The 53250-nt window shown below is 65.0% G+C and carries 68 protein-coding genes (2 of these 68 only partly in view); 27 read left to right on the top strand and 41 right to left on the bottom strand.

All coding sequences use genetic code 11. From position 1 onward, the window contains the following. The 6 genes from AC1RRJ_RS19210 to AC1RRJ_RS19185 form a co-directional block, all read left to right on the top strand. Positions 1–606, top strand: partial view of a phage major capsid protein gene (locus tag AC1RRJ_RS19210; protein ID WP_493125658.1) — the 3' portion only. The gene continues 537 nt to the left of window position 1, outside the view; the window shows 606 of its 1143 coding nt (coding positions 538–1143); its start codon lies off the left edge, out of view; its stop codon occupies positions 604–606. Positions 607–737: 131 nt separating this feature from the next. After that, positions 738–2213, top strand: coding sequence for a tail fiber domain-containing protein (locus AC1RRJ_RS19205; RefSeq protein WP_493125656.1), 1476 nt, complete (start codon positions 738–740; stop codon positions 2211–2213). Then, positions 2210–2374, top strand: coding sequence for a hypothetical protein (locus AC1RRJ_RS19200; protein ID WP_493125654.1), 165 nt, complete (start codon positions 2210–2212; stop codon positions 2372–2374). The genes AC1RRJ_RS19205 and AC1RRJ_RS19200 overlap by 4 nt, the downstream gene beginning before the upstream one ends. A 19-nt stretch (positions 2375–2393) precedes the next feature. Beyond that, a complete protein-coding gene (locus AC1RRJ_RS19195; RefSeq protein ID WP_493125652.1) occupies positions 2394–2675 on the top strand; it encodes a phage fiber-tail adaptor protein in 282 nt (93 codons plus the stop codon). 5 nt (positions 2676–2680) lie between these two features. Then, a complete protein-coding gene (locus AC1RRJ_RS19190) occupies positions 2681–3220 on the top strand; it encodes a head-tail connector protein (RefSeq protein WP_493125650.1) in 540 nt (179 codons plus the stop codon). Further along, positions 3217–3609, top strand: a complete 393-nt coding sequence (locus tag AC1RRJ_RS19185; protein ID WP_493125648.1) for a DUF3168 domain-containing protein — start codon at positions 3217–3219, stop codon at positions 3607–3609. The genes AC1RRJ_RS19190 and AC1RRJ_RS19185 overlap by 4 nt, the downstream gene beginning before the upstream one ends. An 85-nt stretch (positions 3610–3694) precedes the next feature. On the opposite strand, the gene AC1RRJ_RS19180 is transcribed toward AC1RRJ_RS19185, so the two are convergent. Then, positions 3695–4021 (bottom strand): hypothetical protein, encoded by a 327-nt coding sequence (locus tag AC1RRJ_RS19180; RefSeq protein ID WP_493125646.1) that lies wholly within the window; start codon positions 4019–4021, stop codon positions 3695–3697. Positions 4022–4079: 58 nt separating this feature from the next. Here AC1RRJ_RS19180 and AC1RRJ_RS19175 point away from each other — a divergent pair, with 58 nt between their 5' ends. From AC1RRJ_RS19175 to AC1RRJ_RS19125, 11 genes are all read left to right on the top strand, one after another. After that, the gene (locus tag AC1RRJ_RS19175) at positions 4080–4487 is read left to right on the top strand and encodes a phage tail tube protein (RefSeq protein ID WP_493125644.1); all 408 of its coding nucleotides are present in this window, start codon (positions 4080–4082) and stop codon (positions 4485–4487) included. Beyond that, the gene (locus AC1RRJ_RS19170; RefSeq protein ID WP_493125642.1) at positions 4484–4795 is read left to right on the top strand and encodes a GTA-gp10 family protein; all 312 of its coding nucleotides are present in this window, start codon (positions 4484–4486) and stop codon (positions 4793–4795) included. The genes AC1RRJ_RS19175 and AC1RRJ_RS19170 overlap by 4 nt, the downstream gene beginning before the upstream one ends. 1 nt (position 4796) lies before the next feature. Further along, positions 4797–5000 carry a phage tail assembly chaperone gene (locus AC1RRJ_RS19165; protein ID WP_493125640.1) on the top strand — a complete coding sequence of 68 codons (204 nt, stop codon included), beginning with the start codon at positions 4797–4799 and terminating at the stop codon, positions 4998–5000. Continuing rightward, entirely contained in the window at positions 4993–5568 is a 576-nt protein-coding gene (locus tag AC1RRJ_RS19160; RefSeq protein WP_493125638.1) for a tail tape measure protein, read from the top strand. The genes AC1RRJ_RS19165 and AC1RRJ_RS19160 overlap by 8 nt, the downstream gene beginning before the upstream one ends. Then, a complete protein-coding gene (locus tag AC1RRJ_RS19155) occupies positions 5568–7883 on the top strand; it encodes a DUF2460 domain-containing protein (RefSeq protein ID WP_493125636.1) in 2316 nt (771 codons plus the stop codon). The genes AC1RRJ_RS19160 and AC1RRJ_RS19155 overlap by 1 nt, the downstream gene beginning before the upstream one ends. A gap of 2 nt (positions 7884–7885) precedes the next feature. Continuing rightward, on the top strand, positions 7886–8701 hold the full coding sequence (locus tag AC1RRJ_RS19150; RefSeq protein WP_493125741.1) for a phage/gene transfer agent baseplate hub protein: 816 nt from the start codon (positions 7886–7888) through the stop codon (positions 8699–8701). Positions 8702–8717: 16 nt separating this feature from the next. Continuing rightward, the gene (locus tag AC1RRJ_RS19145) at positions 8718–9116 is read left to right on the top strand and encodes an NlpC/P60 family protein (protein ID WP_493125634.1); all 399 of its coding nucleotides are present in this window, start codon (positions 8718–8720) and stop codon (positions 9114–9116) included. A gap of 63 nt (positions 9117–9179) precedes the next feature. Continuing rightward, complete coding sequence (locus AC1RRJ_RS19140) at positions 9180–11357, top strand: phage tail protein (RefSeq protein WP_493125632.1); 2178 nt, start codon at positions 9180–9182, stop codon at positions 11355–11357. Between the two features lie 12 nt (positions 11358–11369). Beyond that, on the top strand, positions 11370–11825 hold the full coding sequence (locus tag AC1RRJ_RS19135) for a DUF2793 domain-containing protein (protein ID WP_493125630.1): 456 nt from the start codon (positions 11370–11372) through the stop codon (positions 11823–11825). A 130-nt stretch (positions 11826–11955) separates the two neighbouring features. After that, a complete protein-coding gene (locus AC1RRJ_RS19130; protein ID WP_493125628.1) occupies positions 11956–13074 on the top strand; it encodes an OmpA family protein in 1119 nt (372 codons plus the stop codon). Positions 13075–13331: 257 nt separating this feature from the next. After that, the gene (locus AC1RRJ_RS19125) at positions 13332–13754 is read left to right on the top strand and encodes an ExbD/TolR family protein (RefSeq protein WP_493125626.1); all 423 of its coding nucleotides are present in this window, start codon (positions 13332–13334) and stop codon (positions 13752–13754) included. A 24-nt stretch (positions 13755–13778) separates the two neighbouring features. On the opposite strand, the gene AC1RRJ_RS19120 is transcribed toward AC1RRJ_RS19125, so the two are convergent. The 3 genes from AC1RRJ_RS19120 to AC1RRJ_RS19110 all read right to left on the bottom strand — a co-directional run bounded on the left by AC1RRJ_RS19120 (position 13779) and on the right by AC1RRJ_RS19110 (position 16521). Then, positions 13779–14321: a DUF1993 domain-containing protein gene (locus AC1RRJ_RS19120; RefSeq protein ID WP_493125624.1), complete on the bottom strand. Its 543-nt coding sequence runs from the start codon at positions 14319–14321 to the stop codon at positions 13779–13781. A gap of 26 nt (positions 14322–14347) precedes the next feature. After that, on the bottom strand, positions 14348–16159 hold the full coding sequence (locus AC1RRJ_RS19115) for an ABC transporter transmembrane domain-containing protein (RefSeq protein WP_493125622.1): 1812 nt from the start codon (positions 16157–16159) through the stop codon (positions 14348–14350). Positions 16160–16263: 104 nt separating this feature from the next. Next, positions 16264–16521, bottom strand: a complete 258-nt coding sequence (locus AC1RRJ_RS19110; protein ID WP_493125620.1) for a YjhX family toxin — start codon at positions 16519–16521, stop codon at positions 16264–16266. A gap of 272 nt (positions 16522–16793) precedes the next feature. Here AC1RRJ_RS19110 and AC1RRJ_RS19105 point away from each other — a divergent pair, with 272 nt between their 5' ends. Next, positions 16794–18014: a polyhydroxyalkanoate depolymerase gene (locus AC1RRJ_RS19105; RefSeq protein ID WP_493125618.1), complete on the top strand. Its 1221-nt coding sequence runs from the start codon at positions 16794–16796 to the stop codon at positions 18012–18014. A gap of 150 nt (positions 18015–18164) precedes the next feature. Here the strand turns inward: AC1RRJ_RS19105 and AC1RRJ_RS19100 are convergent, their stop codons facing one another. Together AC1RRJ_RS19100 and AC1RRJ_RS19095 are read right to left on the bottom strand one after the other, a co-directional pair. Continuing rightward, complete coding sequence (locus tag AC1RRJ_RS19100; protein ID WP_493125616.1) at positions 18165–18614, bottom strand: hypothetical protein; 450 nt, start codon at positions 18612–18614, stop codon at positions 18165–18167. 235 nt (positions 18615–18849) lie between these two features. Next, complete coding sequence (locus AC1RRJ_RS19095) at positions 18850–19245, bottom strand: YkvA family protein (protein WP_493125614.1); 396 nt, start codon at positions 19243–19245, stop codon at positions 18850–18852. A gap of 24 nt (positions 19246–19269) precedes the next feature. On the opposite strand from AC1RRJ_RS19095, the gene AC1RRJ_RS19090 reads away from it, so the two are divergent. Then, on the top strand, positions 19270–20262 hold the full coding sequence (locus tag AC1RRJ_RS19090) for a dipeptide epimerase (protein ID WP_493125612.1): 993 nt from the start codon (positions 19270–19272) through the stop codon (positions 20260–20262). Positions 20263–20321: 59 nt separating this feature from the next. Here AC1RRJ_RS19090 and AC1RRJ_RS19085 read toward each other — a convergent pair whose 3' ends face one another. Then, the gene (locus tag AC1RRJ_RS19085; RefSeq protein WP_493125610.1) at positions 20322–20717 is read right to left on the bottom strand and encodes a VOC family protein; all 396 of its coding nucleotides are present in this window, start codon (positions 20715–20717) and stop codon (positions 20322–20324) included. Between the two features lie 106 nt (positions 20718–20823). Between AC1RRJ_RS19085 and soxR the strand changes: the two genes are divergently transcribed. Further along, a complete protein-coding gene (soxR, locus tag AC1RRJ_RS19080; protein WP_088472538.1) occupies positions 20824–21294 on the top strand; it encodes a redox-sensitive transcriptional activator SoxR in 471 nt (156 codons plus the stop codon). An 89-nt stretch (positions 21295–21383) separates the two neighbouring features. After that, the gene (locus tag AC1RRJ_RS19075; RefSeq protein WP_493125607.1) at positions 21384–21869 is read left to right on the top strand and encodes a hypothetical protein; all 486 of its coding nucleotides are present in this window, start codon (positions 21384–21386) and stop codon (positions 21867–21869) included. 198 nt (positions 21870–22067) lie between these two features. On the opposite strand, the gene AC1RRJ_RS19070 is transcribed toward AC1RRJ_RS19075, so the two are convergent. From AC1RRJ_RS19070 to AC1RRJ_RS19040, 7 genes are all read right to left on the bottom strand, one after another. After that, entirely contained in the window at positions 22068–22358 is a 291-nt protein-coding gene (locus AC1RRJ_RS19070) for a putative quinol monooxygenase (protein WP_493125605.1), read from the bottom strand. Between the two features lie 17 nt (positions 22359–22375). Further along, a complete protein-coding gene (locus AC1RRJ_RS19065; RefSeq protein ID WP_493125603.1) occupies positions 22376–22960 on the bottom strand; it encodes a carboxymuconolactone decarboxylase family protein in 585 nt (194 codons plus the stop codon). Continuing rightward, the gene (locus AC1RRJ_RS19060; RefSeq protein WP_493125601.1) at positions 22960–24141 is read right to left on the bottom strand and encodes an acetyl-CoA C-acyltransferase; all 1182 of its coding nucleotides are present in this window, start codon (positions 24139–24141) and stop codon (positions 22960–22962) included. Before AC1RRJ_RS19060 ends, AC1RRJ_RS19065 begins: the two co-directional genes overlap by 1 nt. A 53-nt stretch (positions 24142–24194) precedes the next feature. Beyond that, positions 24195–24653 carry a MaoC family dehydratase gene (locus tag AC1RRJ_RS19055; protein WP_493125599.1) on the bottom strand — a complete coding sequence of 153 codons (459 nt, stop codon included), beginning with the start codon at positions 24651–24653 and terminating at the stop codon, positions 24195–24197. 96 nt (positions 24654–24749) lie between these two features. Further along, positions 24750–25925: a mechanosensitive ion channel family protein gene (locus AC1RRJ_RS19050; RefSeq protein ID WP_493125739.1), complete on the bottom strand. Its 1176-nt coding sequence runs from the start codon at positions 25923–25925 to the stop codon at positions 24750–24752. Between the two features lie 175 nt (positions 25926–26100). Then, positions 26101–27483 (bottom strand): putative O-glycosylation ligase, exosortase A system-associated, encoded by a 1383-nt coding sequence (locus AC1RRJ_RS19045; protein WP_493125597.1) that lies wholly within the window; start codon positions 27481–27483, stop codon positions 26101–26103. Next, positions 27476–27640 carry a hypothetical protein gene (locus AC1RRJ_RS19040; protein WP_493125595.1) on the bottom strand — a complete coding sequence of 55 codons (165 nt, stop codon included), beginning with the start codon at positions 27638–27640 and terminating at the stop codon, positions 27476–27478. Before AC1RRJ_RS19040 ends, AC1RRJ_RS19045 begins: the two co-directional genes overlap by 8 nt. 110 nt (positions 27641–27750) lie before the next feature. On the opposite strand from AC1RRJ_RS19040, the gene AC1RRJ_RS19035 reads away from it, so the two are divergent. Both AC1RRJ_RS19035 and AC1RRJ_RS19030 read left to right on the top strand, forming a co-directional pair. Beyond that, entirely contained in the window at positions 27751–28962 is a 1212-nt protein-coding gene (locus AC1RRJ_RS19035; protein ID WP_493125593.1) for a TIGR04063 family PEP-CTERM/XrtA system glycosyltransferase, read from the top strand. 81 nt (positions 28963–29043) lie between these two features. Continuing rightward, positions 29044–29868: a hypothetical protein gene (locus AC1RRJ_RS19030; protein ID WP_493125591.1), complete on the top strand. Its 825-nt coding sequence runs from the start codon at positions 29044–29046 to the stop codon at positions 29866–29868. A gap of 4 nt (positions 29869–29872) precedes the next feature. Here the strand turns inward: AC1RRJ_RS19030 and AC1RRJ_RS19025 are convergent, their stop codons facing one another. Next, a complete protein-coding gene (locus AC1RRJ_RS19025) occupies positions 29873–30196 on the bottom strand; it encodes a hypothetical protein (protein ID WP_493125589.1) in 324 nt (107 codons plus the stop codon). A 211-nt stretch (positions 30197–30407) separates the two neighbouring features. On the opposite strand from AC1RRJ_RS19025, the gene AC1RRJ_RS19020 reads away from it, so the two are divergent. Next, positions 30408–30761: a hypothetical protein gene (locus tag AC1RRJ_RS19020; protein ID WP_493125587.1), complete on the top strand. Its 354-nt coding sequence runs from the start codon at positions 30408–30410 to the stop codon at positions 30759–30761. 190 nt (positions 30762–30951) lie between these two features. Here the strand turns inward: AC1RRJ_RS19020 and AC1RRJ_RS19015 are convergent, their stop codons facing one another. The 26 genes from AC1RRJ_RS19015 to AC1RRJ_RS18890 all read right to left on the bottom strand — a co-directional run bounded on the left by AC1RRJ_RS19015 (position 30952) and on the right by AC1RRJ_RS18890 (position 51051). Continuing rightward, the gene (locus AC1RRJ_RS19015; protein ID WP_493125585.1) at positions 30952–31368 is read right to left on the bottom strand and encodes a hypothetical protein; all 417 of its coding nucleotides are present in this window, start codon (positions 31366–31368) and stop codon (positions 30952–30954) included. Beyond that, positions 31365–31715, bottom strand: a complete 351-nt coding sequence (locus tag AC1RRJ_RS19010) for a hypothetical protein (RefSeq protein WP_493125583.1) — start codon at positions 31713–31715, stop codon at positions 31365–31367. The genes AC1RRJ_RS19015 and AC1RRJ_RS19010 overlap by 4 nt, the downstream gene beginning before the upstream one ends. Continuing rightward, positions 31712–32335 carry an N-acetylmuramoyl-L-alanine amidase gene (locus tag AC1RRJ_RS19005; protein WP_493125581.1) on the bottom strand — a complete coding sequence of 208 codons (624 nt, stop codon included), beginning with the start codon at positions 32333–32335 and terminating at the stop codon, positions 31712–31714. The genes AC1RRJ_RS19010 and AC1RRJ_RS19005 overlap by 4 nt, the downstream gene beginning before the upstream one ends. A gap of 76 nt (positions 32336–32411) precedes the next feature. Beyond that, a complete protein-coding gene (locus AC1RRJ_RS19000) occupies positions 32412–33155 on the bottom strand; it encodes a hypothetical protein (protein WP_493125579.1) in 744 nt (247 codons plus the stop codon). Beyond that, the gene (locus AC1RRJ_RS18995; protein WP_493125577.1) at positions 33152–33517 is read right to left on the bottom strand and encodes a hypothetical protein; all 366 of its coding nucleotides are present in this window, start codon (positions 33515–33517) and stop codon (positions 33152–33154) included. The genes AC1RRJ_RS19000 and AC1RRJ_RS18995 overlap by 4 nt, the downstream gene beginning before the upstream one ends. A gap of 34 nt (positions 33518–33551) precedes the next feature. Then, positions 33552–34928 carry a tail fiber domain-containing protein gene (locus tag AC1RRJ_RS18990; protein WP_493125575.1) on the bottom strand — a complete coding sequence of 459 codons (1377 nt, stop codon included), beginning with the start codon at positions 34926–34928 and terminating at the stop codon, positions 33552–33554. Positions 34929–34933: 5 nt separating this feature from the next. After that, a complete protein-coding gene (locus tag AC1RRJ_RS18985; protein ID WP_493125573.1) occupies positions 34934–35341 on the bottom strand; it encodes a hypothetical protein in 408 nt (135 codons plus the stop codon). After that, positions 35338–37878, bottom strand: a complete 2541-nt coding sequence (locus tag AC1RRJ_RS18980) for a hypothetical protein (RefSeq protein ID WP_493125571.1) — start codon at positions 37876–37878, stop codon at positions 35338–35340. The genes AC1RRJ_RS18985 and AC1RRJ_RS18980 overlap by 4 nt, the downstream gene beginning before the upstream one ends. Continuing rightward, complete coding sequence (locus AC1RRJ_RS18975; protein ID WP_493125569.1) at positions 37875–41504, bottom strand: hypothetical protein; 3630 nt, start codon at positions 41502–41504, stop codon at positions 37875–37877. Before AC1RRJ_RS18975 ends, AC1RRJ_RS18980 begins: the two co-directional genes overlap by 4 nt. Beyond that, entirely contained in the window at positions 41501–41788 is a 288-nt protein-coding gene (locus tag AC1RRJ_RS18970; protein ID WP_493125567.1) for a DUF1799 domain-containing protein, read from the bottom strand. The genes AC1RRJ_RS18975 and AC1RRJ_RS18970 overlap by 4 nt, the downstream gene beginning before the upstream one ends. Positions 41789–41847: 59 nt before the next feature. Further along, positions 41848–42261, bottom strand: coding sequence for a hypothetical protein (locus tag AC1RRJ_RS18965; protein ID WP_493125565.1), 414 nt, complete (start codon positions 42259–42261; stop codon positions 41848–41850). Positions 42262–42416: 155 nt separating this feature from the next. Further along, a complete protein-coding gene (locus AC1RRJ_RS18960; protein ID WP_493125563.1) occupies positions 42417–43361 on the bottom strand; it encodes a phage tail tube protein in 945 nt (314 codons plus the stop codon). Then, positions 43354–43662 carry a hypothetical protein gene (locus tag AC1RRJ_RS18955; protein ID WP_493125561.1) on the bottom strand — a complete coding sequence of 103 codons (309 nt, stop codon included), beginning with the start codon at positions 43660–43662 and terminating at the stop codon, positions 43354–43356. Before AC1RRJ_RS18955 ends, AC1RRJ_RS18960 begins: the two co-directional genes overlap by 8 nt. Next, a complete protein-coding gene (locus tag AC1RRJ_RS18950; protein WP_493125559.1) occupies positions 43662–44081 on the bottom strand; it encodes a phage tail terminator protein in 420 nt (139 codons plus the stop codon). Before AC1RRJ_RS18950 ends, AC1RRJ_RS18955 begins: the two co-directional genes overlap by 1 nt. Next, positions 44078–44587, bottom strand: coding sequence for a phage virion morphogenesis family protein (locus AC1RRJ_RS18945; protein WP_493125557.1), 510 nt, complete (start codon positions 44585–44587; stop codon positions 44078–44080). The genes AC1RRJ_RS18950 and AC1RRJ_RS18945 overlap by 4 nt, the downstream gene beginning before the upstream one ends. Next, positions 44584–45306, bottom strand: coding sequence for a phage protein Gp36 family protein (locus AC1RRJ_RS18940; protein ID WP_493125555.1), 723 nt, complete (start codon positions 45304–45306; stop codon positions 44584–44586). Before AC1RRJ_RS18940 ends, AC1RRJ_RS18945 begins: the two co-directional genes overlap by 4 nt. After that, a complete protein-coding gene (locus tag AC1RRJ_RS18935; protein ID WP_493125553.1) occupies positions 45303–45521 on the bottom strand; it encodes a hypothetical protein in 219 nt (72 codons plus the stop codon). Before AC1RRJ_RS18935 ends, AC1RRJ_RS18940 begins: the two co-directional genes overlap by 4 nt. A gap of 4 nt (positions 45522–45525) precedes the next feature. Further along, positions 45526–45753 carry a hypothetical protein gene (locus AC1RRJ_RS18930; protein ID WP_493125551.1) on the bottom strand — a complete coding sequence of 76 codons (228 nt, stop codon included), beginning with the start codon at positions 45751–45753 and terminating at the stop codon, positions 45526–45528. A gap of 256 nt (positions 45754–46009) precedes the next feature. Then, the gene (locus AC1RRJ_RS18925; RefSeq protein ID WP_493125549.1) at positions 46010–46540 is read right to left on the bottom strand and encodes a hypothetical protein; all 531 of its coding nucleotides are present in this window, start codon (positions 46538–46540) and stop codon (positions 46010–46012) included. A gap of 144 nt (positions 46541–46684) precedes the next feature. Then, positions 46685–47611, bottom strand: a complete 927-nt coding sequence (locus tag AC1RRJ_RS18920) for a capsid protein (protein ID WP_493125547.1) — start codon at positions 47609–47611, stop codon at positions 46685–46687. A gap of 55 nt (positions 47612–47666) precedes the next feature. After that, positions 47667–48044, bottom strand: coding sequence for a capsid cement protein (locus AC1RRJ_RS18915; RefSeq protein WP_493125545.1), 378 nt, complete (start codon positions 48042–48044; stop codon positions 47667–47669). Positions 48045–48048: 4 nt separating this feature from the next. Then, on the bottom strand, positions 48049–49011 hold the full coding sequence (locus AC1RRJ_RS18910; protein WP_493125543.1) for a phage protease: 963 nt from the start codon (positions 49009–49011) through the stop codon (positions 48049–48051). 69 nt (positions 49012–49080) lie between these two features. After that, positions 49081–49401, bottom strand: coding sequence for a hypothetical protein (locus AC1RRJ_RS18905; RefSeq protein WP_493125541.1), 321 nt, complete (start codon positions 49399–49401; stop codon positions 49081–49083). After that, the gene (locus AC1RRJ_RS18900; RefSeq protein ID WP_493125539.1) at positions 49398–49664 is read right to left on the bottom strand and encodes a hypothetical protein; all 267 of its coding nucleotides are present in this window, start codon (positions 49662–49664) and stop codon (positions 49398–49400) included. The genes AC1RRJ_RS18905 and AC1RRJ_RS18900 overlap by 4 nt, the downstream gene beginning before the upstream one ends. A 325-nt stretch (positions 49665–49989) precedes the next feature. After that, positions 49990–50337: a hypothetical protein gene (locus AC1RRJ_RS18895; RefSeq protein ID WP_493125537.1), complete on the bottom strand. Its 348-nt coding sequence runs from the start codon at positions 50335–50337 to the stop codon at positions 49990–49992. Between the two features lie 9 nt (positions 50338–50346). Next, on the bottom strand, positions 50347–51051 hold the full coding sequence (locus tag AC1RRJ_RS18890) for a LexA family transcriptional regulator (protein ID WP_493125535.1): 705 nt from the start codon (positions 51049–51051) through the stop codon (positions 50347–50349). 14 nt (positions 51052–51065) lie between these two features. Between AC1RRJ_RS18890 and AC1RRJ_RS18885 the strand changes: the two genes are divergently transcribed. From AC1RRJ_RS18885 to AC1RRJ_RS18875, 3 genes are all read left to right on the top strand, one after another. Further along, positions 51066–51341, top strand: a complete 276-nt coding sequence (locus tag AC1RRJ_RS18885) for a helix-turn-helix domain-containing protein (RefSeq protein WP_493125533.1) — start codon at positions 51066–51068, stop codon at positions 51339–51341. 77 nt (positions 51342–51418) lie between these two features. Then, the gene (locus AC1RRJ_RS18880) at positions 51419–53197 is read left to right on the top strand and encodes a DDE-type integrase/transposase/recombinase (protein ID WP_493125531.1); all 1779 of its coding nucleotides are present in this window, start codon (positions 51419–51421) and stop codon (positions 53195–53197) included. A gap of 16 nt (positions 53198–53213) precedes the next feature. Next, positions 53214–53250, top strand: the beginning of a protein-coding gene (locus AC1RRJ_RS18875; RefSeq protein WP_493125529.1) for an AAA family ATPase. Its footprint extends 734 nt past the window's final position; only the first 37 of its 771 coding nucleotides appear in the window; its start codon is at positions 53214–53216; the stop codon falls past the right edge of the window.

Raw genomic sequence — 53250 nt, 5'->3', positions numbered from 1 at the left:
TTCAACGTCGAGGACTGGCTGGCCGACGAGCTGGCGCGCGAATTTGCGGTCGCCGAGGGCAGTGCGTTCGTGAGCGGCAACGGGACCAATCGGCCGAAGGGCATCTTGTCCTATGCGACGACGAACGAGGTCGACAGCGTGCGGGCCTTTGGGACGTTGCAGCATCTGGCGTCGGGCGCGGCGGGGAGCTTTGCTGCGGCGAACCCGCAGGACAAGCTGGTCGAGCTGGTACACGCGCTGCGCGCGCCTTATCGTCAGGGCGCGACCTGGGTGATGAACAGCGACACGCTGGCGCGCATCCGCAAGTTCAAGACCACCGACGGCGCGTTCCTGTGGCAGCCCGGGCTGGTCGAGGGACAGGCGGCGAGCCTGCTTGGCTATCCGGTCGTCGAGGCCGAGGACATGCCCGACGTGGCGGCGAACAGCCTGTCGATCGCGTTCGGCAATTTCCGCGCCGGCTATTTGATCGCCGACCGCGGCGAGACGCGCATCCTGCGCGATCCGTTCAGCAACAAGCCCTTCGTGCATTTCTATGCTACAAAAAGGGTCGGCGGTGCGGTCATCGACTCACAGGCCATCAAGCTGATGAAATTCGCCGCCAGCTGACACGGCGCTGGTGTGCGATGGGCGCCCGGCCCGGCCACCTATCCCTTTCGGGACCGGGTCGGGCGCCAATTGCGGATCATCATTCCGCCCTTCCGACAAATCTGTCTTTTTCTGGAAAGGATGGCCTTGCCATGCCGACCCCTTTTTTCGCCGATCTGGTGCGCGAGCTGTGCCAGGAGGGCGGGACCGGACCGCTGACGCCCACGGGCGCGGTTCCGGGGCACCGCCGCTTTGCCGACGCCGTGCCCGTTGGTGTCGCCTTTCACTACGCCATCGCCGGGATTGCCCGGCCGGGGCAGTGGGAGGTCGGGACGGGCCGGATCGACGGCGGCGGCCGGCTGGTTCGCGAAACGGTCGCCTCGTCGTCTAATGCGGGCGCGACGGTCGATTTCGCGCCGGGCCTGAAGACGATCGCGCTGACGGTCGGGGCCGGCTGGTTCGCTGCGAGCGAGGCGGCGGCTGCAGCGTTGGCGAGCGCGATCGAGACCCGGCAGCCGCTGTCGACGGCGCATGCCGGCGCATCGGTCGGCGCGTCCGAAGACCTGTTGACGGTACGGCGCGGCGCCGGCTGGGTGAATATTCCGCTGGCGACTTTGCCGTTTCGCGATGGCGACGGCCGACACGTACTGAGTGGCGGATTGTCGGCACAAAACGGCAGCGCGGCCACGCCGTCGATCGGTTTTGCGGCGGACACCGACTGCGGACTGTTCCGGCCGGCGGCAAATATGGTCGCCGTCGCGACCGCGGGCACCGAGCGGGCGCGGGTCGATGCCGCGGGCAATATGGGGGTCGGGACAAGCAGCCCAACGTCACGCCTGCATGTTTTCGGCGGGGGCGCAGGCGCGCTGGTCCATTGCGATGTGTCCTATGCAAACATCGGCGACAGCGCGACGGCGTTCCGCTGCAGCCTCAATAGCGGCGCGGGCGGCGCTTATCTTTCGGGTTATTCCAATGACGCGAACCTGACGCATAATTGCGAGTTCATCAGCGGCAGCGGATGGGTCGCGCGCGGTACCGCCGCCTCGCGCCACACGCAGGAAGGCGGCGCGCATAGCTGGTTCGGCAATGCGGGGCTGACGGCGCATGGCAGCTTTGCGCCGACCGAACGCCTGCGGCTGGAGGTCGGCGGCACGCTGCGCGCGGCATCGGACAATAGCCAGTCGCTGGGCAGTGCGTCCTTTCGCTGGGCAGTCGCCTATGCCGGCAGCGGCGCGATCAATACGTCGGACGGGCGCGAAAAGACATGGCGGGGCAGCGCGACGGCGGCAGAGATGCGGGCGGCGCGGCGGATTGCGGACGAGCTGGGCTTTTACCAATGGAACCATGCCATCGCGGAAAAGGGCGCAGGCGGCGCGCGGCGGCATTTCGGGGTTCGCGCGCAGGCCATATGGGCGATCATGGCAGCGGAAGGGCTGATCGATCCGCTGGATGCGGACGGACGGCCGGGCGATACGCCCTATGCCTTTCTGTGCTGGGACGCGTGGGTGGACGGGGTGGACGAGCAGGCCATCCGGTGCGACCGGTTCGGAGTCCGGCCCGACCAGCTGGCGCTGTTCCTGATCGCGGCGCAGGAACAGCGAATCGCCGCGCTGGAGGTGGCGATATGATCGGCGGATCGGCGCTGGCGGCACGCGCGCTGGGCGATGCGGCGCGCCGCGATCTGGCGAGCGAATGGGGCGGACCCGAACCGGGCGCCGAGCGTGGCCCGGCGCAGGGGATACGCGTCGTCCGCGATCCCGCCCGCCGCGCCACTGTGCGCAAACCCTGAAAGCGAGAAAGGAGCGGCCATGGCGATGATGGTGAAGGACCCCGACGCGCGGATCGATTTCGAATTTGACTGGCGCGCCGCCTATCCCAACGGGCAGGCGGTAGTCGCGAGCAGCTGGACGGTCGCGCCCGATGAAGCGGGCGGGGTGATCGTGGCGGCGGCCGCGCACGACCTGATGCAATCGACGGCGACGCTGGCCGGCGGGATCGCCGGCCATGTCTATCGCGTCACCAACCGGGTGACGATCAGCGACGGGCAGATCGACGAGCGGTCGGTAACGATGCGGGTGGAGGAGCGGTGATGACGATGAGCCTGGTGCCGGGCGAGGCCCCGGTGAGCCTGAACGAGGCGCGCAACTGGTTGCGGCTGGGGGGCAGCATCGACGATGCCGTCGTCGCACAACTTGTGCGAGCCGCGACGAATATTTGCGAGGCCTTTATCGGCCAGTGGCTGGTCGTGCGCGCGGGCGAAGAAATTTTGCCCTTGCAGGGCCGCGCCGTGTCGTTGCGCGCCCGCCCGGTCATTGCGGTGGATGGCGTGGTTTTGTTGCGGGCGGACGGTGACGAACGCGAATTGGCGGAGGAGGGTTACCGGACGGTGATCGCCCGCGACGGCACCGCCCTTGTGACCGTCCATGACCCGGGCGAGGCGATACGCATGCGCATCGCCTATCGCGCGGGAATGGCCGAGGGGGCCAATGGCATTCCCGAGGCGATTCGTCAGGGCATTGTCCGTATGACGCAGCATCTGCACGATGCGCGTGACGGGGCGGGGGCGGCCCCGCCGGCGGTGATCGCCGCCTTGTGGCAGCCCTGGCGGCGGTTGACGCTGGGGGGCGGGCGATGAGCAGCGCCGAGCAGGCGGTGCGCGGCAAGGCGCTGGCGTTGTTGTCGGCCGACAGCGAGCTGGCCGGGCTGGTCCATGGCGTCTTTGACGGCGTACCGGCGCGGGCGAGCGCGCCCTATGTTTCGGTGGGGACGGCCGAGGGGATCGACTGGGGAACCAAGGATCGTGCGGGGCGCGAAATCCGCCTGACACTGACGCTGGCGGGCGTGGGGAGCAGCCTCGATGATCGGGCCGCCGCGCATATCACGGCGGCGGTGCCCGCAATGCGCGGGGGGACCGACGGCTGGTCGATCGTCGGCGCGCGGGTGATCCGCACGCGCTTTGCCTTCATCCGCGACGGCGGCTGGCGGCACGACATCATCCTGCGCTGTCGCTGTCTGGCGGCGTGAGGATGGCGGCGCGAAGAAGAAAGCGGAATTTCTGCCGAGGTGTTCCCCGGCGCAAGCCGGGGAACGGGCAGGGCACGGCCCGAGACTATTCGCCGGGCATCGTGTTGGATTCGCTGTAATCCTTGTATTTGTCGACGAAGTTGGCGTGATAATCGTCGATCTGCATGTCGGCGTCTTCGGACGCGACTTTTTCCGAATCGCCGCCCGAGCGGCCGAACGCGATTACGGCGCTGCGAAAGGCCGCGCGTTCGTCGTTGCAGATCGATTTGACCGCCACTTCGAATTCGCCGGGCGGCGTCTTGGCCTCCAGCGACTTCTTCACATTGTCGCGCAGGCATTTGGTGAAGGCCGCGCGCGTCGTGTCGACCGTCCCGGTCGGCGCCGGTGCCATGGCGGCCAGCAATAGTGTCATGATCAGCATCCTGCGACTCCCCGTTAACGCATGATTTTTCTGGTGAGGAGAATAGACGATGGCGATTGAAAATGGGAGCGCTTTTCTGCTCAAGATTGGTGATGGCGCGGCGCCGCCAACCTATCGCACGGTCGCGGGGCTGCGCACGACCCAGCTGTCGGTGAACGGCGAGGCGGTCAATGTCACGACCAAGGATTCGGGCGGGTGGCGCTCGCTGTTGTCGGGCGCCGGGGTGCGATCGGTTTCGGTGAGCGCGGCGGGCATTTTTACCGGGTCCGACACCGAGGTGCGGCTGCGCAGTCACGCGCTGGCGGGCGCGATCGACGATTATGAACTGAGCTTTGAAAGCGGCGAGCGGATGCAGGGGCGGTTCCTGGTCACGCGGCTCGACTATGCCGGCGATTATAATGGCGAGCGCAATTACACGCTGAACCTCGAATCGAGCGGCGCGGTGGTGAGCCTGTGAGCGGGGCCAATGCGCTCCGCGGCGAGGCAGAACTGCGCGTCGATGGCGCGGTGCTGGTGCTGCGCCCGAGCTTTGCCGCGCTGGTTGCGGCGGAGGCCGAACTGGGGCCGCTGTTCGCGCTGGTCGAGCGCGCCGCCGACGGGCGGCTGGGGCTGGGCGAAATGGCGTGCCTGTTTTGGCATTGCGCCGGCGACCGTGCCGAGGGGGTGACGCGCGAGGCAGTGGGTGAAGCGGTGGTCGCGGCGGGGCTGGTGGCCGTGACGCCGGCGCTGCGCGTGCTGCTGGGGCAGATTTTGCAGGGGCGTTGAGGTGGGTGAGGGGCTTTTTGGCGCTGCCGCTCTGCCCTTGCTCGGACTGATGGCGCGTGTCGCGGGGTGGCGGCCGGCGGAGTTTTGGGCGGCGACGCCGGCCGATGTGGCGGCGGTGCTGGCGGGCTGGGTCGACGAGGATGCCGAGGCGTCCTTCGATGGTGCGGCGCTGGCGGCGATGATGGAGGCTTTTCCCGATGGATGAGGTTGACGAGATGGTGGTCGCGGTGCGCGCCGACACCGGGGCGTTTCGCCGCGACATTGCGGCGCTGCGTGCCGAGCTGGGCGGCGATCTGGTGTCGGCCGCCGATGCGGCGGGGCGCGGGATCGAGCACGCGCTGAGCCGGGCGATCGTCAGCGGCAAGATGGGGTTCGAGGATCTGAAGCGGATCGCGCTGTCGGTTATGGCCGATATCGCACGCGCGGCGATATCGAACGGGATCGGCGCGGCGACGGCCGGTGGGGGCGGATCGGGCGGAGGCGGACTGCTGTCGCTGGGGATGAGTCTGGCGACGGCCTTGTTCGGGGCGCCCGGGCGGGCGACGGGCGGGCCGGTGAGCGCGGGGCGCGCCTATCGCGTCGGCGAGCGCGGCCCCGAACTGTTCGTGCCGACCGCGAGCGGACGGATCGAGGCTGCGGGCGGGATGGTGCGCAACATCGCGATTACGGTGAATGTGCAGGGGCAGGCGGGAAGCGACCCGCAGCGGCTGGCGCAGACGGGGCGGCAGCTGGCGCGCGCGGTGCGGCGTGCGGTTGCGGCGGGGGAAGACTGATGGGCTGGGCGTTGGCGGCGGCCGAGCCGCATCATCGCAAGGGGTGGCTGAAACGTTTCGACCCGCGATACTGGACGGTCGATTTTGCGCGGCCGATGATGGCGAGCGTGACGAGCGATGCGCCGGGCGTGCTGCGCGTCGAGGCGGTTTTCTACCGGAAGCAGGATCTGGCGGGGCTGATCTGGGAAAGCGAAGACCGGTGGGATCATCCGTTGCTCGCCTATGAGACGAAGCGCGATTTTCGGCATACACAGCTGAGATTCCGCTGGCGGTCGGGCGGTGTGAAGCCGCTCGATGCGCTGCACGGGCCGACGCTGACGATCGAGGGGCGCGATGCGGCGGGGAGCCCGCGCGCCTGGTATGTGCGGCTGTGGAATTATGCGGCGGGCACGGGCGAGGATGCGCTCATCACGCTCGATTTCGATGCGCTTGAGGGTGGGTTCCTGTTGCCGGGCGAGGCTGATCCGGTGTGGGTGGGCGATATCGACCGGATGTTCATTTCGCTGGTGCCGCCGACATTCGACGGGAGCGATGGGGTGCTGGCCGGGCCGGTCGAAGGCTGGGCCGAGATGCGCGACATCGCCTGTTCGGGGTCGGGGTCGGTGCTGGCGATCGGCGATGTGGTGATGCCCGGGCATGGGCTGGGGATCGCGGGCGGCTATGACGATCATTATCATCTGGCCCCGGCGCGGCTGGTGCGACAGATCGTCCAACTGGGCTATCGCGGTGACATCGTCCATTATGTCGGGATGAGCCATTATATGCGGCTCGCGGCGGCGGGCGGCGGCTTTGCCGCCGATGTTGCGGGCGGCGCGATCAATGCGCCGTGCGCGGCGTGGCACGGGGAGCTTGCCGCGGCGTGCAAGGCGGCGGGGCTGGGGCTGATCTGGTCGCTCTCGTACGAAGTTTTCGATGCTTATTGCCCCGCGAGCTGGAAGCAGCGCGATGCCGCGGGCGCGCCGGCACTGACCGGATGGGAGCCGCCGTCGACCCTGCTGTCGCCCGCGAATGCCGAGGCGATGGGCTATTTGCAGCGGGTCGCGCGGGCTTTTGTCGCGATCGGACGCGAGGCGGGGTTGGCGGCGAAATTCCAGGTCGGCGAACCCTGGTGGTGGATCGCGAGCGGCGGGCGGATCTGTGCCTATGATGATGCGACGACGGCGGTGCTGGGAAGCGCGAGCGTCGCGATTGCCGATGTGCGGGGGGCGCAGGGTGCGGCGCAGCGGGCGATGCTCGATGCGCTGGGGAGACTGCTTGCGGCGTCGACCGCGGCGCTGATCGCGGCGGCGCGCGATGAGGTGCCGGGGCTGGTCAGCCATGTGCTCGTCTTTCTGCCGACGGTGCTCGACGCGGCGGCGCCCGAGGTGCGGCGCGCCAATGTGCCGGTCGAATGGGCGGCGCCGGCATTCGATATCCTGCAGCTGGAGGATTATGACTGGGTCACCGCCGGGCGCGGGGCCGGGACCGCGGGAGCGCGGGCGGCGATGGTCGAGCGGCTCGGTTATGCGGTGGGCGAGCAGCATTATTTTTCGGGCTTCGTGCTGAAGCCTGAGGATCGCGCGCAGTGGGGGGCAATTGCCGATGCCGCCGACGATGCGCGGCGCGCGGGGGTGGCGCGGGCGTTCGTCTGGGCGCTGCCGCAGGTCACGCGCGACGGCTTTGTGACATTTGACGGGGAGGATGATGTGCAGGCGTTTGATGCGGTGGATTTCCCGCTGGCGATCGGCCGCGAGGCGATGGTGGTGACCGAATTTTCAACCCAGATCATTGCCTCGCCATCGGGGCATGAACAGCGCGCGAGCGAATGGGCGGATGCCCGGATGCGTTATGATGCCGGGCCGGGGGTGCGGTCCGAAGCCGATGTGCGGACGCTGGCCGACTTCTTTCGCGCCCGGCGCGGGGCGGCACGGGGGTTTCGCTTTCGCGATCCGTTCGACGGCAGTTCGGCAGCCGATGGCGGGATGCCGGGGGCCGAAGATCAGTTGCTGGGGACCGGCGATGGCAGTCGGCGGCAGTTCGCTTTGGTGAAGCGCTATGGCGACGGCGACGCGGTGCAGACGCGCGCGATCCGGTTGCCGGTCGATAGCAGCGTGCGGGTGTCGGTCGACGGCATCGAGACGGTGGCTTTCGCGATGACGGGGACGGGCGAATTGCTGTTCGATGTGCCGCCGCCGCCGGGCGCGGCGGTGCGGGCCGGTTTTCTGTTCGATGTCGCGGTGCGCTTTGCCGAGGATCGGCTGGAGGTCAGCCGCGCGACCTTTCTGGCGGGCGAGATGGCGAGCGTGCCGCTCGTTGAGGTGCGGGCGCCGTGGTGACGATGACAGCTGCGCCCGGCTGGCTGCGCGAAGAGCTGGTGACGCTCGCCTGGTGCTGGCGGCTGTCACGGCGCGACGGGGTGGTGATCGGGCTGACCTCGCACGACCGCGACCTGATCGTCGGCGGGCTCGTCTATCGTGCCGCGCCGGGGATGACGCCGTCGGCGCTGGAGACGAGCGACAGTCTGGATATGGAGACGCTGGATCTGGAGGGCGGGCTGGCGAGCGATGCGATCGCCGCCGATGATCTGGATGCCGGGCGCTGGGACGGGGCCGAACTGATGCTGTTCGTCACAGACTGGGTGGCGCCCGACGCAGCGCCGGTGACGGTCGCGCGCGGGTCGCTGGGCGCGGTCGAGCGGCGCGGGGCGGCGTTCACCGCGGAGTTGCAGGGGGTGACGCGAATACTCGACCGGCCGGTGTGTCCGGCGACGTCACCGAGCTGCCGCGCGGCGCTGGGCGACCGGGCGTGCCGCGTCGATCTGGCGCCCCGCACCCATTTTCGGCGCGTGGTTGCGGTCGCGGGGAGGATTGCCACACTCGACAGTGCGGTGGAGGCGATGGCCTTTGGCGAATTGATGTGGATGGAGGGCGCGAATTGCGGGCTGGCGTCGCCGGTGATCGCGGCGGACGGCGCGGCGCTGCATCTGGCCGAGGGACCGCCGTTGACAGCGGTGCCGCCGCTCCGCGTGCGGCTGATCGAAGGGTGCGACAAGCAGTTGGCGACCTGCACCGCGCGCTTTGCCAATGCGGTGAATTTTCGAGGTGAAGCTCACCTGCCTGGTAATGACCTGCTGACGCGTTACCCCGGTGGATGAGCCTGGCGCGCGCGCCTTGGCCGCAGCGCGGGCGATGGTCGGGGTACCGTTCCGGGCGCAAGGGTGCGATCCCGCGACGGGGGTCGATTGCGTCGGGCTGGTCTGGGCGGCTTATGTCGCGGCCGGGCTGCGGTTGGTGCGGCCGAGAGACTATCCACTTCGCGGGTGGGCGCGGGCGCGCGTTGAGGCGGGCTTGGCAACGGCGGGGTTTGGGCCGGCCGATGCGGAGGCGCGCGATGGCGATGTTGCGTTGATCGCTTTCGCTGCGGGGCAATTTCATCTGGGGCTGATCGGACCGGTGAGTCTGGTGCACGCGCATGCCGGATTGCGGCGGGTGGTTGAGACGCCATTTGATGCGGCTGCCGAGGGCGCGGTGCTGTGGCGGCTGCGGCGCGGCCCTCCCCGCTGCGACTAGAGCGCAAGCGCTCAAGTCTCGCTGCCCCTCCCGCAGGCGGGAGGGGGTTTATGGAGATTCATTATGGCGACTTTGGTGCTGACGGTGGTCGGCGGGATTGTGGGCGGGCCGGTCGGGGCGGCGATCGGGGCCGCCGTCGGGCAACAGATCGACGCGGCGATCTTCAAGCCCAAGGGGCGCGAGGGGCCACGGCTCGCCGATCTGAAAGTGCAGGCGTCGACCTATGGTCAGCAGATTCCGCAGCTGTTCGGGACGATGCGCGTCGCGGGCAGTGTGATCTGGGCGACCGACCTGATCGAACGCCGCAACAAGCGCGGCGGCGGCAAGGGACGACCGTCGGTGACCGAATATAGCTATGCGGCGTCGCTCGCGGTGGCGTTGTCGTCGCGGCCGATCCGCGCGATCAAGCGCATATGGGCAGACGGCAATCTGCTGCGCGGGGCGAGCGGGACATTTCAGGAGCGCTGTACCTTTCGCTGGCACGACGGCCGCGAGGATCAAGCGGTCGACCCGTTGATCGCGTCGGCGGTCGGTACGGCATCGGTGAGCGCGTTTCGGGGACTCTCTTATGCGGTGTTCGAGGAGTTGGAACTCGCGAACTTCGGCAATCGCATCCCGTCTTTGACCTTTGAGGTCGAGGCCGATGCGGGCGACGTCGATGCCGGGTTGATCGGCAATGCCTTGCTGGGCGAGGGGGGGCGTTGCACCGGGCGATGGCCTTTTGCGGGCTATGCCGCGTCGGGCGACCGGGCGCGTGATGCGCTGGCGCCCTTGTTCGAGGCCGATGCGGTGCGGCTGGCGAGCCGGCCCGACGGATGGCGGCTGACGCCCGCGGCATTGGCTGGTGCGCCGGTCGCGCTGGCGGATTTTCGCGAGACGCGGCGGGGTGAGGGAGCGGGCGATTGCGCCGAACGGCGGCGCGCGCCGATGGACGCGTTGCCGGGCATCATCCGGCTGCGTCATTATGAGCCCGAGCGCGATTATCAGCTGGGCCAGCAGGCGAGCATGGTCGCGGGCGGCGGAGTGCGCGAGGAGCGTATCGACCTGCCCGCGGTGCTGCCCGCCGCGTCGGCGCGGGCGCTGGCGCGACAGATGGCTGGGGCGATTGCCGACGGGCGCGAGGCGGTGGTGTGGCGGGGCGATCTGGCCGCGCTCGCGCTGCCGGTTGGCGGGGTGGTGACCTTGGCCGACGGCGGCGCCTGGCGGCTGGCGGCGCGGATGGTGCGCGGCGGCAACGTGTCGCTCGAACTGCGTCGTCACCAGCCATTGCCGGCCGATGAGGTCGGCGCCGATCCCGGTACGCCGGTGACCGCACCCGACTGGCCCGATGCCGTAGGGACGGTACAGGTTTTCGACCTGCCCAATATCGGCAGTCCGGCGGCGAATGTGCCGCAGTTGCTGTTGGCGGGCGCGGGAAGCAACGACGGCTGGCGCGGCGCCGATTGCTGGTTCGTCACGGTGTCCGGGGCTGCGCCGGTGCCCGTTGGCACGCTGCGCCCGGCGGCGGCGCTGGGCGTTCTGGCCGGGGCGCTGGCGCCGGGAAGTTGCGCCTTGTTCGATGGCGCCAACAGTGCGCTGGTGAGGCTGACCAATCCGGCGATGACATTGGAATCGGTTGACGATGCGCGGCTGTTTGGCGGCGCGAACCGCGCGATGATCGGCGGCGAATTGTTGCAGTTCGGGCGTGCCGAAACGGTCGGGCCAGGCCTTTGGCGCCTGTCGCGGCTGCTTCGCGGGCGCGGTGGAACCGAAGGTGCGATGACGCATGGCGCGGGCGCGCCCTTTGTGCTGGTCGACGATCCGGCGGTGCTGATCCTGCCCGGCGACCTTGCGGGGGCGGCCGAGGGTGCTGGCGCGACGCTGCAATGGGCGCCGCGCAACGGAACGGTGCTGACCGAGGTTGACGTGCCCGGCGGGGCGCTGGCGTTGCGGCCGTTGGCGCCGGTGCAGGGGCGGGTTCGGCGCGATGGTGCGGGCGGGGTGATTATTGGCTGGGTACGGCGCAGCCGCGTCGATACGGGGTGGCGCGACCATGTCGACCTGCCCGCTGGTGAAAGCCGCATGGCGTGGCGTGTGACGCTGGTTCCCGCCGTTTCGGGCGTCGGGCCTTGGGAATGCCTGACGCCCGAGCTTCATATTCCGGCGGCGGCCATGGCGTCCGTGCCGCCCGGACGTGTGATTGAAATTCGGCAGATCGGTGATTTCGCCCTGTCGCTTCCCCTCACGCTTCCGCTCATATGAAAGGATGAGAGCATGACCGATAATACTCCCGCGACGCCGCGCTTTTCGCTGCCGCTGCTGGCGATGGCGCAGGCGCAGAAGGAGGTCACGCATAATGAGGCGCTGACCTTGCTCGATGCGCTGGTCCACGCGGCGGTCGAGGACGGGCCGCTGAATGTTCCGCCCGGCGGAGCGTTGGAGGGGCAGTGCTGGCTGGTCGGCGCCGCGCCGAGTGGCGGTTGGGCGGGCGAGGCGGGTGCGGTCGCGATACGGACGGCCGGAGGCTGGCGCTTTGCGGCGCCCCGCGCCGGGATGCGTGCGGTGCGATTGACCGACGGCGCGTGGCTGCGATGCGACGGTGACGGATGGATCGAACCGGCGACAATCGCGGGCCCTGCCGGAGGCGTTACAGTGGATTTCGAAGCGCGGTCTGTCATCATCGCATTGATTCTGCACCTCGAGGCGCAGGGCCTTCTGAATTCGGGCTAATTTTGCACCTATTCGCGGGCAAAGTGCGACTTTTTGGCAACATATTGGCGATTTGTTGGGTTGCGCGGAACCAAAGGCGCGAGTAGGACGTCTGACGAGACGTAAAGCTCAATTGAAAGGGGAATTTGTTATGAGGAAGCTAGCCGTCGCCGTGGCGTTGGCCTCCACTGCCCTGGCGTCGCCTGCTCTGGCACGCGACAACTCATGGTATGTTGGTGTTGGTGGTGGTGTGATGATCGTCGAGGATATGGACCTCGACATCGGCACTGTCCAGAATGCAGGCACTCTCGATCACCGTAAAGGTTATGACTTCGAAGGTACTGTCGGTTATGACTTCGGTGGTTTCCGCGCAGAAGTCGAAGTCGGCTATCGCGAAGCCGACATCAAGGGCGGCACCTTCGGTGCTCCCGGTATTCCGCAGAGCGTAGCCGGCACGGGCGCCCTGTTCACCGGCACGACGCCGCTGAACGGCGATTCGAACGTGTTGAGCTTCATGGTCAACGGCATGCTCGACTTCGGTGACGATGACGGGCTGCAGGGCTTCGTCGGTGGTGGTGCCGGTGTTGCTCGCGTTTCGGTCGAACCGGTCTTCGCCGGTGCGTTCCTTGACGATTCGGACACGGGCTTTGCCTGGCAGGCGATCGCGGGTATCCGCGCTCCGCTGACCAGCCATTGGGATGCCGGCCTGAAGTATCGTTTCTTCAACGCCGACAATCTTGACCTGGTCGACCAGCGCGGTCGCGACGTTTCGACGCGCTTCCGTTCGCACTCGATCCTCGGCACGCTGACCTACAACTTCGGTGGTGCTGAAGCTGCTCCGGTCGTGGCACCTCCGCCGCCTCCCCCGCCGCCGCCGCCCCCGCCGCCTCCCCCGCCGCCGCCTCCGCCGGTGGTGTGTGAGCCCGGACCGTATATCGTGTACTTCGACTGGGATCAGTCGAACATCACGCCGGAAGCGGCTTCGACGCTCGACAACGCGATCAGCGCCTACAACCGTGGTTGCACGGGTACGCAGGTCATGCTCGCCGGTCACGCCGACCGTTCGGGTGCAGCCAAGTACAACGTCGGCCTGTCGCAGCGCCGCAACGACGCGGTTCGCAGCTATCTGACCGCTCGCGGTATCTCGGACGGCTCGATCAGCGCAGAAGCGTTTGGCGAATCGCGCCCGGCCGTTGCAACCGCCGATGGCGTTCGCAACGACCAGAACCGTCGCGTGGAAATCACTTACGGTCCGAACTCGGGCATGTAAGACCGGTTTCCATTCCCGACGGGGATGGGACGAAAAAGAGGGGCGGTGCCGCAAGGCGCCGCCCTTTCTTTATGGGCGCGGGTGGTGCCGCGCGGACCGGCGTCGCGCCGCCACGAGAGTAAGCGATCGGCGCTTGTCTTTGCGAAATTATGATATACCATGTCATTGTGGGGCATGGGGATGGTCTTGTGCCTCGACGCCGAGGCTGGCCGCCAATGAAGAGCCCGCGCGCCGGCCCGGAAACCGGGAGAGAGGCTATGCGCCGACGCCGCAGCATTTTCCGTGCCGACCCCAATGGCGACCCCGACATCAACACGACGCCGCTGATCGACGTCATGCTGGTGATGCTGGTGATGTTCATCATCACCATTCCGCCGCCGACACACAGCGTCGACGTGACGCTGCCGACAGGGGCGGGCGGGGTGAAGGTCGCCGACGAAAATCGCGTGACGATCGATACGGCTGACGTCATTCGCTGGAATGCGGAGGCGATCGACCTCGCCCAGTTGGGTGTGCTGGTGAAAGAGGCGTCGGAGCGCGCCGAACCGGCGACGATCCTGCTCGAGCCCGACGCCCGTGCGCGATACCTGCGCGTCGATCAGGCGATCGGCGCGATCCGGCGCAACGGCGGCAGCAAGCTCGCCTTTCCGGGTATACACGAATATCGCGGGCTGATCTGACCCTGCGGCGCCCCGTCGCCCGTGTCAGGCGGCGGGGGCGGTTCCCGGGCGCAGATAGCGCATGACGTAGCTGACATAATCGGCCTTGCCGAGCGGGACGCCCATATGGCGGAGCACCGCATAGGCGGCGACGCGGTGGAAGGCGAATTGCGGCTGCGCCCAGTCGCGAAGATAGTCGAACGCGGTCATGTCGAAGACCATGCCATTGGGCAGGGTGAAGCTGACCGCGCGGTCACCATCGTCGCCGAGCGCCGCAGGCTCGACGGTCCCGAGAAAGGCCAGGGTCGAGGCGATCTGTTCCTGCATGCCCGCGAAATCGGAGGCATCAGCGGCAAATTCGGGAACGTCCGAAACGCCGAGGCGCACCAGCGGCTGCAAGGCCTGAGCGCAGGTGAAGCGAACCTGCGATGCGAGCGGGAACATATCGGGCGCCAGCCGGGCCGCAGTGAACTGCAATTCGCCGACGCCGTTGGCCGTGCCCCAGCTCAACGCCTTGTCCAGCTCGCCGGACAGCGCCTTGAGGCCGTTCTGCCAGGCCGGGACGGAGAGATTATAGAGCAGCGACATCGGCATATCCTTCGTAGGGGCGGCGTTCAGGCGGCGGCGAGATTATCCTGGAACTGGAGTCGCGCGAGGCGGGCATAGAGGCCGTCGGCGGCGACGAGCTGATCATGCTTGCCCTCTTCGACGATGCGCCCGTCGTCCATCACGATGATACGGTCGGCGGCGCGCACGGTCGCGAGGCGGTGGGCGATGACGATCGTCGTGCGGTCGTGCATCAAGGTTTCGAGCGCGTCCTGAACGAGCTTTTCGGATTCGGCGTCGAGCGCCGAGGTCGCCTCGTCGAGCAGGAGCAATGGTGCGCGGCGGAGCAGGGCGCGGGCGATGGCGACGCGCTGACGCTGGCCGCCCGACAGGCGTGCGCCGCCTTCGCCCATGAAGGTATCGAGGCCCTGCGGCAGCTTGCGGAGAAACTCCTCGGCATTGGCGGCGCGCGCGGCGTCCCACAATTGCGCGTCGGTAGCATCCCAATTGCCGTAGCGCAGATTGTCGCGCGCCGAGGCGGCGAAGATTACCGTTTCCTGCGGCACCATCGCGATGCGGGCGCGGATGTCGGCGGGGTCGGCCTCGGTCAGAGGAACGCCGTCGAGAAGGATCTGCCCTCCCTGCGGGTCGTAGAAGCGCTCGGCGAGCTGGAACAGGGTCGACTTGCCCGCGCCTGACGGGCCGACGATCGCGATCGTCTCGCGCGGCCGGATGGCCAGCGAAAAGTCATGCAGCGCGGGGGCGTCGGGGCGGGTCGGGTAGTGGAATTCGACATTGCGGAATTCGAGTGTGCCGACGGCGGGCTCGGGGAAGGCGCGCGGGCTCGCGGGCGGGGCGATGCCGGGTTCGGCGTTGAGCAATTCGCTCAAGCGCTCGGCAGCCCCGGCGGCACGGAGCAGATCGCCATAGACTTCGGTGAGCGCGCCGAACGCGCCCGCGACGAGCCCGCCGGTGAGGACGAAGGCGGCAATCGTGCCGCCGGTGATCGTCCCCGCGGCGACACCGGCGGCGCCGTACCAGAGCAAGGTGGTGATCGCGCCGAAGAGCAGGCCAATGACGATCGCGGTCATCATCGCGCGCAGCCGGATGCGGCGCTTTGCGGTCTCGAAGGTCGCCTCGACCGCGTCGGCGAAGCGCGTCGCCTCGCGCGCTTCCTGACCAAAGGCCTGGACGATCTTCATCGCGCCCAATTGTTCGGCGGTGGTCGCGCCGATGTCGGCGACGCGGTCCTGGCTCGACCGCGAGACATTCTGCAGCTTTCGGCCGAGCAGCACGATCGGCATGATGATGATCGGGATGCCGAGCAAAATGCCGCCGGTGAGTTTGGGCGACAGCGAGAAGAGATAGGCGATACCGCCGATCCCCATCACCAGATTGCGCAGCGCCACCGATACGGTGGTGCCGACGACCTGTTCGATGATCGAGGTGTCCGACGTCATTCGCGAAGCGATCTCGGACGGGCGGTTTTCCTCGAAAAATCCGGGCGCGAGGCTGAGCAGATTGCGCTGAACCGCCTGGCGGATATCGGCGACGGTGCGTTCGCCCAGCCAGCTGACGAAATAGAAGCGCAGCGCGGTCGCGGCGGCGAGCAGCAGGACGATGATGTAGAACAGCCGGAAATGCGGGGCGACGTCGCCGCCGCCGGCGACGAAGCCGCTGTCGATCATTTCCTTGAACTGCCAGGGAATGGCGAGCGTCGCGAGCGCGGCGACGCTGAGCGCGACCGCGGCGATCAGCACTTGCAGCGGATAGCGGCTGGCATAATGCCATATCATGCGCAGGCTGCCGAGCTTGCGGCGGCGGGGCTCCGGCGCTTCGGTCGCGGCGGGGAGGGCGGATGGTTCGGATGTTGTCGCCATTGCGACGGCCCTAGCAGCCGCGATGACGCGGCTCAATGTCGCAGAATGGCGTCGGGCTTCAAAGATTATGAAGGGGAGCGCGATTATCGCGCTCCCCTTCTGCATCAACGGTTGTCGAGCTGCGCACGCACTGCGCGGAGCCCCGCCTGCGTTATGCGGTACGGCGCGCCGCCGTGCGAGGCGATGAAGCCGCGTCGCCGCAGCCGGTTGAACAGCGGCAGGCCGGTTTGCGCGAGGACGAAACCTTCGCGCGTGAAGCACAGCGCCTCGACGATCTGACCGTTTTCGTCGCGCCGATGACGGATCATGCCGCCTTGCGCCAGCACATGGAGCACGCGTTGCTCCGCTTTCGAAATATTCATGGGATATGTCCGGGATATAAAGCAACAAAGGCGCGCGGACACAGAGGTCAGCACGCTCCAGTCATCCCGTTTTCGCCGGGATGTTAGCGGTTGCCCGCAATCTCAGACATAAAAGGCTCCAGCGGCACAAAGGCGTGCCGTGGCCGCAGATTATGGACAAATATTCGCCACTGCAACGGTTATGATGCATTGCACAATAAAACCGAAGCCCTAGACTGTCCTCAACAAGCAGGCGCCGAAGAGCGCCGCTGGGGGCAACGCAAGGAACGAATATGCTCTATCACGCCTTTGAAATGCAGAAGAACTGGCTCGCCGGTGCCAGCGCGCTCGCGACCGCGGGAGCGCAGGCGATGCAACATCCCGCGAATCCGCTCGGCTATTTCGGCGGCAGCCCGATGTTCGCGTCGGCGCTGGAAGTCTTCGCCCATGCCTCCGCTCCGCGCGGCAAGCCGGGGTTCGATCTTTTCGAAACGACCGTCGATGGCGAGACGGTGCGGGTGACCGAGGTGATCGAGGCGCGCAAGCCGTTTGGGCAGCTCAAGCATTTCCAGCACAAGGGGACGAAAGGCGCCCCGAGGCTGCTGATCGTCGCGCCGATGTCGGGCCATTATGCGACGCTGCTGCGCGGTACGGTCGAGCGGATGTTGCCGGGCCATGACGTGTGGATCACCGACTGGCGCGACGCGCGCAACGTGCCGCTGGAGGCAGGAAAATTCGATCTCGACGATTATGTCGATTATCTGATCGGCTGGCTCGAGCATATCGGCCCCGGCGCGCATGTGCTGGCGGTGTGCCAGCCGTCGGTGCCGAGCCTTGCCGCCGCGGCGATCATGGCGGCCGACAAGCACAAGTGCCGTCCCGCGACGCTGACGATGATGGGCGGTCCGATCGACACGCGCGAGGCCCCGACCGCGGTCAACGAACATGCGATGACGCGGCCCCACGCCTGGTTTCAGGAAAATGTCATCGCGACGGTGCCCGCCTATTATCCCGGCGCCGGCCGCCGGGTCTATCCGGGTTTCCTGCAGCTTGCGGGCTTCATGTCGATGAATCTGGGTAATCACATGATGAGCCACTGGTCGATGTTCAAGCATCTGGTCGACGGCGACGGTGAGAGCGCCGACAAGACCAAGGAATTTTACGACGAATATCGCGCAGTGTGCGACATGACGTCGGAATTCTACCTCCAGACGGTCGACGTCGTGTTCCAGCGCCATTTGCTGCCCAAGGGCGAGATGCTGCACCGGGGCAAGCCCGTCGACCTGAATGCGATCGAGGATATTGCGATCCTTGCGATCGAGGGAGAGCGCGACGATATTTCGGGGCTCGGCCAGACCAAAGCGGCGCTGACGCTCACCAAATCGCTGCCGGCGGCGAAGAAGCAATATCTGATGGCGGAGACTGTCGGCCATTATGGTATTTTCAACGGCCGCAAGTGGCGTGACGATATTGCGCCGGTGGTCGAGAATTGGATCCGCAGCAACGGCGGGTGAGATGAAGCGGTTCCCCGGCGCAAGCCGGGGTCCGCAGTGGCGCAACGTGACAGCCGTTTTGCGATGCGCTGGGTACCGGCTTGCGCCGGGGAACGAGAATGGCAGGTAACGACCGATTGTGGACATCAGATCGTTGCCGTTGTTCCTGACCTAGATGATCGGGCGCCCCCACCGAGAACTTCCGAACGCGACGCTTTGCCATTGATCTCTGTTCCGCTGAAATATGGTGATGTAAAAATCGCCCCCAGCGATACCCTTGGTCTCAACATCAGTAATGACAAACGCAAAATCACCATCGAAAACGGGCGAGCGCAGGGTCAATCGTTGCTGACAACCGGACACCGATGATGCAGCGTCGATGATGCGGAACCCATGTTGCAAGGCTTGGCGAGGTGTCCGGAATGTCGCGGATCGTTTGGGCTTCGCTCGCGCCCATGCCATGGCTATTTCGTCGAACCGCGCATCGCCCGCGCGGAATAACTTACTATCATCTTTGAACAATAGCACATCGGGCCAAAACACGGTCGTCGCCGGGCTTACGGTAGAAATAAGACATGATGAACTATCCGTCGCCCGCATGTCTGCGAGGGAGAGGCTCAAGACGCTTTCCTCGCTTTCCGTCGGTGCCTCCATTACCCTCTCTTGAGCATCCTGTTGACCCCCGCATGCGCACAGAAAGAGTGGCAAGGAGAGCATCGCTGTTCGGAAAGATCGGCCTAGCATAGAAATGTAATAACATATCTTCTGGATAAAAGTAGCGGCTAGTTGTTCTCCGCCGAAGCAATGACGATGTCCGCTTTCCACCCCGTAACGGACATCCCACCCACCTGATTTTTTAATGCCAAGGCGATGTCCGTACGCTCCAGTAGACGAGATAGAGCAGCCCCGCCCACAGCAGCAGGATGAACGCCATGCCGACGCGGCTCGACGGGCGCTCGCTCGCGACTTCGGCGGCGGCATGGAGTTCGGTCCAGAGCGGAGCGGGGATCAGGCGGCGGACCGCCCACAATCCCAAGGGTATGATGATGAGATCGTCGAGCCAGCCCAGCACCGGAATGAAATCGGGAATGAGGTCGATCGGCGAGAGGGCATAGGCGGCGACCGCGATCGCCAGAAGGCGCGCGAGCCAAGGCACACGCGGGTCGCGCGCGGCGAGCCACGCGGCATGGGCTTCGACGGCGAGACGGTGGCCGAGATCGCCGATGCGTTCGGATAAGGATTTGCCGGTCATCGTGGACATCCTTACTGGTGTTCCATGGCCATCCAACTGAAAAGCGCGCGTGTCGAACGGTGGGCGGTCGCGGGGGCGTTCGTGATCAGTCGCGGCGCCAGGACGCATGTCGATGTTGTGGTCGCCGAGATCGAAGAGGAGGGCGTCGTCGGGCGCGGCGAGGCGACGCCGATTTATTATCATGGCGAGGATGCCACGGGGTGCCGCGACCAGTTGCTGCGCGTGGCGCCGCATATCGCCGGCATGGGCGCCGCGGAGGCGCGCGCGGCGGTGCAGGAATTGCTGGCACCGGGCGCGGCGCGCAATGCGCTCGACTGCGCGCTTTGGGATCTGGAGGCGCGGCAGCGGGGGCTTCGGCTCTGGCAGCTTGTCGGCCTCGACAGCGCACCGACTGCGCGCGTTACCGCTTTCACCATCTCGCTTGGCACCCCCGGCGCGATGGCCGAGCAGGCGGCGACCGCCGCGGCCGATGGCTATCGCCTTCTCAAACTCAAGTTGACCGGCGAGGAGGATCGGCTGCGCGTTGCGGCAGTCCGCAAGGGCGCACCCGAAGCGCGGCTGATTGTCGACGCCAATGAAAGCTGGGGTGAGATCGATATTTTGAGCGAGGCCGAAGCGCTCGCCGATATGGGGGTCGAAATGATCGAGCAGCCGGTACCGGTCGGCGCCGACGCGCTGCTCGACCCCATTTATGCGCCACTGCCTTTTGTCGCCGATGAAAGCTGCCACACCGCCGCTGATGTCGCGCGGATCGGTGCCTTTTACGACGGGGTGAATATCAAACTCGACAAGGCGGGCGGGTTGACCGAGGCGTTGCGGCTTGCCGATGCCGCCGACGCGGCGGGGCTGTCGATCATGGTCGGCTGTATGTTGTGTACCAGCTTGGCCATCGCGCCGGCCTTTGTGCTGGCGCAGCGGGCGCGTTGGGTTGACCTCGACGGACCCGCGCTGCTGGCGCGTGATCGTGACGGCGGGTTTGAATTTCGGGAGGGACGGATCGGGCCGCCTGTGCAGTAGGCGTCGTCCCCGCTTTCGCGGGGGCGACGGGGCTAGGCGGGTTTCCGGCGTTCCCCGCTTCAGCGCGGCAGCGGCGCCACATAGCTGACGACTTCATATTCGATGCCGTCGGGGTCGAAGAAATAGAAGCGGCGACCGGGTTCATAATCGCCATGGTTGAAGGGGATGAGGTCGACTGCCTTCACCCTCGCCTCGGTCGCGTCGAGATCGTCGACCTGCACCCCGACATGGTTGAGCGGTTCGCCCTTGGGATAGCGCCGCTCGGCATGCTCGCCATTGGGGCCGGTGTAGAGCGCGATATAGGCGCGGTCGCTGCCGACGTGGATCGTGTGGCCGCCGTCGCGTGCGGGGCCGCTCCAGCGCTCGTGCCAGCCGAAGATGGCGATCATCAGCGAGGCGGTGCGCGCCGGGTCGCTGACGGTCAGGTTCACATGTTCGATAAAAGGGTGCGTCACGTTGTCTGCTCCTGATTCGGGTTGACGCAAATCTTTTGCAAGCTCAAGTCAGGTTTAGATCAAGAGATATTTTGTGATGCCTTCGGGCTGACAGGAGGCAAGGCAGATGCATCGGCGCGATCTGATCCCCATTGGCGAACTCGCGACGCGAACCGGCGTCGCGGTATCGGCGATCCGTTTTTACGAAGCCAAAGGGCTGATCGCGGCGCTGCGCACCAGCGGCGGTCAGCGGCGCTTCCTTCGCGCCGACATCCGGCGTGTCTCCTTCATCCTGATCGCGCAGCAGCTGGGACTGAGCCTTGAGGAAATCGCGGCCGAACTGGCGCGCCTGCCGGCCGGGCGCAATCCCAACGCCGCCGACTGGACGCGGATCAGCACGGGGCTGCGCGCGCGGATCGACGCGCAGATTGTGGCGCTGGCGCGGACGCGCGAATTGCTCGACAATTGTATCGGATGCGGTTGCCTGAGCCTGAAAAACTGCGGGCTCTATAATCGCGCAGACAAGGCCGCGCAGCGCGGTGCGGGGCCGCGCTATCTGCTCGGCGACCGCGCGATGGAGATTGCGGAGGTCGGGTGATCCGGGCCCGGCACGCGCTCGACAGGCGAGGAAAGCTGATGTTATGCAACGATATCAGCCGTCAATCGGCGTTCCTCCGGAGAGGTCCCATGGTGAAAATATTCTACCCGATCCTGCTCGCCGCCGCCACGATATATGGGGCGCCCGCCGTCGCCGGGGCGCCGCCGCCATCCCCGCTGATCGGTAGCTGGGCGGTCGACACCGCCCGCCTGACGATGCCGCCCGAAGCGCGGCCGAAGAGCGTTACCATCACCTATGACGACGTCGGCGGCGGCAAGTGGCGGACGAATATCGAGGTCGTGCTGCCCGACGGAAAGAAGGTTCAGGCAATTTCGACCTATGTTCCCGACGGCAGCGCAACGCCGGTCGAGGGCAATCTGGAGGCCGATGTGGTGGCGACGCGGCTGCCCGAGCCCGGCGTGATGGTGACGGCGCTCGCGCTCGGCGGCGTTCCGGGGTCGATGCGCACCTATACCGTGGCCGCCGACGGCAAGACGATGACCGAGACGGTCGTCTATTTCAAATCCGGAGGCGTGCCCGCGATGCGGACGAATCACTTCAACCGCGTACGCTGAGGCGGATTGACGACCGGTTGTTTTGGGGTGGGAAGTGGACGCACCCAATGTTCGTTATCCCCGCGAAAGCGGGAACCCGGTGTGGGATCGACTCACGCCTGCTCTGCGTCCCCGCTTTCGCGGGGATGACGAATTGGAAGGAATGTGTCGGCCGGTTTCGGCCGCTAGCCGAGCTTCGTTCCTTCGAAGGAAGCCCGGTCAGACCGCCGGAAGCCGTTCGATTTCGGGAGCGCCGGTGAGGCACGGGCCAAGCTTTGCGCCGAGAGTGCGGAAATGGTCCGACGCGCGGTGCGCTTCGACCGCCGCATCGTCGTCATAGCATTCGAGCACCTTGTAAACGCCGGTCTCGCTCGTGCGGAACAGCTTGTAATAGCTGTTTCCGGGCTCGTTCGCGTGCACCGCGGGGGCGAGTTCGGCGAAGACGGCTTCGAATTCGGCTTCCTTGCCGGGTTGGACACGCAAGGTCGCGATGATGCCGATGGCACTCATATCATTCTCCCTTTGGATCAGGCCTTGAGGTCGGGGTCGACGGTCCAGCCGTCCTCAACCTGCACGCCGAAGCTGTTCAATATCATCGAAACCTGGGTGTATTGGCCGACGGTCATGACGAGGTCCATGCGGCCCTTGCCGCCGAGCGGCGCGAGCGCGGCCCAGGTCGCGTCGGTGACGAAATGGTCGCTATTGAGCTCGTCGGTCGCGCGGAGCATCGCGCGGTCGAGGTCGCTCCAGCCCGGTGCGTCTGCGCCGGACTTGATGCGGGTGATGTCGTCTTCGGTCAGGCCGCAGTCGAGGCCGATGCGCTTGTGCTGCGTCCATTCATATCCCGAGCGGCAATTGTAGCCGGTGCGCAGAATGACGAGTTCGCGGTCGCGCGGGCTGAGGGCGCTGCGTTTCGAGAGGATGTAATTGCCCCAGCCGAGAAAGGCGGTCAGCGCCTTGGGCGCATGGGCGAGGGTACGGAAGATGTTGAGAATCCGCCCGCCCCCGACCCTGCCACCATCGGTGGCAAGGAAGGGGTCGAGTGCGGCGCGCTGGTCGGCATCGAGCCGGTCCAAATCGACCGGCTCGATGCGCGGAGCGTCGAGGCGCATCAGAAGATCTCGAAGAGACCTGCCGCGCCCTGGCCGCCGCCGATGCACATGGTGACGACGGCATATTTGACGCCGCGGCGCTTGCCTTCGATCAGCGCGTGGCCCGCGCAGCGCGCGCCGGTCATGCCGAAAGGGTGGCCGATCGAGATCGAGCCGCCGTTGACGTTGAGCAGTTCATTGGGAATGCCCAGCTTGTCGCGGCAGTAAAGCACCTGCACGGCGAAGGCTTCGTTGAGTTCCCACAGGCCGATATCGTCCATCTTGAGCTCGAAGCGTTCGAGCAGCTTGGGGATGGCGAAGACGGGGCCGATGCCCATTTCGTCGGGCTCGGTGCCGGCAACCGCCATGCCGACATAGCGCCCAAGCGGGTTGAGGCCGCGCTTTTCGGCGACCTTGGCTTCCATCACGACGCAGGCCGACGAACCGTCCGACAACTGGCTGGCGTTGCCCGCGGTGATCGAATGGCCTTCGCCCATTACCGGCTTCAGGCTCGACAGGCCTTCGAGCGTGGTGTCGGGACGGTTGCACTCGTCCTTGTTGGCGGTGACGTCCTTGTAGGAAACTTCCTTCGTTTCCTTGTCGACGATCGCCATGGTCGCCTGACATGCGACGATTTCGTCGTCATATTTGCCCGATGCCTGCGCGGCGGCGGTGCGCTGCTGCGACTGGAGCGAATATTCGTCCTGCGCTTCACGGCTGATGCCGTAGCGCTTGGCGACAACCTCGGCCGTGCCGATCATCGGCATGTAGATGTCCTTGTGCATCTTGATCAGTTCGGCGTCGGTCTCAAAGAACAGCTTGCCGCTGCCGCTGACCTTCGAAATGCTTTCGACACCGCCGGCGACGCAAATATCCTGTCGATCGACGATGATCTGCTTTGCCGCGGTCGCGATCGTCATCAGGCCCGACGAGCATTGGCGGTCGATCGACATGCCGGGGACGGTGACGGGCAGTCCGGCGCGCAGCGCGATCAGACGCGCGACGTTCGAGGTCTGCGAGCCCTGCTGCATTGCGGCGCCGAAAACGACGTCGTCGATCTCTGCGCCTTCGAGCCCGGCGCGCTCGACTGCGGCCTTGACCGACCAGGCGCCGAGCGTCGGCGAGGTGGTGTTGTTGAACGAACCGCGACCCGCCTTGGTCAGCGGGGTGCGGGCGGTGGAAACGATGACGGCGTCACGCATGATGAACTTCCTTCTTGGTCAATCTGAACAGGTCTTTGCCGGGGAGGGCAGGATCAGACGAAAAACTGCGTGATCCATTCGGCGATCAGTGCAGGCTTTTCCTCGCCTTCGATCTCGATCGTGATTTCGTTGGTCTGTTGCCACTGACCCGGACGCTTTTCGTCGAGTTCGAGCAATTTGATGTGGCTGCGCACGCGCTTGCCCGAGCGGACGGGCGCGAGGAAGCGGACTTTGTTGCCGCCGTAATTGACGCCCATTTTGACGCCCGAAACCTTGGGGCCGTCGGTGCTGGCGCCGAGCAACGGGATCAGCGACAGGGTCAGGAAACCATGCGCGATGGTGCCGCCGAACGGGGTCAGTTTGGCCTTTTCGGCGTCGATATGGATGAACTGATGGTCGCCGGTCGCGTCGGCGAACTTGTTGATCATATCCTGATCCACCAGCACCCAATCCGAGGTGCCGAGATGCTCGCCGACCTTGGCTTGCAGTTCCTGTGGCGTGATTCCGCCCATCGATCTTCCCCTATCCAAATCTTGTGAGGCGCGGTTTCTAGGCCCGTCGGGCGCCAAAGCACAAGGGCCAAGCGTTTGCGCCGCAGCGCCGTAGCGTCAGCCCGCGCCGACGGCCTTGGCGGCGCTTGCCTTGGCCCGCGAAGACTCGGCATAGGGCATGATCATCGTGCCGTCGGGTGCGGCGGTAAAGGTGGTTTGCGTGGGATAGGCGAATTCATATCCCGCGGCATGCATCGCCTCGAACAGGCGAATGCCGATGTCGGTGCGCGCCGCCGCGACGACATCGAAATCATCGCTGAACACGTCGAAGAGCAGTTCGAAGTCGAGGCTCGACGGGCCGAAGGTCAGGAAGCTCGACCGGATGAACTCATGTCCACCCGCCTGGACCTGCGCTTCGAGCAAGGCGGGAAGGTCGCGCAGCATCGCGGGGGTCGTCTGGTATATGACGCCGATCTTGAATGTGATCCGGCGGCGGTGGAGATTGGCGAAATTGGTGATTTCCTTGCCCAGCAAATTGGTGTTCGAAATCACCAGCAATTCGCCGTTGAGCGAGCGCAACCGCGTGCTCTTCAGTCCGATGCGTTCGACCGTCGCGGTGCTCAGGTCATATTTGATCGTTTCGCCGACGCGGAACGGCCGGTCGAAGATGATCGACAGCGACGCGAACAGGTCGGAAAAAATGCCTTGTGCGGCAAGGCCGATCGCGATGCCACCGATGCCGAGGCCGGCGACGAGCCCGGTGACATTGACCCCCATATTGTCGAGGATAACAACTGTCGCGATCGCGAACAGCGCGACGCTGATCAGCAGGCGGATGATCCCCATCGCATTGGCGAGCGTCTCATTATGCCCGTCGGCGGCGCGGCGCTGGATCAGGCCGATAAGGATCTCTCGCGCCCAGATTGCGACCTGCAACACCACTGCGACGGTGAAGACGAACTGGACCGTCGCCATGATGATCGCCGGCGGCTGCGCATAGCTGGCGACCAGCCGGATCGCGACGATCGCGAGAACCGCCGACTTTGTCTTGTGGAGGACGCGTCCGACAATGTGGGTCAGGGTAAACTGGCCTGGCGCGGCGAGCGCCCGCTTGAGCGCGAAACCGCGGATCATCGACAAAAGGAAATAGATGGCGAGGCCGGCACCCACTGCAATGGCTATCGCCAGCCAGTGGCTGTGTACCCAGGCGACACCGCTGTCCCAGAGCAGACGCAGATCCTCCAGCGGGTCGGTCGCGGCGAGGTTTCCGGCTGGCGGGGTTTTCGCGGCGATACCGGTGGCGGCGGCAAGAATAGGGAAGGTCACATCGGTCCTCTTGGGCAGGATCAGGCAGAACGCAGCAGCGCCGTGTGCCGGGGATAGGTCAAAAACATCGGTTCGTAACGCGAAAGATGGTCGCTTACGCGGATATGGGACAGGAGCGCCCGGCCGCCGCGATGGTTCCGCCTTAACCCCGGTTCGGAAAGCCGGGACGTGCGGGCACCTGCGCCGGGCGTGCCATCAGCGGGCGCCAGCCCGATTCCTGTTCGCGGCGGCGGCAATAGGTGTAGAGCCCCATTTCCAGCGCCAGCATCATATAGATGAAGGGCTGGAACGCGATGCCGACGAACAGCGACCCGACCATATAGACGATATGGCCGTGCTGGAGCGCGGTGGCGAGCGGGGCGATCCATTGTTCCTCGGCGCGGCGGGTCTTGAGATAGCGGCGGCGAAGCCGTTCCATCTGGGTCAGTCCGCTGATGTGGAGGATCAACCACAGCATCAGGCCGGGATACCCCTGTTCGCCCAGCATTTCGAAATAGCTCGAGTGATAGGCGCGCGACTTTTCTTCATAGACGATCGCTTCGGAATCCTGGGGCGCATCGGGATTATAGCTGCTCGCCGCCTTTTCGACGCGGACATGGTTCTGGATATAGGCCTCGAACCCGCCGCCGAGGGGGTTTTCCTTCGCATAGTCCCAAGTCCAGGCCCACACTGCGACGCGGGTCGAAGCCGACTGGTCGGATTTGTGATCGCGAATCGTTTCCATGCGCTGGGTAAAGCTTTGCGGCAGGAACGGGATGGTGGCGACGGCGAGCAGCCCGGCGCCCGCGATATAGAGGAAGCGGTGCTTGACCGCGCGCAGCGACAGGATGGCGAGTACCGCGAGGCAAACGAGCCCGGTGCGCGCCTGCGTCCCGATCGGCAGCAGCATGCAAGCGAAGCAGAGCGCGAAACAAAAGAGCGAGACGCGCCAGTCGGGCGGAAAGATGGTGCCATGGCGGCGATACCAGAGGATCAGCGGGATGATCGAAATCCCGACCATCGACATGATAGACCCTTCGTAGAGGCCGTAATTTTCGTTGAGCAGCAGTTGCAGTTGGCCATAGCCGCCACCGCCTGCAATGGTCTTGAGCCCGCCCGCGATCGCGATCGACGCCGCCGACAACAGCATGATCAACGTCAGTGCTTCGATCCTCAGCTTGGTACGCAGGGTCAGCGGCAGGAAAATCGCCCAGACGAGGGCCTTCCACACCCAGCTCCATTTATCCTGCGCCTCGACCGGGAAATCGGCCATCATCGTCGTCATACCGCAATAAGCGAGCAGCATGACGAGCAGCAATTGCCGTCCCGACCACCGCGTGTCGCGCTTGTCGTCGGCAAACAGCCAGCCGCCGATCGCGAGACCAAAGACGATCAGCGAGATCGGGATCGAGTTGATCAGGAAATAGCTGAGCCGCTGCGGCGCGACGATGTCGATGTAGCAAAAGCACAGGACGAACAGGAACGGCCGGCGAAAGCCGAGCCCGATGAAAGTGAAGAGAAAGGCGACGAAGGCGATGTCACGCATCGGTAGGCGTGTCCCTGTTCGTCATTTCGGCATCGCGGCCTTGCTGCCACAGCTGGCGCGGGCTGATCTCATGATCGAGGTCGTCGCGGTGGAGCAGACGCCAGAGCGCGATCGCCATCAGCACATGGGTCAGGGCAATGGAAAGATTGTCGACCATCGGTTCCGGTAACGCCTTGCTTTCTCTTGCGAACCCAATGGTCGCCTCAGCGGCTTTAAGCGAATGGGGTTGACGCGGCGTTAAGCCTTCTATGTCAGGGCGCCTAGCCCATGACACGCATTTTACATGTTCTCGACCATAGCCTGCCCGCGCACAGCGGCTATACGTTTCGCACCCGCGCGCTGATGAAGGCGCAGGTCGCGAACGGGTGGGAGGTCGCGGGCGTCACCGGGGTGCGTCATCCCGAGCCCGGCCCTGATGGCGAAACGGTCGACGGACTGACCTTTTATCGCACGCCGCCGATCGCGCCTGCGCGCTCGCCAATCCGCGAGTGGCGCGAGATTGGCGCCTTTGCGGACCGGATCGAGGCGCTGGCCCAAGAGTGGCGGCCCGACGTTCTCCACGCGCATTCGCCGGTGCTCGACGCCATGGCGGCGCTGCGTGTCGGCAAGCGGCTCGGCATTCCGGTGATTTATGAAATCCGCGCATTCTGGGAGGATGCGGCGGTCGGCAACGGCACCGGGACCGAGCGCAGCGCGCGCTATCATTTGACGCGTTGGCTGGAGACCCGTGCGGTCAAGTCGGCCGACGCGGTTGCGGTGATCTGCGAAGGGCTGCGCCGCGACCTGATCGCGCGCGGCATCGATCCGGCGAAAATCACCGTCTCGCCCAATGGCGTCGATCTTGAGCTGTTCGGCGATCCGCCGCCGCGCGATGATGCGCTCGCCGGGCAATTGGGCCTCGCCCCGACCGATGCGGTGATCGGCTTTATCGGCAGCTTTTACGATTATGAGGGGATCGACGATCTGATCGCCGCAATGCCGGCGCTGGTCGCGGCGCAGCCGGCGGCGCAGGTGCTGCTCGTTGGCGGCGGGCCGATGGAGGCGGCGTTGAAGCAGCAGGCGGCGGCATCGCCGGTTGCGGGGCATATCCATTTCGTCGGCCGAGTGCCGCACAATCAAGTCGAACGATATTATTCGCTGATCGATATCCTTGCCTATCCGCGCAAGAAGATGCGGCTGACCGACCTCGTCACCCCGCTGAAGCCATTGGAGGCGATGGCGCAGGGCAAGCTGGTCGCTGCGTCCGACGTCGGCGGGCACCGCGAACTGATCGAGGATGGCGTGACGGGCAGCCTGTTCGCGCCCGACGACCCGGCAGCGATTGCCGCGACATTGGCGGCGCTGTTGGCCGATCGCGGCATGTGGGACGCGCGCCGCCGCACTGCACGGATTTTTGTCGAAGCCGATCGTAACTGGTCATCAAACATTTTACGTTACGAGCCGGTTTACCAGCAATTGCTGCGCCGCAACCCGGCCTGACGCGATCGAAGCAAGGCGCCGCCGCGGCGCCGACGGATTTGGAATGATATGGAATACGCCAGCGAAAATTCCGGAATACCGATGTGGAAGACAGTGGTGCGCAGCCTGCGCCCCGCCATCCCTGCGGTGATCGGCGCTGCTGCGCTGGCGTTTTTGTTCGCTGCGGTCATGCCCTTTTCCTGGGTCGCGGGGATCAGCTGGAATCTCTACCTTGATCGTCTCTCGGACTTGTTCGTACAGCCGATCGGCAATGGTGGACGACTCGCGTTGGCGCTCGGCATGGCCGCAGTCGCCGCGCTGATCGCCGGCATCGTCGCGCTGGTTGTCGCGAAGCCCGAGGAAACCGGATTTTCGGCGCTGCGCCGCCATATGCGCCGCCGCAATGAACGCGAGGCGGCCCACGATGATGCGTTGCCGCGCCGCCGCGCCGATTTGCACCCCGACGATCCGCCGCGCCCGCCGATTCGCGCCGGGCGCGACCTGCCCGCCGAAGGGCTGGGGCCGTTGATCATGCCCCTCGCCGCCGAGGCTTATGACGACGCCGACATCGCTTTCGCCGAAGCGGCGGACGAATATGATTATGGCGACGAACTGGTGTTGGCCGATCTCGCGCCGGCCGGGCCCGCCCCGACGGGCGACGAGCCCTGGCTGCAGCCCGCCGAAATGGCGCCCGAGTTGGTGAAGGGGGAGCCGGCGATATCCGACCCCATCGACAACAGCCTGGGCGCGCTGGTTGCCCGGCTCGAGGCGGGGCTGGCGCGCCGCCGCGAGGTCGAGGCCATGGTAGTCCCTGCCGCCGCGATGCCCGATGCGGCGATCCCGGTGCGCAGCGAGCCTGAAGTCGATTTCGCGCTCGAAGCCGCGCTCGGCACATTGCAGCGGATGACGCGCAGCGCGGCGGGTTGATCGCTCAATCCTCGACAGTCAGCATTTCGATTCGCAGCAGCCCGGGGTCATCGGCCTCGACCGCGACGTCGGCGACGATATGCCCTGGCAGTTTCCATAGAACCGCATCGAGCCGATCCTGCAGTGCGCTGCGCAGCGCGGCCACTTCGCCGACCGCACAGGCGCAGTCGAACAGGTGGCGGGCGCCGACGAAATTGGCGCTCGCCCATGGACGCAACGTCGATACTCCCAGCGACAGTCCGTGCGGAAGTTCGCGCGCGAGCAGGCGGCGCAGCCGCCGGTGCGGGCAGCCGGGGCGCGACGGCGGTGCGGGCGACCAGCGCATCATGCGCTTTCTTCCATGCGGTTCCACGCGGGCCGGCCGGGGCCACCGCTTGTAGCGCGCCAAAATCTCGCGCCATTAAGTCGCGACAAAAAGTCGCCGGATTATGTAAAATTTGAGGCTGTGAGCGGCCAGAAACTGCGGCCAGAAACTCTGGCCAAAAATTCGCACGATTATGTTAAGTCCGCGCCGTCGAAATCGGATTACGGGAGGGCATATGAATTGGGCCGATTGGGTAGCGAAAATCGACTGGCTTGAAACGCTCGACCAGCTCGCCTCAATCATTACTGCGTTGGTCGCCCTGTGGGCTAGCTGGTGGTTTGGTCTCCGCCGCTGGAAGAAGAGGATAGCGCTAGAGCGATATCTGAAATCGATCATGGGGAAGCCGCAATGGCACGACGATCTAGGGCGAAGAACGATCGTGCATCTGATGGCGGAGCTTAAGCAAACGGAAGCAGAGGTACTTGAGGGAGCATTTGCGAGTGACAAAGTCGAGATTATCCGCGTCCGCGATATACACACGGGCTTCGCGACGAGCCTGATGCTCGCCTATGCCTCGCCCAAGGGGTAGACTGATCTACGATTTCAAAGAGCGTTAAACGGTGCCTCAATCGGCCTTGCAGGGCAGCCCCTTGACCCCCTGCTCATCGAACCAAAGGCAGACGTCGTTGACCCTGTCCCAACCCCGCTGCCCCCACGCATCCTTGTTCCGCTGATGCTGCCGATTTCCCTCCTCGCTGTTCTGCTGGAGGATGGCGACATCAGGGACGGGCTTGCGCTCCTGCTCGAACAGCACGGCACTCGGGGATGAGAGGCGCACCGGCTTCGCGCAGCTCGTTACACAGATCGATGCGCTGACGATCGCTAAGACCGTTATCGGGAATGCCCGCTGTCGCATTGTTGAATTCCTTCCTTGCAAGTTCCTCGGCCCGTCGCCGCGCTTCCGCGCGCTGGGCAGCCGAGGTGTCGGCCTGTCGGCCCGTTCGCTCCAGTTTCGCTGACGTCGTCGCCTCGTGATCCTTGATGATGTTGGCGTCGTAGGTGCATTTCCCGGCGCCCAGCACGGCGATCGCCGCGAGGATGACAAGCACCCATGCAAGCCACCGCGCAGGCTTCGCGTCGATGGCCAGCCACTCCATGAGCTTGAGGGCAAAGCTCGCGACAACGCCCGCGATCATGCTGCCCCTCCGCCGTCATAGGCTTCGCGCGCCGCGCGATCGCCGACGCCCTCGAAATTCCGGTTGCCCCACGCGGCGCGCCAGCGGCCGACGGGGCCGCCGAGGGAGAAAGAGAGGATGACCACGAACTGATAAGCGATGGTGAGCAGCGCGATCATCGCGATCACGTTGAGCCGCATACGCTCGGTCGAGACGGTCCATCCGCCGCGCCACAGCAAGACGACGAGCGCGACTAGCATCATCGCCGCGACGATGCTGCTGATCCACATGCGATCGATCATCCAGTGGCGCTTCGCTTCGGCCGGCGTCCGCGCCGACAGAAGCTCGTAGGGAACACCGCCACTCATCGCGGATCGATCCCGACCGATTTCAACCATGAGGCGACGTCGAAACAGGGGCATTCCTTCAGCCACTCGTTCGAGGTGATTTTGCCGTCCCCGTTCTTATCGGGGCTGGCGTCGCGGTGGCCCATGAAGCGCGCGCCGGGGTAGGCCGCGCCCAACTCGCGACACAGCCATTCCATCGCATTCTTCTGCGCGTCCGTGCGTGTGTCTTTGGCCTTGCCCTGCGTGTCGAGGCCGCCGACGTAGACCACGCCGATAGAGCCGGTGTTGAAGCCCTTCACATGGCTGCCGGGAATGCTTTCGTCGCGGCCGATTTCGATGGTGCCGTCGGGCATGATGACGAAGTGATAGCCGATATCGCTCCAACCCTGCGCCAGATGCCAGCGCTTGATGGTCGCGGCATCGACGTCCTGCCCTTCGCGCGTGGCGGTGCAGTGCAGGAAAATGCGGGTGATGTTCTTGCCGGTGCCCTTGACGATTACGAGGGCGCCCGGCGTGATTGCGGGCGTGAGGGTTACGCCGAGCTTGGCCAGCACCTTGTCGGCCGTTTCACCGCCGTAGATGCCATCTTCGCTGGCACCTACCGCGCGCTGGATGCGCTTCGTCTTTTCGATCAGGTTCACTGGAATGCTCCGGTAAGGAAGGATTGCAGCAAACTTAGCCGTGGAGCGGCCCGGTGCGCCCGGTCGCTGGCGGCTGTCACCGCCATTCCACCACGGTCAGCGCCCATTTGGTCGCGGCCGCGTCCTCGCGTTCATACGGTTCGAACTTGCGGAATATCCCGTAGTGAACCGAGGGAGCATCCGGGGGATAGTCAGGCCCCTCGACCACGACAAGCGGCTTATGCTCGCCCCGGTCTTCGGCGATCGCCCACAGCTTGGCAAGGGTCAGCTTGTCGAGGTCAACGAAACGCCATTGGAATTGCGTTTTCACGACACCTTCATCGACGCCGAAGCCGCCATCGCGAAGATCGGAGACGCCCGACGTATCGATCGGCACGCGGCCACCGCCAAAGGCGTAGGGCCATTCGAGCGCGAGCGACGCGACCAGCACGCCAATCTGCATCGGCGTCGTCGGCTGGTTGACGATCACCCGGAAATAGCGCCCGTTGACCGGGGCAGGCAGGCGGACATAGGCTGGGAAGCGGGTGCGGATATTGTTCGCCAAACGGATCGGCTGCGCGTTGACATGCGTGGCCGTCACGGCCCCGCCGATCGCCGCGATGCTCTGGATCGTCCAAACGGCATCGGCCCGCGCATTGGTGGCGCCGAGATAGAAGCTATCGACGTCCTGGGCGACGGACAGGTCAATATCGATCGACTGCGCGCCGGGACCAGGCGCGACCCAGATTTCGCGCGGCGAAGGCGTCTGGAGGTTCGCGGCTCCGGTCCCCGGCGCGGTGAATTGCGCCGCGATGGGCTTGAGGATTTGAAGCCCTTTCATTCTTGCCTCCTAAGCACGGTCAATATTGTTCCGCCGCCCGCATCGTTTTCATCGGCGTCCAGGACGAAGACATCGACGCCTGCGGCATATCCGCCCTTGGCGGTCGTCAAGGTAACGACCTTGCCGATCAGGCCGACTTGCTGGCCCGGCACGCGGAGCTTTTCGACATCCAGCGGCCCCGGACGAAAGGCGAGCTGCCGGGCTGCCTCGGCGAGCGCGTCAGCCTTGAACGCGATCGGGCTGGAAATGGCGGTATCGATCGCGATCGCGCCCCACTTCGCTTCAGCGGCGACATCCCTCGCAAGAGCGACCGCTTCGTCGCGCTTTAGCCACGCGGCGAACTCCGGGTCGATTAGTGCCACTGGCACACCCTCCCGAAACGAACGAAGGTGCTCATCACGCCGCCGGCTCCAACGCCACGACCCGCGCCACAAGGTCAGCAATAGTCTCGGCCTGCGCCTCGGCCACCGCCTCCTGCTTCAGCCGCTCAGCGTTGAGCGCCGCGATCATCAGCGAATGAAGCTGGTCGATGCGGACGCCGAAGCGTTTGCCGGCAGGGCGGGCGACATAGGTTTCGCCGGTTGGGCGCTGTTCGGTCCCTTCCTCACCTTCGGCGCAGGGGACCATGATAGGCAGGCCATCGGCGCCCAGAATGTCGGACGCGCGCCACCACGCCATGACGGGTGCCGTTTCCTCGTCCCATTCGTCGAAGCACAGGAAGGCGGGCGGGATCGAGCCTTCGGGCGGCAACCAGTCGCCATCGGGCTCGCGCTGGATCAGCGCGTCGCACAGCCCTTCGTCGGCGAAGATCGTCCACACGGGCTGCGCGCCCGGCGCGAAGTGCCAGCGGGCGCCCTCGGGTCCCTTTTCGGCGATCGCGTCATCCCATTGGAAGAAGCCGAGTTCATCGACGGCGCGCAGCGCGGCGCGCAATTCTGCTTCGCGCGGTGCCGGATCGGCTCGGAACGTCTTGAAGAGGATATCGCAGGTATTGATCGTGCCGGTAGCGGAATAGATTACATTCCAACGAAAGCCCGCCGCACCGCACGCCTGCCCATTATCCGTGACCGGGCGGAAATACCCGTTCGATTGTATCACCACACCCAGACTGTTCGTCAGGAGAAGCATGTTGCCGTTCAGCTCATTGACAAAATAGCAATCGTCGTTCGATGAGCCGTAGCCCATGTACCCCTTTCGACCCGCCGGATCATGGATTGTAAAAAAGGCGCTGCCGCTGCCCCGTGGGGTCGTCGTTTCCATGCGAAACATTTCGGCCAAGGGCGATTTGACGTGCATCCGCACAGCGGGGCTGGCGCCCACGCCGAGATTGCCGCCGCTGGAGAGGATCATGCGTTCGGTGGGCGCAAATGCTGCGCCCACCGTCAGCCCTGTGTTGCCATACCAAGAGTGCGCGCCGCCACTTTGCGTATAACGCGCAGCGTCGGTGTGACGCGCCACCCAGTTGCTGCCGGAAATGAATTCGCTGTTGTGGCTGAAGTTGGCTTCGGCGGAATATCCGCTCAAATATGCCCCACCAGCCCCGCCGTTGAGCGTGGCGCGAAGCGCCGTCGAGCTGTTGCCGAGCGCGCCATAGGTCGCATTGATCAGCGCGGCACCATTCGCGCCGCCGCCCTGTGCGACGAACCTGCCAGTCGTGTCGCGCCACATGAACTCACCGCGCTCCGAATAGCCGCCAGCGTTGGGGGCGCTATCCGCCGCCATCCGATCGGTTGCCGCAGGCGTCAGGTTGCGGCCGAGACCCCAAATACTCATTTCTTTTAACTCCTGTTGAGGTTCAGGCTCGCCGCCTGTCGTTCCAATTCCAGCGTTTCGGCGGGCGCGATTTTTTTCAGCACAGCGGCGGCCAGTTCGGCAGGATCAACGCCGCGCAACGCGGCCTCGCGCACCAGCAGCAGGCCCGGCGCGTCGATGCCCGCCGCGATCAGGTGCGCCTCGACGGCTTTGCGCGCGTGCATCGCGGCAATGTGGTCGGCGCCAGCGCGGTGGTGGATCGCCGCCGCCTCGTCGATGATGAAGGCGCCCGTATCACGATCGACGCGTTCGAAGTCGCGCGGCGTACGTTCGATCGGCAGAGCGCGGCCACGAGCGGCGCGGCCGTAGCCAGCAAGCGATTGAACGGCGCCCTGATAGGCGCCCTTTCGGTCGAACAGCGCGAACCAGCTCATGAGCCGGTCGCCGTTGCTGTGCCCAACAAATAGAGGGTGTTTACCAGCCCGCCGGTGCGCCGACCATAAAGCTGCACCTCATAATCAGCGGTCGCGGTCAGGCCCGTGGCCGCGCGGTTGCAGGAAACAGCGCCCGGCGTCATGTAATAGCTGGGTGGCTCGTACTCCAAAAGTGGATGAGGGTCCGACGCGACCGCCATACCAACGTCGGCGAACGATCCACCGACCGGACGACGCATCCATTTGAGCTCGATCGGAAAGAAGCCCGCCGGGCTGGACGCGGTCACATTCACCGCCAGCGGGGCCGTAAGATGGATTTCGCCGGCGGTCCCGGTCTTCACCGTCAGCACCCCCGTCATCGCGACCCAGGATGTGGATGAGAAAGGCGCGAATGACGACGTGCTGACGGTTGTTCCTCCCGATGACGCAGGCGGAGCTGCTGCATCGTTACGCGTCAGCCGCAGTGTATTGACGAGATCGGGCTCACCTGCGCGCTGCGATCTGACCACGATGACGGCTGTTGGCCCCATAGACACCCCGGTGGGGATAGTGACGCCGCCAGCATTGACCGTTACCATTCCGCCCGTGATTCCTTCCTGGCTGTCGATAAGCCATGTTGTCGCGGCTGCGGACACATCAGTCGGACCACGGAAGCGCTTGAACAGGTAGCTTCGCGGAAGCTGGCCCAAAGTGAGCGCCCCGGTGTGGTCGGCCGAAAAACTGTCGGTCGCTGGGCCTTCCGGCCGGGGAACGGCGTTGGCGGTCAAATCGGCCAGCGCATTGCCCCATGTCACGCCGATGGCGTTCCAGCGCCGCAGTTCGCCCGTTGATCTGATGAGCCACAAATCGCCGTCGCCTTCGGCGATGGGGGCGGCTTCGGCTGGCGGCGGCAGGTCGGTGATGAAGCAGGCGGCCTTGCCATCGGCTTTGGCGTCGGCCGCGATCGCCGCGTCCAGCGCCGCGCCTATGCCGGTGTCGCGTGCCGAAACCCACGTCCCGCCGATATGGGTGTATTGCTTCTTCCCGTCGTCGATATCGTACCAGATATCGCCCTCACTCTCGCCGACGCCGATTGGTGCGGTTGGCTGCCAGAACAGGCGGACCTTTCCGTCCGCCGTCGCCTGTGCATCCTCGGCTAGCGCCCGCACGGCCAGCACCGCCGCATTGACCGTAGCTACAGCGCCGTCGATGCCATCGCGAACCGGCTGCGCAGCGTTCGGCGTCCACACGATCGTCAACGGCACCCCGCCACAGGTCAGGGGAACCCCGCCGCACGTCAGGCCGATATCAGCACGGCGCTCCCAATAGCGCGCGTCGGCGTCTTGCCAATAATCACTAGGACCGCTTTCAGCAGCAGACGGGGCGTTGGCCCGGATGAACACCCGGGGCAGTGCCGCCGAAATCTCACTGTCCTGATGCGGCCGATGGTTGCGGCGATAGCCGAGCTTGCGCGATTTAACCGGTGGCAATTGTCGTTCACGCCCGATGAAATCGGCTTGCAAACTGGCGACAGGCGCCGTCCACGCCCATTCGCCGATGCGGATCGTGCCATCGGGCTGAAGTACCCAATGGAGCGACGAAGGGAGGATCAGGCGGTCCAGCGCCTGCGCGATCGTGTCCGACGCCGACGCGATGTGGATGCCGCATGTCGCGGACCGCAGCGCGTCGGCCGCCGCTTCATCGACGATGGCGGGGCCGCCAACCGCACTGAGCAGCCGCGATGCAATCGACACCGCCGTGTCAGCGTATCCGCCCGCAATCTCGCCCTGGATATCGGCGGTCAGCGGCCCAGCGGGGTTGGTCCACCATTTGATGCATGCGATTGACGGCGCAGCGGCACAACCACCCTGCGGCGCTGCTGCGGCCTGAAGCGCAGCGAATGTGGCGGCGATCGACCCGGCCCAAGCGACCACGGTCATCGGCCCGGAGCGCCCCTTGTCCCGAACGTCCAGAAATGCGGCCAGCTTCTGCGCCGGGTCGCCGAACTCATGGATATTGTGGATTTTGTCGAGCAGCCGGCCTTCGATATCGAATACCAAGCCAAAGCTGCGCCGCTTGTCGCGACCCGCAGCCTCGGTCGGTCCCTCGATGCCGCCCTCGCCGGTAAAGCCGGTGCCGAGGAGGGGCTTGTCGAGCGTCTTGCTTGGATCGGCGAGGGTGAGCGCGATCTGGCCTTCGTTGCTGGAGATACCGGCGACCATGCCCGTCAGGCGGCGCGCGAGCGGCCCGCTTTCCTTGCCTGCGTCGATCGTGATCGCGGCATCGCGCCAATAATAGCCCGTGAGTATGGCGATCAGCGATGTGTCGCCGGACATGAAACCCAGTGTGCCGCTGGTCGGAACCGTGCCGCCCGTCCAGCCATTGTCGTCGAAACCGAACGCGGCCTTGAAACGCGGCATTTCGACGACGCCCGCGCGATAGTGCTGCCCATCGCGATAATAGGGCGTGTCGGTTCCGCCCCCGGCGAGCCGGACCGTGGTTTCGACGCCGGTCGCGACGATCCGCGGCTTGACGTCAATGAAGCAAATCTCGCTCATCGCAGGCTGACCGATCGGCTGACGCTGTCGCCACCCAGCGCGGGCCCGCCGCCACCGCCCGAAACTCCGCTGTTGCGCATCCTCGCCAACATTTCGGCAAGGATATCGTTGGTTTCGTTCGTGAGCTGGTTTTGCGTCTGCATCGCCTTGCTGGTGTCAACGGTGGCCTGCTGCGCGACGCGGATGCGCTCATTCTCGGCCGCGATGATCGCCTCGGCCGTGCTGATCGCGTTAGCGCGATCGCCGCCAAATTCCGGGCCGGCCGTGCCATAGGCCTCGCGGCTCGTTTCGACGAGTTTGCGGGCAATGTCGGCCAGCCGGTCGGCGGCGCCATCGACACCCTTTTCCGCGTCACCCTTCGCGGTCGCCATTTCGGCGATCAGCTTGTCGCGGCGCTCCGCCGCCGTTCCTTCGAACAGGTCGCCGAACTTCATGTCCTGAAGCAGCGTCTGCAACGACCCGACGCGGCTCGACAGGATTTGCTCGACCAGCTTGGCGCGATCTTCGGCGTTGCGCGCCTCGATCTTGCTGACGTCGAAACCATATTGCGTCGCGATCCGGACGCGCTCTTTCGCCTGCGCCTCGAATTGGCGAAACTGGCGCTCCAGCGCGCCGCCGAGGCCGGAGACGATCTCTTCGACCTCCTGTACCTTCAGCGCTTCGCGGACGGCCTTGTCGATATCGCTGTTGGACCGGAGCGCGCGCTGGACGGCGGCCGACAAACCCTTGATGCCGCCATCGCCGATCGCGTCGAATGCGGCGGCCATAATCGCCGCCTGGGCATTGTCGCCGAAGTCGAGCGCGCCATTCTTGACCTTCGTCCGCCCTTGGCCGGTCGGATCGACGCGATATTTCCCGTCGCGCGTCCCGATCGAGACATTGAACGCGCCGACCTCGCCGCCCAGGGCATCGGCGATTTGCTTCAATACGCCCTGGACCGATCCGGCCGCTTCGCCCGCAGCGGCCTTCGCTTTCGAATTATTCCCGCTGAGGATGGCATCGTCATCGACGCCGGTAATCGTCGCCGATCCGCGCTTCGCCTTTTTGAGCGCCCCGCCGATGAGACTGCCGATAACCGACCCGATGATATCGCCGCCCGGAATGGGGAGCGCGCTGCCGATCGCGCCGCCGATCTGGCCGCCCGTGGTGCTGGTCTTGATGCCCAGCATCTTGCCGATGCCGGCGACGAGCGTGCCGGTCTGCGCGCCTTCCATGGCGCGACCCATCTTGTCGCCCATCGCCTTCGGCAGGCCGGGCAATTCCTTGATGGCGCCCAATATGCCACCGACCGGCCCCGCCGTGAAGAAACCGGCATAGGCGCCCTGAAACACTGGCGACAATTTGCTGAAGAAGCTGGTGCCCAAATATTGGTCGAACAATTTGGCGAGCGGATCATATTGCGCGCGGGCCATCTCGCGCATGAATTCCGTCTGCTCGCGCATCAGCCCGCCGCCGATCGGGCGCGGGCGCTCGCCGGTCACGACGATATCGTCGCTGCCTTCAGCCTTGCCGCCAAAGACCTTCAGGAAGCTGCCTTCGCCGAATTGGTGAGGGCTGGGCGCGCCGCGACCCTGAATGTCGGCCGTCGCGGCTGCAACGGCATCGGCGAACAACGCCAGTGCCTTGCTCGACCGATCCGTTTCATCCTCCAGTCCGTCGATCTGCTTTGCCAGATCGTCTATTTCACGGTCGAGCGGCGATTTTCCGCGCATCTTCTTTTCCAGCGCGCGCAAGCCGTCGCCGAAGATGCTCTCGACGGTCATGCGCGCCCGGAACTGATCGAGCATCCGCTCGGTGTTCTTCAGGAAATCGCCGCCGCTGCCGGATGTAAACACGTCTTCCAGCGCCCCGCGCAGGTCGCCGATCGACGACATATAGATCGAGACGATGTCCTGCCGCTTGGTCAGCAGATCATTGATCCGCTCTTCGCCGGTCACCATGCGTTCGATTTCGCGAACCTGATCGGCACTAAGTGGCGGCATATCCCGCATGCGCTGCTGAATGATCGACAGGACGCGAGCTTCCTCGTCCCGCCCCTGAAGGATTAGCAATTGCTGCTCGCGCTGTTCGCGGCTCGCGCGCAACATGTCGTTCAAGGGGCCGTTGACCGTGTCGGCCGCGACCTCTTTCAACTCCTTGGCCCGGGCGACCAGCACTTCCCAATTCGGCGGCTTGCGATCGCTGAGCACGGCGATGACGCCGTCCAGTTCCTCCATCGCCGCTTTGGCTTTGGTGATGCCGTCGGGCAGGGGGACTAGACGCTGCTGGATCGTGTCGAGCGGTTCGGCAAGGCCGGACAATACGGCGGCGCGCGCCTTCCCGGCCTCGCCGATCAGCTTTTCGAACGACGGCGGCTTGCGCTTGCCCAGATCGGCGATCAGGCCGTCGAGGGTACGCAGGTCGGCAAACGCCTTGTCCAGCCCGCGCGGGGCCGGATTATATCCGTCGGCGATACGCTGGATTTTCTCATCCGCGCCCTCGCCGAAATTGGCCAACGCCCTAGCCGCAGCCGCGCCGTTCTTACCTTTTGGCGGCTTTGGCCCCTTGGTGCGGAATTCCTTAGCGAGCTGGCCACTATCGAGCGACTTATCGATCAGATCGGCGGCGCGGCGATTGAGCTCAGCGACTGCCCCGTCGCGAAAGGCGGCGACGACTTCCGCCTGATCAAAGCCGGTCCCCTTGAAATCGATGCCTTCCGTCATCTTGACCGCATCGGCACGTTTGATGCGCCCCGAACTGACCCCCTCGGCGATCATCGTGAGCTGGCTGCGGTTCGCCTGAATGTTCGACCAGCGCTTGGGATCGGCCCCAAACTGGTTCGATCCAACGAATTCGCCATAGAGCTGGGTGGCGCCGCCTGAGCCCAGAAGGCTGTCCGCGACCTTCTTGGCGCTCGCCTCTGCCTTCATGGCGTCGGCGCGCAGGCTGATCGCCTGAAGGCGGGCGTTGATGATCAGCAGCTCGTTCTGCGTCTTCAGCTTGCCCGAAACGGTATCGAACACATCGCCAAGCGCCGACTGCGCCGAGGCCAGTCCATTCGCGCCGGCTTCGGCCGCCGCTGTGGCCTCCGCATTCTCGAACAGCTTGGCCGCCAGCATCGTGACAAGCGGGATCGCGATACCCAAGCCGATGCCGACCGGGCCGCCCATGATCGCGGCGAACTTGGCGAATTTCGACGAATTGCTATCGACCGGTCCGCCCATCATCGCGAGCGAGCCGGCCATCTGCGACGCTTGCTGAGAAAATGCCGTCAGGATCGGCGTATTGTTTTGCACCTGAATAAGGAAGTCCTGCACCTGAACGCCGGACTGTTGCATCCCAGTGCGATAACGGCTGGCACCACGAACAGCCTCATCAGCTGCCTTCTTTTCCGCGCTGGCGGCGGCACGCGCGGCGCGCTCCTGATCCTTGCGCGCCCGCTCAACTTCGCGCACCGCGCGCGCGGCTTCGCGATCGCTGGCGGCAACGGTCGCGGTGGCGGCCGATGCGCCGCGAGCAGCGCCGGCCAATTCCTTCAGGCCATTGGCAGCGCCGCGCGAACGTTGTTCGGTGGCGTTCAACTGCCCGACAAGGCCGTCGTCTTTCCCGCGCAGGCGGGCTTCAAGGATGGTCTGGGCGCCGCTCACCGCGCGGCCTCGGCGAAGGTCAACAGCGCAGCCTCTTCCATTGCCTGAAGCGCGGGCAAGGTGGCGGGAGTGATATCGATGAAGGCGAGGTCAGCCATGGGCTTCACGGCCGAATAGTCCAATCCCATGCGCTGGCCCGTCATCGGATGACGGTGCCATTGCGTGCGCAGGGCCAGAAACAGCCCTACAATGCCGACGTCATCCTTGTGGATTTCGACTTCGCTATCGACTGGCTGAGTGCCGGTCTGGAAGCGCGCGGGAAGGGCAGAATTCTGGGTTACCACGTCGTCGGCCTTTTGCCTGCGGCCGCCCCGCCCTGAGGCCCAGGAACGGGCGACCGCTCTCAGTTTCCCTCGCGGACCTCGGGTTCGGCGGCGCGGGCAGCGCGCAGAGCTTCCATCACGCCGCTTGCGAAGTTTGGAACGCGGAGCATTCGCTCCAGATTGGCCTTGCTGAACGGAACCGAACGGCCAGCATCGGTGCCATCATCTTCGGTGACCTGCTGCCAGTCTTCGAGGACACGAAGGACGAAGGGTGACAGAACCTCGCTCAGCTTCTGGCGCTCGGACTTGTCCGTCGCTGCGGCAAGCTTGCTGCTGACTGCGGAAACGTCATCGTTGAATTCAACGAACTCATCCTCGTCAATCAGGATGAAACGACCGCGAATGACGTTCGTTACGACTTCGCCGTCGTCGGTGAGGCCGTTCCAACGAATGTCCCGCCACGCCTTGGCCTGCTCAACGATTTTATATCCCATGATGACCTCCTGTAGGATGATGGCGGGGATGTTCGGCTCCCCGCGCCGGACCCTGAACGAGGGCGAAATACTATCCCCCCGCTCGCTCCGGCATGACCTTGGCTCGGACCCCGCCGCCCCGAACGGCAGCCGCAGGCCTTCAACGCCCTCGGGTGTCAGCTTGCGGTGATGGTCAGATCGTCCTGACCCGCGTCGGTGTTGAACCGCAGGTCGATGTTCCACATCAGCTTGCGGGCCGCGGCGTCATAGCTTTCGTTGATCGCGGTGATCTGCGCATAGGCGCAACTGACTTCGATGATATTGCCCGCATCAACGCCATGGGTGAGGACAAAGGGAATGATCGACGAGTCGTCGAGCGACGCGAGATAATCCTTGACCGCCATAGACGGCGCTTCGACGACCAGACGGGCGGTAATCCCATGATCGCCGCGATTGACGTAGCGGGCGCCGATCAGGTTGCGCAGCGTGATGCCGACACCAGCCTCAAGCGTGAACTGCTGTGTGATGCACGCGAAATTGTCGAGCATCAGCAATGTGTTGTCGCTGTTGACCTCGACTGGCGCGATCCACCGGTCGAAGTTCGCGACGCCGGGGACATTCACGGCGCGGGGCAACACCTTCGGCAACAGCAGGGTATAGCTCAGCCCAATGAAGGGATAGGCGCCGGCCGTGAAATCCATGGTGAATGAGCCGCGCGAACCAAGGCCCTTGCGATGCTGGTCTCCAATCCAGTGATATTGGGTGAGCGACGACTGGGGCACGTTCGCAGGCGCCATGCGCTGCGTCGCGCTGGCGTCAGGCACAAGGACAGGTGCAGCCATGCCGCATCCTTCCAGAAATTCCATGAACGGCGCGGCGACGCCCGGATCGCCCGAACCGGCGACCTCAAGCTGATAGCTTACCAACTGCCGCTTGTTCGTCGAAGCGGTCGGCGCAAAGCCGAACGTCCCACGATCCAGATTGCGGTCGAGCGGATCGGCGGCCAGCGGGGTCGCGCTGAAACCCTTCGTGACCACCGCATTGGCCGCAAGAGTTGGCGCCGCATCGACGCCGTAGGTGACCTCTTTCTTCACCGCCAGGACTTTGACGTCATCAACCATCGGGGTTCTCCGTTTCTGCTTCGCTGGCGGTCAGCGCGGGATCGTCGATGCCCGCTTCGGCGAGCCACTGGCGGCGCGCGGGGCCGGAAGTCGGCAGGCCATATTCATCCAGTTCCAGCCCGGTTGCGGGATCGCGCGGGCGCGGTGCGGTCGGTTCGGCCTGAGTCGTCACCGGCTCGGCCGGCTTGCCTTTGCGCGGCCGCGTGGGCCGCTCGGCATCACTTTGCGGCGCTTCGATTTCTGCGCCGCCGGTCAATGTGGCGGTTGACTGAAGTGCGGTATCGGTGTCACCATCCGACATCAGCTAGTTCCTTTCCTAAGTCTCCATGCGGTCTTAAAATCTACGGCCCATGCGACCCCCCAGCCGTCAGCGGCTATGAGCTGGCCCCCGACATATTCGGTTGCCCCCGTCGCATCGGGATGTTTCCACGCCGCGAGCGCGTCGATGACCTTGCGCTCCTCAAGCTCCAGCTCGCGCGAGGGATTGCCCACAACGCGAGCGGATGGCTTGAGCACGATGATGACGCGAAAGCGGGCCTCGACATGCTGATCGTGAATACCGATCATCTGATTGGCCCCGGCCGCATCGCGGGCCGGAATGACGAAATGCGCCGGACTGAAGGCGGGAGCGCCTTTCAGGCCGGCCCATTCCAGAACGCCTTCGACTTTCGAAAAGCCCTTCTCCGTCATGCGATCAACGATCGGCTGCGCAGCAATCATGCCGCACCCCCGCCCGACCAGGCGCGTTCAAGATGCTGGATCAGCACGCGGTCGGTCAGCTCGATATTTTCGTCGGTAAAGCCGACGAACGAGCGCCGGGGTAGGGTTACGCTAGCGCGCGGACCGTGCGGCGTTTTCAGCGCTTTGCCATTGCGGGGACGGATCGTTGCACCCTTCTGATGCGCCCAGGCATAAACAGCCGGCCCACCCGTTTCATAGACACCGACCGCCGCGAAGTCGGCGCCGCTGTCGCGCTCGAGCGCGTTGAACAGGTCGCCGCTCTTGCGCAAAGTCGGACGCCCTTCGTCCATCGCTTCCTGCGATGGCTTCCACGGAACGCCATCGGGATCGCGCTGCGCGTTGAACCGATCGAGATGGTCAGACAGGAACTCACCGGAAAGATCGGCCATCGGTTCGGTCAGGTCCATCGCGGCTTCCCGCACGCGACGCAGAGTCGGGGCAAGCGTGTCGATCGACTCGATATCGAGGATCAGGCCACCGCTCACCAGCCGTACCTCGTCAGGCCACCGGGATAGGCGCGACCGCCCGAATGAAAGGACACGCCACCATCCTCGCTCGGCGGCGCGGCCGGCGCGCCGGGCAGGCTCGACTTGCCATCTTCGATCCGCTCTAGCGCGCGCATGGCGGCTTTCGCAGGGGCGTCGATGCCGTCGGGCGCACCCGTGGGATAAAGGCGGGCACGGGCGATGTCACCGATCCACACCTTCACGAGCTGCGGCACGTCGCCGAGCGGCAACGTGTATCGCGCGCCGATCGCGCCCTCGACGATCGCCTGGGCAGCGGTCAGCGCACCGACGAGCAAATCCTTGCCGATGCGGCCGTCGCCCAGCTCGTCGGTCATACGGATGGTTTCGGTCAGGCCGAAGCGGCCTACAAATTCCTCGATCGACAGCATCGGCGCGCCGCCGTTCGGCATCGCCCATTTCAGATCGAGGACGGCGACTTCCACCTCTTCCTGCGCCCGCGCGCCGGATGCGTCGTCAACCGTGACGGTGACCAGATAGCGCTCGCCATCGGTGCCGCCCTCGATGCTCAACGTCAGCGCCCCGGCGAAAATCTGGCTATCGGCGACCACCGGCTGCGCACCGCCAACCAGCCCGCGTGCCTCGACATCGATGCCGACCAGTGCGCTGATCGTGGCGACGCCGCTGAACTCCATAGGCAGGAGCCGGACTTCGGCAGGCTGTTTGACGATGAGTTTCATTGGGCTTTCACCGACCGTGCAAGGCGCTTGAGCGCCGCGCGGTGACGCACGATCGCGTGCACCTGACCTATGGGCCACAACAGGACGCCAAGCAGACCCAGCGTCCAAAGCTCGCGCCTTGCGCGCGAGGTCGGTTCGACGAACGAGGCGAGAGCCAGCAGGCCAATCCCGCAAATCAGCCCGACTGCATAGATGATGAAGATGACCTGCAACACGGCTTCAAGCTCCGGTCAGCGGATAGGAAGGAAGCGTCGCGGCGAAGGCGATCGCGATCAGCCAGCCGATCGCGCCCAGCAGCGCGACGGCAGCGCCGATCAGGAAGATGACCAGCCCGGCTTCGAAGAGCGGAGTGTAGCCCCACGGCGCCGCCCGGATGACGGGCAGCGCCATAAGGATGATGCCGGCGAGCATCACGACGCCAGCGATCTGCGACGACAGCGCGATCATGCCGCCCGCCGATGCCGGCGACGAACGCGCCGGCTGATATGAATGCGGTTGGACCGTTTGCGAGGGCGCGCGGCAACGCGCCGGCTTCGGTAACGCGACGTGCCGCGATTGGGCCCCACCCGCCATTTACCCCGAAGGGACTGGAGCGCCGCCGATACCGGCGACAAGACGGCGCGATCACGCTCGATCACTACGGCCGGTGCCGCTGCAATCATCGAGCAGGCGGCCGCTGCGATCATCACACCCCAGCCCCGCATTATGCTTGGCCGCTATCAGCAGCGGCAGCTTTTGCAGCGCGCGCGTCGAAGATCGCCGCCGCGATAACGGGTATGGTCGCATTGTCGGGCGTCGCGATCTCTTCGGTTTTGGCGAGGGCAACGAGCTTGGCCTTGCCCAGCTTGATCAACTGCTCGACCGACTGCGGCTCATCCTCGGGCTCTTCCGGGGGCAATCGCGGCGCGCCCACCAAATCATGGGCGCGCCCGTTCGCCAGGTCATAATCGATATGTTCCTGAAGCGCGGCGATGGCCTCGTCGCGATGAGGAAAGGAGGTCCAGCCTTCAAAAGGATCGCCATCGACCGCCACTTCGACATTCAGCGCCGGGTCCTTCAGGATATCGAGCAACTGACCTTCGTCGATCTCGGCCGGGCCGATGTATCGAAACACAAAGCCGAAGCGCAGGTCGCCGTGAACGACGACGCCGACCGGCGGGACAGTGGCAATTCGCATTCCCACGTCGCCGTCCACAATGACCTGAATGTCCTTGAGGGACTGAGCGGCGCGCATATCCTCAATTTCGATCGGATCGCCGGCGGAATAATCCTCGCCATCAAAGCCCAAGCGGTCGCAGACCAGAAATTTACCCATCGAAACTCTCCAATAATGTCAGGAAACGGCGGGCGCCGCGAAGGTGGCGGCGCCCGAACCGGATCAGGCGAAGGCGTTCTGGAAGAAGTAGCCGGCCTGATTGGCGACGATGCGCTCCTTCAGGCTTTCGCCGGTTCGGCACGCGGTGCCGCCGCGCATGCCCATGTTCTTGTCGGCCCACTGCGCGGCGATGCGATCGCCCCACTGGAAGGACGCTCCGAATTGCAACGCACCCTTGGCTTCCGGCACGGGCGCCTTGTGGACCAAGGCCAGATGCTTGCCCCACAGGCGGTAGAGGACCGGAGCCTGCCCACGCTTGACCGAGTTGCCACGTGCGGCACCAACGATGACTTCGTCGACCTCGAACAGTTCGGCCACCGCCTGCCGGGTAGCGTTGCCCTTCTTGGCGCCTGTGCCGAGACAGGCCTCGACAATCTCGGGGTGCGTTCGGAACTTCGTCCAGCCTTCCTGCCCGAACACCATCTGGTTCGGCCGCACCAGAGGCAGATCGAGCGCGGCGTTGACCTTCGCGATCGGCGAACTGGCAGGATCGCTGAACTGCGATCCCGCCCCCAGCGTCTCGCGAAGGCCGGGGTCATAAGTCGCGTTGTTGAAGACAAGGCCGGAGGCACGGGCCTCACGATCGAGCGCGATCAGTTCCTGAAGAAATTCGACTTCGTTGCCGAGCGGGTCGTAACGCTCGTCGGCATTGTCCATGTCGGCCTGTGGCACGCCGCCATCAAGCCCGAAATCCTCGGTGCTGTCGGTGACTTCCGTGCCCTCAAGATTGACTTCGTTGGGCTTCGACTTTCGGCCGACACGGGTTTCGGGAATGTTGAAAAACTGGTCCACGCCATACCGCATGAACTTGAATTCCTGTTTCCCGACGCGAACGCGCGGCAACACGTCGTCAGCGATATACTTGGCGTTCTTGTAAGCGATGGCGATCGCGGCCAGATGCGGATCGATGGGATAGGCGGACAACGACATGGAAATTCCTCACATAAAAAATGGGGGAGCCCGGCGCCGCAGCGCCGGGCAGTGATCAGCCCTGAATGCGGCCGGGGAAGAAGTTGACGACGCCGATGTCGCCCAGGACACCGGAAACCATGGCTTGACCGCCCGTATTGACGTTGGCGCCGGCAGCGGGGGCGGCAGTGATCGCGCGCCCTTGGGCGTCCGAAGTCAAAAGGTCGCCGCGCGCAACCGGGCCGCCATATTCAATTTCGGGAAGCCCGGCCAAATGAACGTCGCAGGGTTCATTGATCGCCGCATCAATCTCCGACGACACGCCGATGATCGGCGCCCCTACGGTGGCAGCCAGTGCGGCGGTATCGGCGGCGCCAAATTTCACGAAACGACGACGCGGGACGGCGGCTTCGGCTTTCAGGTTTTTGGTCAATGTGGTGCTGAGGCCAACCATCGGATTAAGCTCCCTTCTGCTTGTTGGTGACGTGTCGAACGGCGCGCGCTGTCGAAATCGGGCGCCCGGCTTTTGCCTCGGCTTCCGCGAACGAAGCAGCCTCGGCAGCGATGTCGGCCGGATCGGCCGCGCCGATCGGCTTGCCATCGTCGGCCGCAACTTCGCCCAGGCTGACGAGCGGCTGGGCCTTGTCGAAAATCTTGATCAGCGCGGCGCGCGGGGTCAGCTCGACGCCTTCGCCAAAGCTGACCGTATCTTCGCTGCCCAGCGCATCGAGCACGCCGACGAGCAAATCCTTGCCTTCGGGCTTGATCTTGGCCTCGGCGAAAATGTCTTCCGCAAAACTGACGTTGGCGGCATGCCGGTCGGCCGCGGCCTTGTCCGCAAGCTCCTTTTCACGGGTTGCAACGGCGGCTTCGCGATCGCCGAGCGTCTTTTCACGCTCGGCGAAGCTGGCCGCCCGATCCTTGTCGTCGATGTCCGACATCATATTCTCCTGTTCGATGGTGACGAGGGGGCCGGCGTCGCCGTCGGCAAGACTCACCGTCCCCAGTCCTTTGACCGAGGGCGGATGCGCGCCGAGAAAGCCGATATGCTTCAGATAATATCGGCCCGGCGCCGGATTGTTGGGACTGTCGGGCGGGTAGAGCTGCGCCGAAATCTTGCGATAGCGCCCGGCATTCACCATCTCGGCGAAGCTCGCATCGGTCAGCTCGGGATCGGGATAAGCGAAGATTTCGTCGCCCTGGACGTCCATGCGATCGACCCAGCCATAGGCGGGATGATCCAGCTTGGGATGTCCAACGACCAGCGGTGCCGGGTCTTTCGCGGCATTGTAGCTCGCAACGATATCGGCAAGCTCGGTCTCGCCGAACGTCAGCTTCTCACCTTCAACCGACGTGAAAGTGCCTTTCCGGAATATCCGGATCGGGTCGATGTTCTCGGCGGGGGCGGCTGCGTTTGTCATGCCCCACACCTAAGCCGGGGGGCTGACTATGACCGGCAGCCGCTAGCGGCTGTCCGGGTCAGTTCACGCCTATGACTTAGCCGCAGCGAAGAGCGGCTGGCAAGCGCTCGCTTCGGCGATCGATGAAATCAGCCCCTCGGGCGGCACAAACCAGACCTTGGCCAGCGCGTCGATTTCGGCCAGCGTCGGCGGCTCGCCAAACGACAGCTCGAACAGGCGCTCGCCCGCAATCCCCGTCTTTTTGGTCAGCACGGCATAGGGCGTGCACATCTGCCCGACCCAAGCATCGAACCAGCCATTGCCATTGGCAATCCACCTCGCGACGGGATGATCGGCCGAATAGGCGCGAACCTCTTTGACGATCGGCCGCTCGCCCTTGCGCCGGCTCATAGGAGCTGCTTCGCGAGCTGGTTCAGCGAAACTCGCCGTATCTGCACGATGCCGTGTTCGCGCTCCAACACGCGCAGCCGCTCGGCGACCTTCACCGGGGAGAAATCCCCAGCCGCATCCTCGTCGACGTCCGCGTCGGTCGGCGGCGCGGGATAGCGAGGGCGCGCGCCGCCGCCGTGCTGGTCGATCTCGGTTAGCAGCTCCTCGGCCGTGCCGACGAAAAGGTCAGGTTGGTCATCCAGAAGGGCAAGAGCATGGGGCATGGGGGAAATCCTGTATTCCGACTCGCTTGCCCGATTGTTCCACTTTTGTTCTCATTTGTCCATGCTGGCAGCGCCGCGCAGGCGGGACCGGGAACCGGACCGCTCAAATTCTGCCCTGTGCACGCTGCACAGCGGGTTCGATGGGAAATTATGGGGTTGCCTTGCGCGCAGCCGCTGGAGGCGGCTCTACGGGCAAAATTTCAGCTATCCTGCTCAGGGGGAGAACAGCCCCCAAAGGCCGATCGCGGCGCTGACGATCGACAGGACGAGCAACGCCCCGAACTCGACCAGGAGCAATCGCCGCCGCATCAGTGCGCGGCCCCGATCAAAAGGCCCGCTTGGGCGGCGGCTCGACTGTGCATGTCCCGGCATCCACCATCTTCGGAACTGACACCCTCCGCGTCACGGTCAAGTCAACACGGCTTATTTCGTACTCAATGGTGCGCTGCCGGATCAGCACCTGATCCTTGGAAAATACGGCAGGCCCCTGACTGGTGTAACCTGTCGCTGCGACGATAACCGCCGCGCGAGCCAAGCCCTCGTCGAGAACAAAGCTGAGGAACCAATCCTTGCCATTGCTCGGAATATTGCACTTCAGATAGGTGGGCGCAGCAAGGGCCGGCGCCGCGAGAGCGGAACCCACCATCCCCGCCAAAATGATCAGCTTCCTCATTTACCTCCCCTAAACCCGTTTGATCACAGCAACGACACGACCGAGGATATCAATCTCCCCGTCGTGAACCTCGTCATCCGGAACATTCGCATTGTCGCTGCCCAGCAGAATGGCCCCGTCCGGCTTAGGCCTAATCCGCTTCACCATTCCCATGCCGCCCACCGTGCACGCCCAGATCAGGCCTGCGAACCGGGGCGTCTTATCTGACGTATCGATCAACATGACGTCGCCATCGTCGATTGTCGGCGACATCGAATTGCCAAGCCCCGGCGCAAAAAACAGCTTGTCGGGACTGGCCTTCGTATAGTTCCGCAACCAATCCAGCGCAAAATACCGGACAGTCTTCCTGACATGACCATCGTCAATGAAGGTCGCACCCAACCCAAGCGCTAGATCCAGCTCCTGGATCGCGACGACACCGCCGTCGTCAATGACATCGTCTGACGTGTCCGGCTCTTCCTCATCAACCTCAAGAACCCATGTCGGCTTTACCCGCACAAGCTCGCACAATCTCTCAAAGTTTCCGACAGTTGGAGTGGCGTTGCCGTTCAGGATTTCGCTCAGCGATTGACGCTTGATCCCCACCAGTTCGGCCACCGACCCGACAGTCCCAAATGACTTTACCGCGCTCTTCAATCGCTCGGCGGCGTGCTTCGTCCAGCCAACAACTCGCGCACGTTCATTTTTCGGTTGACCTGACATGTTACCGGTCATACTGACAAGTCGTCATGCAAACAGACCTTCAAACTGACTGGCACCCTGAGGATATCAAGGCAGCCATCCGCAAACAGGGCGCCACGCTCGCCGATTTGGCGGCGCAAGCGAACGTGTCGAAACAAACCGTCAGCGCAGCCATTGAGCGACGAGCCTCTGAGCGCGTCGATTTGCTGATTGCCGACTTTATCGGGGTGAAACCGCACCTGATTTGGCCTTCTCGTTACAACGCAAACGGTCAGCGCATTCGCTACCGGGTCGCCCGCCTGACATCACAGGTGGCCGCATGACGCGGACCTATCACAAAGGCGCCAGCGCGCCAACGTCCCCCATTTGTTCGGATTTGACACCGTCTCAGGACGGCACAGTGACCGCCAAACTGCCCGGTTTCGCGTCAGCTAGCGAACTCGCTGCCGCAAACCTTCCGGGCCTACCCACGTCGCACAGTGCCATGGTTCGCCGCGCGAAAGCTGCGGGTTGGACCCATATCGAACGACTCGGACAGGGCGGCGGTCGCCTCTATCGCGTGAGCGATCTTCCCGCTGACGCACAGGCAGCGCTCCGTCAGCATCGCGTAGATGTCTTGACGCCCGCTCCCATGGGGCGCCCGCGCGGGACCGACTATTTCACCCTCAATCCGAACGCCGCTGCTGCGGTTGAACTCTACGTTTCGGAGCGCGCCTTGTCGGCGCCCGCCGTGATGGAGTTGCTGCAGGCCGACTTTTTCACGCTGCCGTCGCTTCGCTCACTCCAGCGCTTCATATCGCGGCTGGAGGAGGAGCGGGCGGTCGTGATCGCGTCGATCCGCGACCCAGACACCTACAAGGGCAAATATCGCCTCGCGCTCGGCCGTGCCGATGCCAACACCGACCGCGCGCATCAGATTTGGGAGCTGGACGCGACCAAGGCCGACGTGATGACGACGGATGGCCGCAAGATGATCCTTGGCGTCATCGACCGCTGGTCTCGCCGCGCAAAGTTCATCGTCGCCGAGTCTGAAAGCGGGCAAGCGATCCGCCGTTTGCTGATCAGCGCGATCCAGCATTGGGCCGTGACGCCCGAAACCATCATGACCGATCAGGGCTCGGGCTTCGTCGGCAAGGCGATCGTCTCGGCCTGCGAACTGCTCGACATCGAACATTGGGACCTGCCGCCCGCGTCGGGCGACAAGAAACCGCATATCGAACGCCTGTTCGGCACCTTCACCCGCGCTCGCGCCGAACTGTTCGACGGTTATATCGGCCACAGCGTTGCCGAGGCGCAGAAGCTGCGCGCAAAGGCGCGCAAGGACACCGGACGTCCCGTGATCGAAGCGCGCATGTCCGCTGCCGACCTTCAGGCCGCGCTCGATGCGTGGGTCGATGGCGTCTATCACCAGCGCGAACATAGTTCGCTGCGCATGTCTCCGATGCGCAAATGGCTCTCCACGCCCGTTCTTCCGCGCGCGCCAGCCAATGCCGATGTGTTGCGCAGGGCTCTGTCCGCCCTCGTCGGACCGCGCACCGTCGGCAAACGCGGCATCCAGTGGCAGAGCGGACGCTATTGGGCGACCGGCCTCGCTGCATGGGTGGGCCGTCAGGTCATCGTCCGCCGCGTCGAGGATGAATTGGGCGAACTGCTCATCTTCTCGCCCGATGGCCTGTTCATCGACATTGCCGTCAACGCCGGACGCTCTGGCCTGTCGGAAGCCGAGTTCGCGACCGAAGCGCGCGCCCAGCAATCCCGCTGGATGAGCGATCAGCGCGCCGACCTGAAACAGCGGGCGAAGGACTATAGTTTCGAGAAAGCCCGCGACGCCATCTTGCGCCGCGATGCCGAGGAAGCGGGCAAGCTTGTCCAGTTTCCCCAGCCGACCCAGCCACATTCGACGGCCGCAATCGAAGCCCTCGCCGAAGGCGCCGGATCGGCCGCGCCGCAGCCAGCGACGCGCGAGCGCTCCACCCCCGCGACCATTCTGCCGATGCCCAAATCGCCCGCGCAAAAGATGCGCGAAGCCGACGCGATCATCGCCCGCGCCGACGGCGGCGAAGCCGTCGAGGCCGACGAGCTGCGCCGCGCCCGGCTCTACGTGACCACCAGCGAATATCGCGCCCAGCGCGCGGTCGCCGAACACCTCGCCCCCATCGCCAACCAGACTTCCGCCTGATCGAAGGAGAATGACCTTGACCGACCTCTTGACCCGTCCGGCACCGGCGCTCG

This window comes from Sphingopyxis sp. GW821-FHT12C06, assembly GCF_058807415.1.
Note: the sequence above shows the minus strand (reverse complement) of the source record. Positions and strands in the feature narration are given on the sequence as shown.

Excerpts from the sequence above, each read along its gene's own strand:
- AC1RRJ_RS19040 (WP_493125595.1), bottom strand. The coding sequence starts at position 27,640 with ATGGTCGACAATCTTTCCATTGCCCTGACCCATGTGCTGATGGCGATC.
- AC1RRJ_RS19030 (WP_493125591.1), top strand. The coding sequence starts at position 29,044 with ATGTGGAAGACAGTGGTGCGCAGCCTGCGCCCCGCCATCCCTGCGGTG.
- AC1RRJ_RS18925 (WP_493125549.1), bottom strand. The coding sequence starts at position 46,540 with ATGCGCGCCGCTCAGTCCCTCAAGGACATTCAGGTCATTGTGGACGGC.
- AC1RRJ_RS19115 (WP_493125622.1), bottom strand. The coding sequence starts at position 16,159 with ATGGCGACAACATCCGAACCATCCGCCCTCCCCGCCGCGACCGAAGCG.
- AC1RRJ_RS19065 (WP_493125603.1), bottom strand. The coding sequence starts at position 22,960 with ATGCGCCTCGACGCTCCGCGCATCGAGCCGGTCGATTTGGACCGGCTC.
- AC1RRJ_RS19125 (WP_493125626.1), top strand. The coding sequence starts at position 13,332 with ATGCGCCGACGCCGCAGCATTTTCCGTGCCGACCCCAATGGCGACCCC.
- AC1RRJ_RS19095 (WP_493125614.1), bottom strand. The coding sequence starts at position 19,245 with ATGACCGGCAAATCCTTATCCGAACGCATCGGCGATCTCGGCCACCGT.
- AC1RRJ_RS19130 (WP_493125628.1), top strand. The coding sequence starts at position 11,956 with ATGAGGAAGCTAGCCGTCGCCGTGGCGTTGGCCTCCACTGCCCTGGCG.
- AC1RRJ_RS18965 (WP_493125565.1), bottom strand. The coding sequence starts at position 42,261 with ATGGGATATAAAATCGTTGAGCAGGCCAAGGCGTGGCGGGACATTCGT.
- AC1RRJ_RS19110 (WP_493125620.1), bottom strand. The coding sequence starts at position 16,521 with ATGAATATTTCGAAAGCGGAGCAACGCGTGCTCCATGTGCTGGCGCAA.
- AC1RRJ_RS18955 (WP_493125561.1), bottom strand. The coding sequence starts at position 43,662 with ATGTCGGATGGTGACACCGATACCGCACTTCAGTCAACCGCCACATTG.
- AC1RRJ_RS18915 (WP_493125545.1), bottom strand. The coding sequence starts at position 48,044 with ATGGTTGGCCTCAGCACCACATTGACCAAAAACCTGAAAGCCGAAGCC.
- AC1RRJ_RS18910 (WP_493125543.1), bottom strand. The coding sequence starts at position 49,011 with ATGACAAACGCAGCCGCCCCCGCCGAGAACATCGACCCGATCCGGATA.
- AC1RRJ_RS19135 (WP_493125630.1), top strand. The coding sequence starts at position 11,370 with ATGACCGATAATACTCCCGCGACGCCGCGCTTTTCGCTGCCGCTGCTG.
- AC1RRJ_RS19105 (WP_493125618.1), top strand. The coding sequence starts at position 16,794 with ATGCTCTATCACGCCTTTGAAATGCAGAAGAACTGGCTCGCCGGTGCC.
- AC1RRJ_RS19025 (WP_493125589.1), bottom strand. The coding sequence starts at position 30,196 with ATGATGCGCTGGTCGCCCGCACCGCCGTCGCGCCCCGGCTGCCCGCAC.
- AC1RRJ_RS19000 (WP_493125579.1), bottom strand. The coding sequence starts at position 33,155 with ATGAAAGGGCTTCAAATCCTCAAGCCCATCGCGGCGCAATTCACCGCG.
- AC1RRJ_RS19015 (WP_493125585.1), bottom strand. The coding sequence starts at position 31,368 with ATGATCGCGGGCGTTGTCGCGAGCTTTGCCCTCAAGCTCATGGAGTGG.
- AC1RRJ_RS19010 (WP_493125583.1), bottom strand. The coding sequence starts at position 31,715 with ATGAGTGGCGGTGTTCCCTACGAGCTTCTGTCGGCGCGGACGCCGGCC.
- AC1RRJ_RS19060 (WP_493125601.1), bottom strand. The coding sequence starts at position 24,141 with ATGCGTGACGCCGTCATCGTTTCCACCGCCCGCACCCCGCTGACCAAG.
- AC1RRJ_RS18895 (WP_493125537.1), bottom strand. The coding sequence starts at position 50,337 with ATGAGGAAGCTGATCATTTTGGCGGGGATGGTGGGTTCCGCTCTCGCG.
- AC1RRJ_RS19075 (WP_493125607.1), top strand. The coding sequence starts at position 21,384 with ATGGTGAAAATATTCTACCCGATCCTGCTCGCCGCCGCCACGATATAT.
- AC1RRJ_RS19175 (WP_493125644.1), top strand. The coding sequence starts at position 4,080 with ATGGCGATTGAAAATGGGAGCGCTTTTCTGCTCAAGATTGGTGATGGC.
- AC1RRJ_RS19190 (WP_493125650.1), top strand. The coding sequence starts at position 2,681 with ATGAGCCTGGTGCCGGGCGAGGCCCCGGTGAGCCTGAACGAGGCGCGC.
- AC1RRJ_RS18885 (WP_493125533.1), top strand. The coding sequence starts at position 51,066 with ATGCAAACAGACCTTCAAACTGACTGGCACCCTGAGGATATCAAGGCA.
- AC1RRJ_RS18960 (WP_493125563.1), bottom strand. The coding sequence starts at position 43,361 with ATGGTTGATGACGTCAAAGTCCTGGCGGTGAAGAAAGAGGTCACCTAC.
- AC1RRJ_RS18900 (WP_493125539.1), bottom strand. The coding sequence starts at position 49,664 with ATGCCCCATGCTCTTGCCCTTCTGGATGACCAACCTGACCTTTTCGTC.
- AC1RRJ_RS19155 (WP_493125636.1), top strand. The coding sequence starts at position 5,568 with ATGGGCTGGGCGTTGGCGGCGGCCGAGCCGCATCATCGCAAGGGGTGG.
- AC1RRJ_RS19140 (WP_493125632.1), top strand. The coding sequence starts at position 9,180 with ATGGCGACTTTGGTGCTGACGGTGGTCGGCGGGATTGTGGGCGGGCCG.
- AC1RRJ_RS19205 (WP_493125656.1), top strand. The coding sequence starts at position 738 with ATGCCGACCCCTTTTTTCGCCGATCTGGTGCGCGAGCTGTGCCAGGAG.
- AC1RRJ_RS19020 (WP_493125587.1), top strand. The coding sequence starts at position 30,408 with ATGAATTGGGCCGATTGGGTAGCGAAAATCGACTGGCTTGAAACGCTC.
- AC1RRJ_RS19200 (WP_493125654.1), top strand. The coding sequence starts at position 2,210 with ATGATCGGCGGATCGGCGCTGGCGGCACGCGCGCTGGGCGATGCGGCG.
- AC1RRJ_RS18930 (WP_493125551.1), bottom strand. The coding sequence starts at position 45,753 with ATGATCGCGCTGTCGTCGCAGATCGCTGGCGTCGTGATGCTCGCCGGC.
- AC1RRJ_RS19160 (WP_493125638.1), top strand. The coding sequence starts at position 4,993 with ATGGATGAGGTTGACGAGATGGTGGTCGCGGTGCGCGCCGACACCGGG.
- AC1RRJ_RS18985 (WP_493125573.1), bottom strand. The coding sequence starts at position 35,341 with ATGAGCTGGTTCGCGCTGTTCGACCGAAAGGGCGCCTATCAGGGCGCC.
- AC1RRJ_RS19195 (WP_493125652.1), top strand. The coding sequence starts at position 2,394 with ATGGCGATGATGGTGAAGGACCCCGACGCGCGGATCGATTTCGAATTT.
- AC1RRJ_RS19035 (WP_493125593.1), top strand. The coding sequence starts at position 27,751 with ATGACACGCATTTTACATGTTCTCGACCATAGCCTGCCCGCGCACAGC.
- AC1RRJ_RS19055 (WP_493125599.1), bottom strand. The coding sequence starts at position 24,653 with ATGGGCGGAATCACGCCACAGGAACTGCAAGCCAAGGTCGGCGAGCAT.
- AC1RRJ_RS18890 (WP_493125535.1), bottom strand. The coding sequence starts at position 51,051 with ATGACCGGTAACATGTCAGGTCAACCGAAAAATGAACGTGCGCGAGTT.
- AC1RRJ_RS19120 (WP_493125624.1), bottom strand. The coding sequence starts at position 14,321 with ATGTCGCTGCTCTATAATCTCTCCGTCCCGGCCTGGCAGAACGGCCTC.
- AC1RRJ_RS18950 (WP_493125559.1), bottom strand. The coding sequence starts at position 44,081 with ATGATTGCTGCGCAGCCGATCGTTGATCGCATGACGGAGAAGGGCTTT.
- AC1RRJ_RS18980 (WP_493125571.1), bottom strand. The coding sequence starts at position 37,878 with ATGAGCGAGATTTGCTTCATTGACGTCAAGCCGCGGATCGTCGCGACC.
- AC1RRJ_RS18905 (WP_493125541.1), bottom strand. The coding sequence starts at position 49,401 with ATGAGCCGGCGCAAGGGCGAGCGGCCGATCGTCAAAGAGGTTCGCGCC.
- AC1RRJ_RS18990 (WP_493125575.1), bottom strand. The coding sequence starts at position 34,928 with ATGAGTATTTGGGGTCTCGGCCGCAACCTGACGCCTGCGGCAACCGAT.
- AC1RRJ_RS19180 (WP_493125646.1), bottom strand. The coding sequence starts at position 4,021 with ATGACACTATTGCTGGCCGCCATGGCACCGGCGCCGACCGGGACGGTC.
- AC1RRJ_RS18920 (WP_493125547.1), bottom strand. The coding sequence starts at position 47,611 with ATGTCGTTGTCCGCCTATCCCATCGATCCGCATCTGGCCGCGATCGCC.
- AC1RRJ_RS19185 (WP_493125648.1), top strand. The coding sequence starts at position 3,217 with ATGAGCAGCGCCGAGCAGGCGGTGCGCGGCAAGGCGCTGGCGTTGTTG.
- AC1RRJ_RS19090 (WP_493125612.1), top strand. The coding sequence starts at position 19,270 with ATGGCCATCCAACTGAAAAGCGCGCGTGTCGAACGGTGGGCGGTCGCG.
- AC1RRJ_RS19045 (WP_493125597.1), bottom strand. The coding sequence starts at position 27,483 with ATGCGTGACATCGCCTTCGTCGCCTTTCTCTTCACTTTCATCGGGCTC.
- AC1RRJ_RS18940 (WP_493125555.1), bottom strand. The coding sequence starts at position 45,306 with ATGAAACTCATCGTCAAACAGCCTGCCGAAGTCCGGCTCCTGCCTATG.
- AC1RRJ_RS19150 (WP_493125741.1), top strand. The coding sequence starts at position 7,886 with ATGACAGCTGCGCCCGGCTGGCTGCGCGAAGAGCTGGTGACGCTCGCC.
- soxR (WP_088472538.1), top strand. The coding sequence starts at position 20,824 with ATGCATCGGCGCGATCTGATCCCCATTGGCGAACTCGCGACGCGAACC.
- AC1RRJ_RS19070 (WP_493125605.1), bottom strand. The coding sequence starts at position 22,358 with ATGAGTGCCATCGGCATCATCGCGACCTTGCGTGTCCAACCCGGCAAG.